The sequence below is a fragment of the Pedococcus cremeus genome (assembly GCF_900111375.1).
In the GTDB taxonomy this organism is placed as follows: domain Bacteria; phylum Actinomycetota; class Actinomycetes; order Actinomycetales; family Dermatophilaceae; genus Pedococcus_A; species Pedococcus_A cremeus.
Genome location: NZ_FOHB01000003.1, coordinates 169949 through 226785, shown reverse-complemented (window position 1 = coordinate 226785; position 56837 = coordinate 169949). Strand labels below are relative to the sequence as shown.

The following is a 56837-nucleotide window of genomic DNA, read 5'->3' as shown; positions in this document are numbered from 1 at the left end:
AGCAGTACGGGTCCTGTCCGACCAACTCCGGGGATCCTCATGAGATGGGGGGCTCGCTGGCGGGGGCACCTTGTTGACCACCTTCCAGCTGGGTCGGCCCGGTCGCCCTCTCCGCAACGGCGTCGATGGCATCAATCAGCTCGTTGAGCGCCGGCAGAGCCCCGCTGAGAACATGTCGCCACGCGGGGTGCAGCTCGGACAGGGCTCCGCCCAGGATCGCCGTGTTCGTCTCCTGCCACTGCCGCACCGCATGTGCTCCGGCGGGTGTGAGGTTCAACGACACGGTTCGCCGGTCGGAAGGACCGGCCGAGCGGGTGATGAGCTCCCGAGATCCCAATCCGTTGACCAAGGTCGTGACAGAGTTCGGCGCGAGACGAAGCAGCCGCGCCAGCTCGCTGGGTCGAGCGCCTGGATTCTCGGCCAGGTAGGACATGAGCTCCAGCTGCGCAACGGACAGGGGACTTTGCGGATCTGCTGCGCGGGCCGCCCGGCGCATAGCCCGACGGAGGCGGGCGATCACATCGGCCAGCATGAGTTCATCTGGTGGGAGGCCACCGGTGGGACCACGCCGCTCGAATGAAGGGCGCTCAGTCATGACGACCTGACCTGGGGTCGGGTGAGGACCGCGGTTGAGGCCGCGATGGCGGCAAAGATCAAGAGCAAGGTCAAGGCGAGCCTGGGGCCGGTCGCCCACCGAGCTGTCGGGGCTGCGACGTGCAGGCCCAAGGTGACCACGGCCACCCCGAACGCCGTGCCAAGTCCTCTGGCCATGTTCACCAGACCACCCCCCACGGCAGAGGCATGGGAGGGGATCGCGCCCATGATGGCGGAGTTGTTCGCCGGGATGAACAGTCCCAAGCTCAAGCCCAGAACGAGGAGCCATGCTGCCACCCAGGTGGTGTCGGTCGGGGCAAGCAGCAGCGCCACCGTGGCCAGCACGCAGCCAGAGGCACCTAGCAGACCACGCGTGTGGGTGTCCCAGCCCTGCGGCATCAACCGCTCCGCGAACGCCGCTGTGAGGGCGAACCCCGCAGGGAGGGCGGTGAGGACGAGGCCGGAGAGACCGTGCGGTCCCAGCGTCTGCGGGAAGAGCACCAGAGGGCCGAACAGCACCAGGTAGGCACAGGTCGCGCCCAGCAGACCGACGGACACCTCTCGAGGTCGCACCACCGACAGGTCCACCAGCGGGTTCGCTGCCCCTCGCTCCCGCACGATGAACGCGTAGAAGGCAGCGGCAGACAAGACGACCAACGCCGTGGTGACACCATCGGGCAGTGGTAGCCCCGACAGCGCCGAGAGGCCGAGCAACAGCGCGGTGGTCCCCGTGGCCAACGCGAGGAGCCCAACCCAGTCGAAGCGACCCAGCGAGGTGCGTTGCCGCGTACGAGGCAGCAGGTAGCGGCCCGCCACGACGGCCACCACACCGACGGGCACGTTGACCCAGAACACCCAGCGCCAGCCCACCGTACCGACCAGCAGTCCGCCCAGAGCCGGACCCAGCGCGAGGCCGATCGCCTGGGCGGCGGCTTGGACCCCCAGCGCGGCCCGCATCTTGTCGCGGGGAACGCTGGTCACCACCAGGGCGACGCTGTTCGCCTGGAGCATCGCGGCGCCGACGGCCTGGGTCGCCCTGAACCCCACGAGCCACCCCAAGGTGGGTGCCAGCGCGCAGGCGGCTGAGGCCAGCGTGAAGACGGCGAAGCCGTACAGGTAGATCAGCTTGCGGCCGGCCGCGTCAGCAATCCGGCCGGCCGCCGCCACCAGCGCGACGAGGGTGAGGAGGTAAGCCAGCGACACCCACTGGACGGCGGCCAGTGGCGCGCGGAACTCGTCCTGGAGCGCGGGAAACGTCAGGGTGACGATACTGGCGTCCAGCTGGCCCATGAAGGCGCCGAAGCAGACCGTTGTCACCGCCAGCCAGCCGGCCTTGGGGTGCTCGCGGATGAATCGCGGGCGAGCCGGCTCCTCCAGCATCACGCGTCCATCACCCCGCGCATCACTCGGCCCTCTCCACAGTTGCTGCTTCTGCCGCCGAGCCATGCTACTCAACAATGAATCCTGCGTGAGCGGCTACAGGGCGACGACAACCCCCTGAAAGTAGTTCTGCATGGGAGACAGTTCCGGGTCTGAAGGCGGCACGGTTCTACCCGGTCGGGAGGACCCCACTACCGGGTGATGGTGAGGAGGGACTTGATGGCGCGGCGCTCGTCCATGGCGGCGTACGCGTCCGCGACGTGGTCGAGGTCGGTTGTGAAGTCGAAGACCCGGCCCGGGTTGATGCGGCCGGCGAGGACGTCCTCGAGCAGCTCGGGGATGTACTGGCGGGCGGGCGCGACGCCACCCTTGATGCCGACGTTCTTCCAGAACAGCGTCTGGTACTCGAACTCCTCGTAGAGCGGTACGCCGACGGCTCCGATCATGCCGCCGGCCCGGACGATGCCGGCGCAGGTCTGGATCGACTGGTCGGTGCCGACGCACTCCAGGGCGGCGTCCACCCCGGCGTCGTCGGTGACTCGCAGCACCTCCTGGACCGCGTCGTCCCCGCGGGCCTCGACGATGTCGGTGGCGCCGAACTCCTTGGCGACGACCTGGCGAGCGGGGTTGCGGGACAGGGCGATGACCCGGCTTGCGCCGAGCATCCTGGCGGCGAGCACCGCCGAGAGCCCCACAGCGCCGTCGCCGACGACCGCGACGGTGTCGCCCTCCTTCACGCCGGCGCTGACGGCGGCGTGGTAGCCGGTGCACATGACGTCGGACAGGGCGGTGAAGGAGGCGAGCTGTTCGTCGGTGAAGTCGCCCTCCGTGCCGGGGACCTTCACCAGGGTGGCGTCGGCGAAGGGAGCGCGGACCGTCTCACCCTGGCCACCGTCGACGTCGCCGTTGCCGAACGCTCCGCCGTGGACGCAGTTGGACTGGAACCCGTCGCGGCAGGCGGGGCAGGTCCCGTCGTTGTAGGTGAACGGGGCGATCACGAAGTCGCCGACGGCCACGGTGGTGACGTCGGCGCCCACCGCCTCGATGACGCCGATGTACTCGTGGCCGATGCTGCCGACCTTGTGCTGGTTGATGCCGCGGTAGTACCAGAGGTCGGAACCGCACACGCAACCGCGCACGACGCGGACGACGGCGTCGGTGGGCTCCTGGATCTGCGGGTCGGGGCGTTCCCCCACCTCGATGGTGTTCCTGCCCTTGAAGATGGCTGCCTTCACGGTGGTCGTTCTCCTCGTTCTGAGCTCGTGCTCGTGCTGGGGTTCGTGGTCTGGGCGGACGGTCGCGAGACGGGTCGGACGTCAGGCGGGGTGGACCTCGAGGGTGGCGGCGCGGGGGCCGTGCTCCTCGAGGTGGGCGACGATGCTGGGGTAGTGGGCGTACTTGGCGCGGTAGCCGGCGTCGGCCAGGGCGAGGTCGTCCTCGTCGTCGACTTCGGTGAAGGTGACGTCGTATGCCGCGCCGCGGGCCTGGAGGCGCCCGGCGCTGGTGGCTGTGGCTGCCCGGAACCAGGCGGTTGAGCGCCCGTTGGTGGACCGGATGAACACCCGCTGGCCGGAGGTGACCACCCAGATGACCCGGGGGTTGCGCAGGGTCCCGTCCCGTCGCCGGGTCGCGAGCTGCACCTCCTCGGTGGACCTGAGCGCGCCCAGGGCGTCGCTGCTCCAGTCAGGCACGGCTCCTCCTCTCGGCGGGGACGATCACGGCCACGGCGACCACGAGGCACGCCACGAGGAGGCCGGTGCCCCAGCTCAGCGCCGTGGACACTCGCCCGGTCAGGTCGACAGCGCTCGATGAGGCGGCGACCAGCACGGCCAGGCCCGCGGCGGTGCCGAGCTGGTGGGCGGTGTTCACCAGGCCGCTGGCGGCGCCGGCGTCCGCTGCATGTGCTCCCGCGATGCCGAAGCTGGTCAGGGGTGCGAACGCGAGGCCCTGCCCGGCACCGATGAGCACCATCGGCAGGGCGACGGCGGTGGCATAGGAGCTGCTCTGGTCGACCTGTGCGAGCCAGGCCATGCCGGCAAGGGTGAGGACGACCCCAGCGACCAGCATGGTGGCGTCACCCACCCGGGCGGTGAGGCGCGGCACGGCGGTGGCGACCGCGAAGTTGACCGCCGTCATGGGCAGGAACCCGAGACCGGCCTGGAAGGCGGTGAAGCCCAGCACTCCCTGCATCAGCTGGGTGGTGAAGAAGAAGAAGCCCATCATCGCGCCGAGGTACAGCGCTCGGGCGGCGTAGGCACCCCAGCGGCGGCGGTCCGCGAACAGGTGCAACGGCATGATGGGCTGCTCGGCGCGCCGTTCGTGCAGGACCAGCACGACGAACAGCACGGCGGACCCAGCCAGGGCGACCAGCACGACCGGTGATGCCCAGCCCCGGTCGACGGACTCCAGCACCCCGAAGACCAGCGCCGCCACCGCCAGGGTCGCGGCGGCCGCGCCCGTGACGTCGAACCGTCCGCGCTGTCGCTCGACGGCAGGCAGGTAGCGGGGGGCGAGCACGGCCATGGCGATGCCGAGCGGGACGTTGATGAAGAACCCGGCCCGCCACGAGACCCACTGGGCGGCGGCGCCGCCGACGAGCAGACCCAGGCTGGCGCCGATGCCAGCCGTGGCGGCATACCAGGCGACGGCCCTGCTGCGTTGCGGTCCGGCGGGGAAGCTGGCCGTGAGCAGCGAGAGGGCGGACGGCGCGACCACCGCGGCACCCACGCCCTGCACGGCGCGGGCGGCGATCAGCCACCACCCGGTCGGGGCGACCCCGACGAGGAACGACGCCGTGACGAACACGGCCAACCCTGCGACGAAGACGCGGCGGCGTCCGAGCAGGTCACCCAGCCGGGCGCCGAGCAGCAGCAACCCGCCGAACACGAGCGTGTAGGCGTCCTGAACCCAGGACAGCCCGGTGGCGTCCAGGCGCAGCGCCGCTGCGATGGAGGGCAGCCCGGTGAAGATGACCGAGTTGTCGAGCAGGATCAGGAAGTAGCTGACCAGGATGACGGCCAGGATGGCGCGGGGGTGGGCCGGGCCGGTCGCTTGCGTTGCCGCCGGCGCTGCCGGGGCCCGGGTGGAGGTCGCTGTCGTCGTCACGTCGTCCAGACAAACGGCACCCCACAGGAGCGCAACAGGCCCTGTCGAGAGGGGTACTGACAGGGCCTGTCAGACCACAGCCGGGCCCGTACCGTGAAGGGCATGCCCGCCAAGAACGACCTGCGCGAGTTCCTCACCACGCGCCGAGCCAAGCTCACCCCCCAGCAGGCCGGCCTGCCCGTGTACGGCGCCAACCGCCGCGTGACCGGGCTGCGCCGTGAGGAGGTCGCCCTGCTCGCGGGCATCAGCGTGGAGTACTACACCCGCCTCGAGCGCGGCAGCGTCGGCAGCGTCTCCGACAGCGTCCTGGACGGCATCGCGCACGCCCTGCAGCTCGACGAGGCCGAACGAGACCACCTCTACCGGCTGGTCCGCACGCTCAGCACGCCCCGCAGCAGGCAGACGCCACGCCGGACGCCGGCCAAGGTGCGGGTGCGTCCCGCCATCCAGCGCATCCTCGACCAGATGCCCACGCCCGCCTACCTGCGCAACGGCCGGTTCGACGTCCTCGCCGCCAACGACCTCGGACGCGCGCTCTACAGCCCGCTGTACGAGCAGGCCGGAGCCGGCGCCCACCCCAACAGCGCCCGCTACATCTTCCTCGACCCCGGCGCTTCCGACTTCTTCGTCGACTACGACAGAGCGGCCAACGACTGCGTCGCGTTCCTGCGCGCCGAAGCCGGACGAGACCCCTATGACAAGGACCTGACCGACCTCATCGGCGAGCTGTCCACCCGCAGCGAGGACTTCCGCCAGCGGTGGGCCGCCCACGACGTCCGCTACCACCGCACCGGCCGCAAACGCTTCCACCACCCCCTGGTCGGGGACCTCGAGCTCGACTACGAAGCGCTCGAGCTGCCCGGCGACCCCGGCCAGCGCATCAACGTCTACACCGCACCACCCGACAGCCCGTCCGACGAGGCGCTGCGCCTCCTCGCCAGCTGGACCCTGGAGCAAGATCAACCCGCCACCGCCACCCGACAGAACGAGGCACCGTGAAGCTCCTGGCCCCCGGAACGACCACCGACCACGAGTACGCCAGCGCCGCCACCGCCGCGGGAGAGGGGCGCTGAGCATGGAACGGCGTCGCCTCGGCCCGATCGACAACAGCTACGGTGACCACGAGCTGCGACCGGACCAGCGCCGCCGCTGACGGCCAGTGGGCGTCCCTCACAGGTCCGTCGACGGAACCCCCAGGAGGTGTCCGTGGCCGGTGAGGGTGAAGACCTGTCTGACCGGTGACCGGGCACCGCGCAGACCGACAGCGAGGCCGTGCTCGCGCCAGCGCTGGTAGGCGTCGACCAGCTGTCGAACCCCTGCCACGTCGCAGAACCAGAGCCGGTCCAGCTCCACCCAAACGCGCGGAACGCCCAGCCAGAGCACCTGGCCCACCACCGGCTCGAACAGGTCGGAGGCCGCCAGGTCCAGCTCCCCCGCGAGCCGCACGTGTGCGACGCCCCGGTCCGTGCTCAGGCCGACGCTGAAGTCGTGCACCGGATCACCCTCCGACCTCGTACTTCGCCACTTCCACGGCCGCGAGGTCCGGAGCCGTGGAAGCGTCCGCGGAACCGGGCATGATCGTCATGACCGGCTGCGGACAGCCCACTGCTGGACGTCGTCCGCCCATGGTGCCCGGGAGAGCGGTTCGGTGCCTCGGTCTCTTGACCTAGGCACGACAGCGACGAGCTAGGCACGACGGCGATGAGCTAGGCACGACGGCGAGCACCGGAGGGATGCGACGTCCCCGGCCGCCTCAGGCGTGGTGCGCGTGCTCGTGCTCGCGGTGGGCCGGCTCCTCCAGCTGGAAGGTGCAGTGCTCGACGTCGAAGTGGCCCGACAGGCACTGGCACAGCTGGTCGAGCAGCTGGCCGCCACCTCCGGCGGCCAGGATCTGCCGCTCCACGACGACGTGTGCCGACAGCACCGGCATACCGCTGGTGATCGTCCAGGCGTGCAGGTCGTGCACGTCGATGACCCCCGGGGTCGACAGCAGGTGCCCGCGCACCGAGGCCAGGTCGACTCCCCTCGGGGTCGCCTCGAGCAGCACGTCGACGGCCTCGCGGAGCAGGCCCCAGGTGCGCGGCAGGATCATCAGGCCGATCAGCGCCGAGGCGATGGCGTCGGCCCGGGCGTAACCGGTGAGCGCGACGACCACCGCGGCCACGATGACCGCGGCTGAGCCCAGCAGGTCGCCGAGCACCTCGAGGTAGGCGCCGCGCACGTTGAGGGACTCCGTGTGCCCCCCGCGCAGGACCAGCAGCGACACCGTGTTGGCGACGAGGCCGACGACGGCGACGACCAGCATGAGACCCGAGGAGACCTCGGGCGGGGCGGCCAGCCGGCGCACCGCCTCGACGAGCACGAAGCCGGCGACGCCGAACAGCAGCAGGGCGTTGACGACGGCGGCCAGGATCTCCAGCCGGTGGTACCCGAAGGTGCGCTCGGGGGTCGCCGGCCGCGCCGCGAACGTGGCGGCGAGCAGCGCGAGGCCGACGCCGGCGGCGTCGGTGAGCATGTGCCCGGCGTCGGCCAGGAGGGCCAGCGACCCGGACACCAGGCCACCCACGACCTCGACGACCATGATCGCCAGGGCGATGCACAGCGCGACCACGAGGCGGCTCCGGTGCTGCCCGGTGGCAGAGACCGCACCGTGGCCGTGGCCGGCGCCCATCAGCGCTGCGCTCCCCGCAGGGAGGTCCGACCGCGCGGCCGACCCGCTCTAAGTGCCATGGGGCGATCGTAGGCGGCCCGCCGCTCAGCGCAGCACGGCCCGCAGGTCGGTCACCGCCCTGCCTGCGGCCAGGCCCTTGGCCTCGAACCCGTCCCGAGGCCGCCACTCCGGCCGGCTGACCTCCGCCACCTCGAACGCGGGGTGGGCGCGCAGCTCGTCGAGCGCGTGGGTGGCGTAGGACGCGTGGTCCGTGGCCACCAGCAGCTCGCCGTCCGGGGCCAGGCGGTCGGCGATGAGGTCGAGGGTGTGCTCGCTGATGAAGCGCCGCTTGAGGTGCCGGGTCTTCGGCCAGGGGTCGGGGAAGAACAGGTGCACCGCGTGCAGCGACCGCGAGGCGATCCGCTGGTCCAGCAGGGCGACCGCGTCGCCGATGTGCGCCCACAGGTTGTGCACCCCGCGTGCGTCCGCGGCGGCCAGCATCCGCGCCACCCCCGGCGAGTGCACGTCGACGGCGAGCACGTCGTGCCCGGGGTGCGCCACGGCATACCCGATGGCGGCGGCCCCGTGGCCGCACCCGATGTCGAGCACGACGGGCGCGCGGCGCCCGAACGCCACCTCCGGCTCCAACGGACCGTCCGGTATGCCGTGGCGGGGCACCAGCTCGTCGAGCCGGCTCTGGGTGAGCGGCGACAACCGGCCACGACGGGCGTTGTAGGTGCGCACCCGCGCGGGCTCGGTCGCCGGCGCGGCTGGGCCGGTCACAGGGGTCGAGGGTCCGGTCACGGGCGACAAGGGTAGGTCACGCGGCGCTCGTGTCCGGATCGCGAGAAGGAGGCACCGCTTGGGAATAACCGAGGGTTATGCGGGCGATAATGCTGTGTGCGCATCTCCCGCTTCCCCAGCATCGTCGACGACGTGACCGTCCGGCTCATCGCCGGCGGCGTGCTCGTCGTGTCCACCCTCGCGCTGGCCACCGGGTGGTGGTGGCTGTATGCCGTGCTCGCGGCCGAGTTCGTCCTGCGTGCCGGCTGGGGCCCCTCCGCGAGCCCGCTCGCGCGCTCCGTGCAGCGTTTCGTGCGCCCGCGCCTGGCCACGGCGCCGCGCTACACCGCAGGGCCGCCGAAGCGGTTCGCCGCCTCCATCGGAGCGGTCATGACGGCGGCTGCCGCGATGCTCGGCCTGGTGGGCGCCCTGACCGGGTCCACCGCGGCCGGGGTCGCGGTGCTCGTCATCGGGGTGGTCATGGTCGTCTTCCCGGCGCTCGAGGCGTTCTTCGGGTTCTGCGTCGGCTGCGTCCTCTTCGGGCTGCTGATGCGCGCCGGGCTGGTGCCCGAGGACATCTGCCTCGACTGCGCCGACCTGACCCGCCGCTCGTCCCGCTCCAAGGCGACCGCCTCGGCGGCCTGACCCCAGCGGCCGCCGGCTCGGCGGTCTCTCCCCAGCCGATCCCTGGCCTCGGCAGGCCTCAGCGCCTCGAGACGAGCGGGTGCTGCCTCAGCGGCGCCAGACGATGACCGCGGCGCGGTCGTCCGTCTCGCCGGCTCGTGCCGAGACGCACATGCGCTCGGCCATGCCCTCGAACCCGCGGGTGATCATGCGCTCGGCGGTGCCGAGCATCCGGTCGATGCCGTCGCCGAGGGCGCGGTTGCGGGTCTCGATGACGCCGTCGGTGTAGAGCAGCAGGGCGTCGCCGCGCTGCAGCAGTCCGGTCGTGCGGGGGAAACCGACTCCCTCGTTGACGCCGAGCACCGGGCCCTCCACGGCCTCGAGCATCTGCCAGCGGCCCGATCCGGCGGAGAACCGCGCCACGGGTGGGTGGCCGGCCGACCCGATGCTGAAGGCGCCGGTCTCGAGGTCGACGAAGGCGTGCACCGCTGTGGCGAACCCTTCGTCCCACTGCTGGCGCAGCAGGTAGGCGTTGGCGGCAGGGAGGAACCGGTCGACCGGCATGGAGCCGAGGAGGCCACCGAAGGCACCGGAGAGCAGCAGCGACCGGGTGCCCGCCGCGACGCCCTTGCCGGAGACGTCGACGAGGGCGATCTCGAGGTACCCGTCGGTCTTGCTCGTCACCACGAAGTCGCCGGAGAACGAGTCACCGTAGGCCGAGAGCACACACTGCTCGGCGCCCCACTCGCGCGGCAGGTCGGGCAGCTCGCCCTGGGTGCGCAGCCGGTCGCGCAGGTCGACCAGCATGGTCTCCCCCAGGGTGCCCTGGACGCCGAGGCGGGCACGGGACGTCGCGACCGTGAACATGATGACCATGACGACTGCCAGCACCACGAGGGCGTTGAGGTACACGAGGAGGTCGCCGTCGGTGCGCGCCAGCGCCACCACCGTCGCGCAGGCCATGATGACGGCGTCGACCACTGCGAGCAGCCCCGGCCGGAGCAGCAGCCCGGCGAGGACGGCGAACGGGATGAGGGACGAGAACGGCAGGACGTCCGGCCAGGCGCCCATCGCCACGGTCGTCACCAGCACACCGCCGCAGAGCAGCGCCGCGGTGGTCGGTTGCACGGCCCGGGTCCAGATGGCGGTGGGGTGCGAGCGGAGGTACCGCTGCAGCCGGGTGGTCAGCCGCCGCCGGGCCAACACCTCGCTATGGACTTCCACGTCTCAGGCACCTCTGCAACGGCCGGCACTCCCCCGGGATGACTCTCACAACGGCTCCACCTCTGAACCGCGTGCGTCCGCACAGCCTAGTGACCGTGCGCACGGACCCCCCGATCAATCCACAGAACCCGGGAGTGGCGGAAGGGTGCCCGACTCCTCGTAGGCGCTCAGCATGTCGATGCGCCGCTGGTGGCGGGTCTCCCCGGAGTACTCCGTGCCGAGGAAGACCCGCACCATGGCTCTGGCCTCGTCGGCGCTGTTCATGCGTGCGCCGATCGAGAGCACGAGCGCGTCGTTGTGCTCCCGCGCCAGCCGCGCCAGCTCCTCGTTGTAGCAGAGCGCTGCGCGGATGCCCGCGACCTTGTTGGCGGCCATCTGCTCACCGTTGCCCGAACCGCCCAGCACGATGCCGAGCGAGCCCGGGTCGGCGGCGACGGCCTCCGCCGTACGGAGGCAGAAGACGGGGTAGTCGTCCTGCGCGTCGTAGTCGTGCGGGCCGTGGTTGGTCACCTCGTGCCCCTCCTCCTCGAGGAAGGGCACGAGCTCGCCCAGCAGCTCGTATGCCGCGTGGTCGCCGCCGATGTGGACGCGCATGGGGGTACTCCTAGTCGAAGATCGGGCCTACGGTCCGGCTGCGCTTGAGCTCGAAGAAGCCCTGCGTGCCGGCCACCAGGACACAACCGTCCCAGAGTCGTCCCGCGTCCTCGCCCTTGGGGGCCGGGCTGACCACCGGACCGAAGAACGCGATGCCGTTCACGGCCACCACCGGGGTGCCCACGTCGTCGCCGACCAGGTCGATGGCGCGCTGGTGGCTGGCCCGGAGCAGGTCGTCCACCTCGTCGCTGTCGGCGAACCCGGCGAGCTCGGGGTCGAGGCCCACCTCGTCGAGGGCTGCGGCGATGACGGCGTCGAAGTCCTTGTTGTCCTCGACGTGGATCCGGGTGCCCATGGCGTCGTACAGCGGCTTGACGACCTTGTCGCCGTACTGGCGGGCTGCGGCGGCGATGACGCGCACCGGGCCCCAGCCGCGGTCCATGAGCTCGCGGTAGTCCTCGGGCAGGTCGCGGCCCTCGTTGAGGACCGACAGGCTCATCTGCGACCACGTCACGTCGACGGGGCGGACCTTCTCGACCTCCGTCATCCACCGCGAGGTCATCCAGGCCCAGGGGCAGAGCGGGTCGAACCAGAACTCGGCAGCGGATCGGGCGGTGCCCGTCGTGCTGGTCTTCTCGGTGCTGTTCTCGTTGCTGATCGATGTGCTCACGTGTCCCTATTCTGCCACTTGGCGCCGAAGGCGCCCTTTGGAGCGGGTGTCCCGGTCCGCCGGGCCCCGGCACGGCTCGGGCGTCGGTCGCCTGTCCTTGCTTGACCAGTGCCTGACGGTCTCCTGACCGCCGTGCCAAGATGGCCGCCATCCCACGTCACAACCACCAGGAGACTTCCTTGCCCGGCAAGAACCTGACGCGCGACGAGGCCATCGCCCGTGCCGCGCTCGTGAGCGTCGACCACTACGACGTCGCGCTCGACCTGACCACCTCCGAGAAGACCTTCCGCAGCACCACGACGGTGACCTTCTCCAGCCCCGAGCCGGGCACCTCCACCTTCATCGACCTCATCGCCGAGTCCGTGCAGTCGATCACCCTCAACGGCGAGCAGCTCGACCCGGCAACGCACTTCGACGGCGTCCGCATCCAGCTCCCGGAGCTGGCCGCGCAGAACGAGCTCACCATCGACGCGACCGCCCTGTACATGAACACGGGCGAGGGCCTGCACCGCTTCGTCGACCCGGTCGACGACGAGGTCTACCTCTACTCGCAGTTCGAGGTGGCCGACTGCCGACGCATGTTCGCGGTCTTCGAGCAGCCCGACCTGAAGGCGACCTACGCCTTCACGGTCACCGCGCCCAGCCACTGGGAGGTCGTCTCCAACTCCCCCACACCGGAGCCGACCCCCGTGCGTGACGGCGTGGCGACGTGGGCCTTCGAGGCGACCCCGCGGATGTCCTGCTACATCACCGCGCTCGTGGCCGGCCCGTACGCCGTGGTGCGCGACGAGGTCGAGACCCGCAAGGGCACCGTGCCGCTGGGCATCTTCTGCCGCAAGTCGATGCTGCAGCACCTCGACGCCGACAACATCTTCGACTGCACCAAGCGCGGCTTCGCGTTCTTCGAGAACGAGTTCGACAGCGAGTACCCGTTCGCCAAGTACGACCAGCTGTTCACGCCGGAGTACAACATGGGCGCGATGGAGAACGCCGGCGCGGTCACCATCAACGAGATCTACGTCTTCCGCGCCAAGGTCACCGAGGCGATCATCGAGCGCCGCGCGCTGACGATCCTGCACGAGCTGGCCCACATGTGGTTCGGCAACCTCGTGACGATGAAGTGGTGGAACGACCTGTGGCTCAACGAGTCGTTCGCCGAGTGGGCCTCCACGACCTGCCAGGCCGAGGCCACCCAGTGGGAGACCGCCTGGACCACGTTCGGCACCTCCGAGAAGGCCTGGGCCTACCGGCAGGACCAGCTCTCGTCGACGCACCCGATCGTGGCGCCGATCCGCGACCTCGAGGACGTCGAGGTCAACTTCGACGGCATCACCTACGCCAAGGGCGCCTCGGTGCTCAAGCAGCTGGTCGCCTACGTCGGCCGTGAGCCGTTCGTGGCCGGCCTGCGCGCCTACTTCGCCAAGCACGCGTGGGGCAACACCACCCTCTCCGACCTGCTGGACGAGCTCGCCGCCACTTCGGGCCGCGACCTCGACACCTGGAGCAAGCTCTGGCTCGAGACCGCCGGCGTCAACACCCTGCGCCCGGAGGTCGAGGTCGACGACCAGGGCGTCGTGACCTCCGCCCGCATCGTGCAGACGTACGCCGAGGGCTACGAGACGCTGCGGCCGCACCGCCTCGCGGTGGGCCTGTATGCCGTGGAGGGCGACGCCCTCGTGCGCACCGACCGCCTCGAGCTCGACGTCGACGGAGAGAGCACCGACATCCCCGAGCTCGTCGGCAGGGCCCAGCCGGACCTGCTGCTCGTCAACGACGACGACCTGGCCTACGCCAAGATCCGCCTCGACGAGCGGTCGCTGGCCACCGCGCTGGCCCACCCCCGCGGCTTCCAGGACAGCCTGCCGCGTGCGCTGGTGCTGGGTGCCGCGTGGGACATGACCCGCGACGCCGAGACGCCCGGCCGCGCCTTCGTCGACCTCGTGCTGGCCTCGCTGCCGGGCGAGACCGACTCGACCCTGCTGCGCACCCTCCTCGGCCAGCTGCAGACCACCGTGGCGATGTACCTCGCCCCGGAGCACCGCGACGAGAGCCTCGCGCGCACCGTGGCGGCGCTCAAGGAGCTCGCCACCCGGGCCGAGCCCGGCAGCGACGCCCAGCTCCAGCTGGTGACCGCGTTTGCCGCGATGCTCAACTCCGCGGAGGACGCCGCCTACGCGCGTGCCCTGCTCGAGGGCACCGAGGTGCTCGAGGGCCTGGCCATCGACACCGAGATGCGCTGGACGCTGCTGACCTCGATGGCCGCCGCGGGGGCCGCGTCGGAGGAGGAGATCCGGGCCGAGCGCGAGCGCGACAACACGTCCACGGGCCGGGAGCGCGAGGCACGTGCCCTGGCGGCGCGTCCCAGCGCCGGGGCCAAGGCGGCGGCGTGGGCGGCCGGTGTCGAGTCGGACGAGCTGCCCAACAGCGTGCTCGACGCCACCAGCCTGGGCTTCGGCCGGGCGGTCGACCCGTCGGTGCTGCAGCCCTACGTCGAGAAGTACCACGCCATGCTGCTCGACGTGTGGGAGAAGCGGACCCACGCCATCGCCGAGGGCATCGTCCAGCAGTTCTACCCGGCGGCCCTGGCCAACCGTGAGCTGCTCGAGGCGACCCAGGCCTGGCTCGACGCCAACCGCGAGGCCCCGGCCGCGCTGGTCCGCCTCGTGTCGGAGAACCGCGACAGCATCGGCCGCGCCCTGCGGGCGCAGGAGCGCGACGCGGCCGGTCAGCAGGGCTGACCGACAAGGCCCGATCGACAAGGCCTGGTCCACCAGGGCCGACCTCCACGGGACCAGCACCACCACGCCGACGCGCACCATCCGGGCACCCGCCCCGGGTGGTGCGCGTCCGGCATACCCGGTGTTGGTGGCGGGTTGGTGGAGTGTGGGTGGCGCCGGGGACGGCGCTCCATGGTGAGTCCGTTCACAGTGCCGTGCCCGCTGGGCGTGCCCGTTTCGGAGGGACACCCCGGTCATGGGAACAATGGCCCGCATGACGTTGAGCCTGGTGCTGGACCAAGTCGTGGAGTCCCTCTCCGCGGTGACCCCCGAGAGCGTGTGGGAGTGGTTCACCGGTTGGCCCCTGATGGTGCTGGTGACGCTGCTCGCTGCTGTGGTGGTGCGGTGGATGCTGAACCGCTCCATCGACCGGGTCGTCGACGTCACCCTGGCCAAGGCCGACGCCCGGCGCGAGAAGCAGGGCGGGCGGGCGAGCCGGGTGCTCAACTCGGCCACGGGCATCGCCCACGAGCGGCACAAGCAGCGCACCCTGACCATGGGGTCGCTTCTGCGCAACGTCGTCACCATCGCCGTCACGCTCATCACCGCGCTGACGATCATGTCGACCCTCGGCATCGACCTGGCCCCGGTGCTCGCCACCGCCGGTGTCGGAGGCGTCGCCCTCGGTTTCGGTGCCCAGAGCCTAGTCAAGGACTTCCTGTCGGGCATCTTCATGATCCTCGAGGACCAGTACGGCGTCGGCGACATCGTCGACACCGGTGAGGCGGTCGGCACGGTTGAGGAGGTCTCCCTGCGGGTGACCCGGCTGCGCGACGGCAGCGGTGTCGTCTGGTACGTCCGCAACGGCGAGATCATCCGGATCGGCAACAAGAGCCAGGGCTGGTCAACGGCGCTCGTCGACATCCCGGTGAGCTACGCCGAGAACCTCGAGAAGGTCATCCCGCTCATCCGCGACGTCGTTCACCGCCTCGACGAGGAGCCGGAGTGGAAGGACAAGCTGCTCGACGAGCCGCAGGTGCTCGGGGTCGAGTCGGTCAGCGGCACCGCCGTGACGATCCGGGTGCTGGCGAAGACCGCGCCCGAGCAGCAGTACGGCGTCTCCCGGGAGATCCGCGAGCGCGTCAAGGCCGCCTTCGACGCGGCCGGCGTGCAGGGGCCGCCGCTGGCGCCGTTCGGACCTGCCGGTCGGTGAGCTCGGTGCGGCCGGTCGGCGAGTTCGGACCTGCCCGTCGGTGATGAGAGACTGACGCGGTGATTCCAGCGGGGCAGCAGCAGAGCTTCTACGACCAGGTCGGTGGGCACGAGACGTTCCGCAAGCTCGTGCACGAGTTCTACCGCGGCGTGTCCGGCGACCCCGAGCTGCGGGCGCTCTACCCCGAGGAGGATCTCGGCCCGGCCGAGGACCGCCTGCGGATGTTCCTCGAGCAGTACTGGGGCGGCCCCACGACATACTCCGAGCAGCGGGGCCACCCGCGGCTGCGGATGCGGCACGTGCCGTTCAGGGTGACGCCCGCCCAGCGCGACCGGTGGCTGAATCACATGCTGGCCGCCGTCGACACCCTCGAGCTGGCCCCGGCCAACGACCTGCTCCTGCGCGACTACCTCGAGCGCGCGGCGCACTCCCTCGTCAACGCCTTCGAGGACTGATTCCCGTTTCAGCTGTGTGAAATTTCTTGCTCGCCTCGCAAGAAGTTGCGAAATGGAGTTCACTCGACGCGGCTGATCGTGGATCATGGTCGCCCGTGACCGACGTTCTTGACTCCCCCACCCGCACGGCCGAGCTGCTGCACGCCCCCGACTCCCCCGACGCCGCCTGGTGGCGCAGCGCCGTCATCTACCAGATCTACCCGCGGTCCTGGGCCGACGGGAACGGCGACGGCATCGGCGACCTGCCCGGCGTGACCGCCCGGCTGCCCTACCTCAAGGCGCTCGGCGTCGACGCTGTCTGGTTCTCCCCCTTCTACCGCTCCCCGCAGGCCGACGCCGGCTACGACGTCTCGGACTACCGCGACATCGACCCGCTGTTCGGCACCCTCGAGGACGCCGACGCCATGCTGGCCACCGCCAAGGAGCTCGGCCTGAAGGTCATCGTCGACCTCGTGCCCAACCACTCCTCGGACGAGCACGCCTGGTTCCAGGACGCGCTGGCGGCGGGACCGGGCAGCCCCGAGCGCGAGCGCTACATGTTCCGCGACGGCCAGGGCGAGGACGGCAGCGAGCCGCCGAACGACTGGCACTCGGTCTTCGGCGGCCCCGCGTGGACCCGGGTCGAGGACGGCCAGTGGTACCTGCACCTGTTCGACTCCAAGCAGCCCGACTTCAACTGGGAGCACCCCGAGGTGCGCGCCGAGTTCGGGTCGATCCTGCGCTTCTGGCTCGACCGCGGCGTCGACGGCTTCCGCGTCGACGTGGCGCACGGCCTCATCAAGGAGGAGGGCCTGCCGCACTGGAGCGCCGACCTCCACCTGCTCGACGAGGGCCGGCACGGCGACGACGCCCCCAAGCCCCCGATGTGGGACCAGGACGGCGTCCACGAGATCTACCGCCAGTGGCGCGCCATCCTGAACTCCTACGGCCAGCCGGACCGCATCTTGTGCGCCGAGGCCTGGGTGGAGCCGCAGGAGCGCGCGGTGATGTACGTGCGAGACGACGAGATGCACCAGGCGTTCAACTTCGACTTCCTCAGCACGCAGTGGCGCGCCGAGGACCTGCGCGAGGTCGTCGCGTCGTCGCTGCGGGCGGCCGACTCCGTGGGCGCGCCGAGCACCTGGGTGCTGAGCAACCACGACGTGGTGCGCCACGCCTCGCGCCTCGGCCTTCCGGTCGGCAAGCCGCGCCCCAACGGCATCAGCGCCGCCGACCCGCAGCCCGACCGTGAGCTCGGCCTCAAGCGGGCCCGGGCGGCGACGACGCTCATGCTCGGCCTGCCGGGTGGCGCCTACCTCTACCAGGGCGAGGAGCTCGGCCTGCCCGACTCCACCGACATGCCGCACGAGTACCGTCAGGACCCGGCCTTCCACCGCACCAACGGTGAGGAGATCGGCCGCGACGGGTGCCGCGTGCCGATGCCCTGGCAGAAGGACGCGCCGTCCTTCGGCTTCGGTCCGTCCTCGGACACCTGGCTGCCGCAGCCGTCGGTCTACGGCGACTACGCGGTCGACCAGCAGGAGGGCGTGGCCGGCTCGACGCTCGAGCTCTACCGGTCGCTGCTGGCCGCCCGCCGCGAGCGGGGCCTCGGCACCGGCGGCCTGCGCGTCGTCGAGGGCCTGGGCGACGACGTCGTGGCCTTCGAGAACGTCGACGCCGCGGGCGTGGCCACCCTGGTCGTGGCGAACCTCGGCACGGAGCCGGTCGCCCTGCCCGAGGGCGCCCGCGTGCTCGTCGCCTCCGGGGCACTCGACGCCGACGGCCGCGTGCCGGTCGACACGGCCGTCTGGGCGACGCGCTGACCAGCACGCTGAACCAGGCGCGCTGACGTCTCCTGGGTGACGTCGGCGGTTCGCACGGCAGGATGGGGCTGTGCGAGCCGCCGACTTTCCCTATCTGGACGCCCCGACCCCGATCGGGCTGGCCCACCGGGGCGGGGCCCTGCACGCCGACAACCTCGACCTCGAGAACACGCTGGCCGCGTTCCGCACGGCGGTGCGGCTCGGCTACCGGTACCTCGAGACCGACGTGCACGCCACCGCCGACGGGCACCTGCTCGCCTTCCACGACACCCACCTCGACCGGGTCACCGACGCCGCCGGCGCGATCGCCGACCTGCAGTATGCCGCGGTGCGCGAGGCGCGCATCAACGGCACCGAGGAGATCCCCCTCCTCGCGCACCTGCTCGAGGAGTTCCCGGACACCCGGATCAACATCGACGTCAAGGCACCGGGGGCCGTCGAGCCGCTCGTGCGGACCATCCGCGAGCACAACGCGATCGACCGGGTCTGCGTCGGCTCCTTCTCGGAGCGGCGGCTGCGGGCGGTGCGGCGCGCCCTCGGGCCGGGTCTGGCCACGGCCGCCGGGCAGGTGGGCGTAGCGGGCCTGCGGTTCGCCCCCGGCCTCGTCTCGCGCTGGCTGCGGACCCCGTCGCCGGTGCTGCAGATCCCGCCCCACCACGTGGTCGCCGGTCGGCGCGTGACGCTCGTGACCCGCAGGCTGGTCGACCGGGTGCACCAGCACGGCAAACACCTGCATGTGTGGACCATCGACGACCGCGAGGAGATGCACCGGCTCCTCGACCTCGGCGTCGACGGCATCGTCTCCGACCAGATCGACACGTTGGCGGAGGTGCTGTCCGAGCGGGGTGGCACGCTCGGCGGGTGAACGGGGGACCGACGTGACCGGGGCGACGCGACGGCCGACGACGAGCGAAGGTGGGGTGGCGCCCCCGGACGACCACGTGCGGCTGGGACCCTTCGCACCGGCATACCGGCTCATCAGCGTGGCCCTGGTCGCGCTGATCACGATCATCGCGTTCGAGGCCATGGCCATCGGCACCGCGATGCCGAGCGCTGCCCGCGACCTCGATGCCGTGCGCTCCTACGGTCTGGCCTTCTCGGTGCTGCTCACCGCGCAGCTGCTCGGCATCGTGCTGGCCGGGGTCTGGATCGACCGGAGCGGTCCGCTGCCCCCGCTGTTCGTCGGCCAGGGCCTGCTGGCTGGTGGGTCCGCGACCTGCGCGGTAGCCGGGGCGCTGCCGGTGTTCCTCACCGGACGGGCCGTCACCGGGCTCGGCGCCGGCCTCATCGTCGTCACGGGCTACGTCGTCATCGGTCGGGCCTACCCGCCGGCGACGCGGCCGCGGGTCTTCAGCATGCTCTCCGCGGCCTGGGTGCTGCCCTCGCTCGTCGGCGCGCCGGTGGCCGCCTGGCTCACCACCACCTGGTCGTGGCGGGTGGTCTTCGGGGTCGTGGTCGTGCCGGTGCTGGTGACCACCGTGCTGGTCACCGCGCGGCGGCCGCAGCTCTCCGCGAGCAGCGTCGGCGTCGGCCCTTCGGGCCGTGACCGCCGGACACGGGTCCGCACCGCCTGGGCGGGGCTCGGCATCGCCGCTGCCGCGGGCGCCCTGCAATACGGCACCACCGACCTGGAGCCGCGCTGGTCGGCGCAGGTGGCGGTGGCCCTGCTCGGTGTAGCCGGCGTCGTGCTCGTGGCCCCGCTGCTCGTGCCAGCCGGCACCTGGCGGATGGCGCGCGGCCTGCCGTCGGTCGTGCTGAGCCGCTCCCTGATGACGGCCGCGTTCTTCGGTGCGATCACCTACGTGCCGCTGATGCTGGTCGGGGAACGGGGGCTGAGCCTCCGCCTCGCCGGGATCATTCTGAGTGTCGGGTCGCTCGGGTGGTCGGCAGGCTCGTGGCTCCAGGGCCGTGACGCCGCCGACGGCCACCGCGACCGGCTCGTCACAGCGGGTGGAGCGGCGCTGTCGACGGGACTGGTGCTGCTCGCCGCGACCGCCTGGCTCGGTTGGCCGGCCCTCGTGTGCGCGGTGGCACTGGTGCTCGGAGGGCTCGGGATGGGGTGCGCGACCGCCAGCATGTCGGTGCTGACGCTCTCGCTCACCTCCGCCGAGGACCACGGCGCGGCCTCCTCGTCGCTGCAGCTCGCCGACGTCCTCGGCAGCGTGCTCGGCATCGCGGCGGCGACCGCCGTCTTCGCCGCGCTCCACACGCAGGCCGGCGCCGACGGACCTGTGTACGCCCTCATCTGGGCGGGGCTGGCCGTGGTGGCGGCCCTCGTGGTGCCGGCCGGGCTGCGCATCCGGGGCTGACCGCGCCACCGCACGCACGCCGGCCACGTGACCTCAGGCGGACCCACGCGAGCCCAGCCATCCGCACGGTCTCGGGCCCCGGGTGGGCACAAAGAGCTGTTTCTCAAAGATTCCGCAAAAATGCCTGCGCGCCTGCGCGACATCGACGTAACGTGCATGGCACCAGCGGCCCCTGAACCTGGCCGCACCCCTCCCTCGAGGCGCTGCTCTGGACTGTACGGCGGTGCTGTCTTCCGCCAGACCCTCGACGCTGGAGCAGCGAATGATCAACACCAGCACGACCCCCGTGACCGCCGACCTGACCGACCTCGCGAACGCCTCGGTGCGGGAGCTCCTCGCCATGCTCACGCACACCGAGGACCGGCTCCGCACGACGCCGTTCCTCGTCCCCGACGGTGACGCGATGGTGGTCAACCCGGAGGTCGCCCCGCTGCTGTCCCGGCAGCGGTCGGTCGTGGCCCAGCTGCGGGTGCGGCGCGACACCTGGCGCGGTGCGCCGGGCGGTCCGACCCGTCAGGGTGGCAGGACCCGCTCCGGAGGAGGCTCGACGTCGGCGTCCTGGCCGCGGCCGCCCTGGAGCTGACGCAGCCGTCCTGAGGCTGACGCGGCCGTCCGGAAGCCGATGCGGCCGTCCGGAAGCCGATGCGGCCGTCCGGGAGCCGAGGCCTCAGGGGCGCAGGCCCTCGGACACCACCTGCTGGGCGACGGAGCGCAGGACGAGGTTGCGTTCGCGGGCGTAGCGGCGCAGGCGCGCGAACGCCTCGTCGACCGTGATGCCCTCCGCGACGGCAACCATGCCCTTGGCCTGCTCGATCACCACGCGGGTGTCGAGCGCGGTCTGCAGCTGCTCGGCGAGCTGCTCTTGCTGGCGCAGCTTCGAGGCGTTGACGAGGTAGCCCGTGGCCATGTCGGCGAGGGCGGTGGCGGCCGCCACGTCCTCCTCGGGCCACTCCCGCGGCTCGGCGGCATACAGGCTCAGCGCGCCGACGCACCACTCCCCCAGCTCCAGGGGGACCGCGGCCACCGCTCGCAGGCCGAGCCGCTCGGCGCCGTCGCGGAAGGACCCCCAGCCGTGCTCGTCCGAGCGCAGGTCCGTGACGGCGACGGCCTCGCCGGTGCGGAACGCGTCCCAGCTCGGGCCCGACTCCTCCTGCTCCTGAAGCCGCTCGAGGTCGGCCACCGCGGTCGGCATGGCACTGGCGAGGGTGAGGTGTCCGTCGACGGCGAGCACCACCCCGCTGCCGGCGAGGTCGAGCACGGCGCTCACGCGGTCGGTGAGCTCCTCGAGCATCGTCTGCGTGTCATACGTCCGCAGCAGCGTGTGCGTGAACGCCGACAGCGTCTGGACGAACAAGGGGTGGTCGTACACGTCCCACCTCCCCTCCCCACGGCGGGGCCGCGGCCCCGACAGGAGGAGTATCCCGCAGCGGGGCCGGCCACGAGGGTGGTTCGGCGAAGGACGGCCGCCGGTTCGTCGAGGGGGCGCTCAGCGCACGAGCACGTGGCCGGCCGGCGTCGATAGCCGGGTCCACCGGCCGTTCGCGAAGACGGTCACCTCGGTGCCGGGGGGCGTGAAGCCCAGCACGTATGCCGCGAACGCGCCGCCCGCCGGGAACGGCGGCACCGTCGTGGTGCTGCGCTGCCACACCCGCTGCCGCAGGGCGGCGACCGCGTGACCACCCGCCTGCTCGGGGGTGCCCTGCGCCACCTCCTCGATGCCCTCGCGCGCCGCCTCGTTGACGACGTCGGCGGCCACGGTTCCCACGCGCTCCCAGCCGCTGCGCGGAGGAGCCACCGCGGCCCAGGCGGCGCGGACGGTGACCGGGGGCACGTCGAGCGCGGCCGGCCCGGCAGTACCGTCACCGCGAGCGAGCCGGTCGGACACCGCTGCGAGCGACACGGTGGCGTCGAGGTCGGACTCCGCGGCGAGCGGCATGGTGCGCAGGCCCACCACCGCGCCCTCGGCCAGCAGGCCCGACCCCGGCAGCACACCGACGTAGGCCGCGAGCGTGCGGCCGTGCGCCTGCAGCCGGATCGCCCCGTCGGGGTCGACCGACTTCGCGCGGGCCACCAGCGTGCCCAGGTCGGCGAGGGTCTCGCTGTCGGCGAACCGCAGCGCGGTCATCGGCGGCGCCACCGGAAGGGCACCGGCGCCCCCTCGTGGCTCTTCAACGTGGCCCTCTCCACCTCGGACAGCCGGCGCGGCGTGCCGTCCACGAAGCTGTAGAGCACGAGCGTCGTCTCGGCCCGGGCGTACAGGGTGTCGCCGACCGCGGCCGGGTCGCGCACCTCGTAGGCGAGGTCGAACGAGGCGCCGCTGATGCGGGTGGCCCACATGTCGACGGCGATCGGTGCGTGCCGGAACTCCAACGGCGCGAGGTACTCGATCTCGTGGCGCGCGACCAGCACGCCCTGGTCGAGCATGGAGCGCTCCTGGCCGAACCACTCCTGGAAACCGATCACCCGGGCGTCCTCGAGCAGCCGCAGGAACTGCACGTTGTTGACGTGGCCGTAGGCGTCCATGTCGCTCCAGCGCAGGGGGACGTCGACGCTGTACCGCTCTCCGTGCTCGCTCGCCATGCGGGCCATCCTCCCATCCGGTCGCACCAGTGCCCGGCGGGGTCCACGGGCGCCCCCAGCCGCGCCTCGAGGGTCCCGTCGTCCACACGCAGGGGCGCGTGGCGCGCGGTGTCGGCCGCGCGGCATACGGTGGTCCGCATGTCTCCCACCACCGCCAGCACCGCCACCGGCACCCTCGCCGAGGAGGCGACCGCCGTCCTGCGCCGCCTCGTCGGCCGCGACGACGCGACCTTCCGGGAGGGCCAGCTCGAGGCGATCGAGGCGCTGGTGGGGTCGCGCCAACGGGTGCTGGTCGTCCAGCGCACCGGGTGGGGGAAGTCGGCGGTCTACTTCGTCTCCACCGCCCTGCGACGTGCCCAGGGCGCCGGCCCCACGGTCATCGTGTCGCCGCTGCTGGCGCTGATGCGCGACCAGGTCGCCGCGGCCGAGCGCGCCGGCATCCGCGCTGTGTCGATGAACTCGGCGAACGCCGAGGAGTGGGGCCAGATCTCCGCCGCGCTGGCGGCCGACGAGGTCGACGTGCTGCTGGTCAGCCCCGAGCGCCTCAACAACCCGCGGTTCCGCGACGAGCAGCTGCCCGACCTCGCCCGACGGTGCGGCCTGCTGGTCGTCGACGAGGCGCACTGCGTCAGCGACTGGGGCCACGACTTCCGGCCCGACTACCGCCGCATCCGCGACCTGCTGACGACCCTGCCCGAGCACACTCCCGTGCTGGCCACGACCGCGACCGCGAACGCCCGCGTCGTCACCGACGTCGTCGAGCAGCTCGGCGCCGGCGGTCACGAGGTGCTCACGTTGCGCGGCGGCCTGGCCCGCGAGTCGCTGCGCCTCGGCGTGCTGCGCCAGACCTCGCCCGAGCAGCGGCTGGCCTGGCTGCTCGCGCACCTCGGCGACCTGCCGGGCAGCGGCATCATCTACTGCCTGACCGTCTCGGCCGCCGAGGACGTCGCGGCGGCGCTGCGGGAGGCCGGCCACACCGTGCGGGCCTACACCGGACGCACCGACCCCGCCGACCGCGAGCGCCTCGAGGCGGCCCTGCGCGACAACGAGGTCAAGGCACTCGTCGCCACGAGCGCGCTCGGCATGGGCTTCGACAAGCCCGATCTCGGTTTCGTGCTGCACCTCGGCGCACCGTCCTCCCCCGTCGCCTACTACCAGCAGGTCGGCCGCGCCGGCCGCGCTACCGAGCGCGCCGACGTGCTGCTCCTGCCCGGCCCCGAGGACCGCGAGGTCTGGGCGTACTTCGCCTCCGCCTCGATGCCCCGGCAGGAGCAGGCCGACGCCGTGCTGGCTGCCCTCGCGCAGGCGTCCCGGCCGCTGTCGACGGCCGCGCTCGAGACCATCGTCGACGTGCGCCGGACGCGGCTCGAGCTGCTGCTGAAGGTGCTCGACGTCGACGGCGCCGTGCAGCGCGTCTCGGGCGGCTGGACCGCCACCGGGCAGCCGTGGACTTACGACGCCGAACGCTACGGCCGGGTCAGCGAGGCCCGCCGGCACGAGCAGGGGCTCATGCTCGACTACGAGGGCACGACGCAGTGCCGGATGGCGTTCCTGCAGGAGTCTCTCGACGACGAGACCGCGCAGCCCTGCGGCCGGTGCGACGCCTGTGCCGGCGCCTGGTTCCCCACCGACATCCCGGACACCGCCGTCACCACCGCGCGCGGCAGGCTCGAGCGCGCCGGCGTCGAGCTCGAGCCGCGGGCGCAGTGGCCGACGGGCATGGACCGCCTCGGTGTCCCGCTCAAGGGCCGGATCGCCGCGACCGAGGCCATGGAGCCCGGCCGGGCGCTGGCGCGCCTCACCGACCTCGGCTGGGGCCAGCGGCTGCGAGGGCTGCTGCGCCAGGACGGCCCGGTCGACGCCGAGCTGCTGCGGGCCTGCGTCCCGGTGCTGCGCGACTGGGACTGGGCCCAGCGGCCCGCCGCCGTGGTGGCCGTGCCGTCGCGGACCCGGCCGCAGCTCGTGCTGTCGGCTGCCCAGGGCCTGGCAGAGATCGGCCGCCTGCGCTTCCTGGGTTCGCTGGACCTCGTCGCGGAGGGTCCCGTCGGGGAGGCGGGCGGCAACAGTGCCTTCCGCCTGGCCGGCGTCTGGGGCCGCCTCGCGGTGGGGCCAGGGCTGGCGGCCACGCTCGCCGAGGTCGACGGGCCGGTGCTGCTGGTCGACGACCTCGCGTCCTCGCGGTGGACCCTCACCGTCGCCGCACAGGCGCTGCGCCAGGCCGGTGCCGAGGCGGTGCTGCCGTTCGTGCTCGCCCTGGAGGCCTGATCCCCTCGCCGCGGGGGGCGGTGGGTTCGGTCGCGTGGGCGGCGCCCACCGTGCACCGGCTATCGTCGCCGCGTGACCCAGAGCGACGAGCAGCCCCGCCTCGACCCCCTCGCCGACCTCCTCGACGTCCTCGACCTCGACGAGCTGGGCACCGCCCGCATCACGGTCGAGGGCCTGCCCGACGACGCCGAGACCGACCTCGGCGAGTCGCAGGCCCAGGTCTTCGTCGGCCGCAGCCAGCCGCAGCCGCACGGCCGCGTGTTCGGCGGCCAGGTGCTGGCCCAGTCCGTGGTCGCGGCCGGCCGCACCATGGCCGACGTCGACGGGGGGCGCCGGGCCATCCACTCGCTGCACGCCTACTTCGTCCGCCCCGGCGACGACAGCCACCCGATCCGCTTCGCCGTCGAGCGCATGAGGGACGGCAACTCCTTCTCGACCCGCCGGGTCCACGCCATCCAGTACGGCAAGACGATCCTGTCGATGATCGCCTCCTTCCAGGCCGAGGCCGGCGGGCTCGACCACCAGGACCCCATGCCGGCCGCGCCCGACCCGGAGATGCTGCAGTCGGTGGAGCAGACCCTCGGCACCGTCGACCACCCGGCCGCCCAGTTCTTCGCCTACCAGCGGCCCATCGACCTCCGGCACGTAGAGGGACACCTCTACCTCAGGCCCGGCGCCCAGCGGGCCGCGCACCAGTCCGTGTGGCTCAAGGCGATCGGGGCGCTGCCCGACGACCCGCTGCTGCACGCCGCGGTGCTCGCCTACGCGTCCGACTACTCGCTCCTGGAGTCGGTGCTGCGCCGACACGGCCTGGCCTGGTCGGACCGCCGGTTGCGACCCGCCAGCCTCGACCACGCGATGTGGTTCCACCGGCCGGGCCGCGCCGACGAGTGGATCCTCTACACCCAGCAGTCGCCGTCGGCCTCGAGCGGCCGCGGCCTGGCCACCGGCCGGATGTTCGCCCCCGACGGCACCCTGATCGCCTCCGTGGCCCAGGAGGGCATGCTGCGCGTCAAGGAGTCCTGATGGCGCTGACCCGGCCCGTGCGCGACCCTGCCCAGTGGCACGTCGACGAGCTGCGTCCGGCGGACCACGAGGCGTGGTCACGACTGCACCGGGGGTACCTGGACTTCTACGAGTCGCCCCGCCCCGACGAGGTCTCGGCCGTGGTCTGGTCCTGGCTGCTCGACCCGGCCCACGAGCTGGAGGCCCTGGTCGCACGACCCCGGCCGGGCGCGGAGCCGGTGGGGCTGGCCCACTACCGGCCGTTCCCCCGGCCGCTGCACGGCTCCACCGCCTGCTTCCTCGACGACCTGTTCGTCGCTCGGCAGGCCCGTGGCACCGGCGCGGTCGACGCCCTGCTCGCAGCCCTGCAGGAGCGCTGCCGTGAGCGGGGCTGGAGCCAGGTCCGGTGGGTCACCCGGGCCGGGAACGCCACTGCGCAGCGGACCTACGACCGGCTGGCGGTCCGGACCGAGCTCGTCACCTACGACCTCGACGCGGCTCCCTCGCCGCACTGACCGGGCACCCGGCAGCTGGAAGACTGAGACGCTGGACGGCTGAGACCTGGCCCCACCGGAGGGCGGATGCCTAGCGCAGCCGGACGACGGCGACCCCGTGGCCCGGCAGGCGCAGCCCGGCCTCGGCGACGGTGGTCGAGGCCGGGTCCCACGCGAGCAGCACCCCGGCGACCTCGGCCGGCACGGGCACGACCTGCGGGTCACCGGCGAAGTTGGCCACCGTGGCCACGCTGCCTCGGCGCAGGACGAGCCAGCGGTCGTCGTCGTGGCAGGACACGTCCACGACGTCGAGCCGGCCGTCGCTGAGGTCTGCCTCGCCGCGGCGCAGGGTGATGAGGTCGCGGTACCACGCCAGCATGCGGGCGTGGTCGCCCTCCTGCGGCTCGGCCCAGTCGAGCTGGCTGCGCCGGTAGGTCGCCTCGTCCTGAGGGTCGGGCACGTCCTCGAAGTCCCAACCGTGCGAGGCGAACTCGCTCCGGCGGCCCTCCGACACGGCCTCGCGCAGGTCCGGGTCCCCGAAGTCGGTGAAGAACTGGAACGGCGTGCTCGCCGCCCACTCCTCACCCATGAACACCATGGGCGTGAAGGCCGAGGTGAGGTAGAGCGCGGCGCCGATGGCCTGCTGCCCGGGCGTGACGAGGTCGCTGATCCGGTCGCCGACCGCGCGGTTGCCGACCTGGTCGTGGGTCTGCAGGTAGCCGAGGAAGCGGCGCCCGTCGACGGCGGAGCGGTCGACCGGTCGACCCCACTCGCTCTCGCGGAAGCTCGACCACCGACCGTCGTGCAGGAACACCTCGGTCAGCGTCTTCGCGAGCACGGTCAGCGGGCCGCCGTCCGGCATCGGCGGGCTGTACCCGGCGAAGTCGGCGTAGTACCCCTGCCGCTCCCCCGTCAGCGCGACGTGCAGGGCGTGGTGGACGTCGTCGTCCCACTGCGCGTCCATGCCGCGACCACCCTCGGCCGTCGGCGTGACCATGGAGGCGTCGTTGAGGTCGCTCTCGGCGATGAGGGCCAGCGGCCGGCCGAGCTGCTCCTCGAGCCCGGCCACCTCGTCGGACAGCTCGGCCAAGACGTGCCGCCCGGAGTCGTCGCGCAGCTCGTGCACCGCATCGAGGCGAAGGGCGTCGACGTGGAAGTCGCGGAACCAGCGCAGGGCGTTGTCGATGATCCAGCGGCGGACCTCGCGGCTGCCGTCCTGGTCGAGGTTGAGCGCCGCCCCCCACGGGGTGTGGTGCGCCTCGGTGAAGTAGGGACCGAAGGTGCCGAGGTAGTTCCCGGCCGGGCCCAGGTGGTTGTAGACAACGTCGAGGCACACGCCCAGCCCGCGCTGGTGGCAGGCGTCGACGAAGCGCTGCAGTGCGGCCGGACCCCCGTAGGCGTCGTGCACGGCATACGGGGCGACGCCGTCGTAGCCCCAGTTCCACCGCCCGTCGAAGGCGGCGACGGGCATGAGCTCGACCACGTCGACGCCGAGGTCGACGAGGTGGTCGAGCCGGGCGACGGCGGAGTCGAGGGTGCCCTCAGGGGTGAAGGTGCCCACGTGGAGCTCGTAGACGACGGCGCCGAGCGTGCCGAGGCCCTGCTGCGGGCCGGCCCAGGTGCCGTCACGCCACTCGTGCGCCTCGGTGTCGAAGGTGCGGCTCGGGCCGTGGACGCCATGCGGCTGCCACGCGGTGCGGGGGTCGGGCCGGGCCTCGGCGCCGTCGACGCTGAAGGCGTAGTCGAGCGGCCCGCGGGTCGGCGCCGAGCGCCAGAACCACCAGCCGCCGGGAGCCGAGGTCATCGGCTGCACCGCGGGGTCCTCGCCGGGGGCGCCGACGTGGACCGCCACCCGCTGGGCGTCCGGCGCCCAGACCCTCAGCTCCTGGGGCAGCGCAGGCCGATCCTGCTGCCGTGCCATCGCCTTGTCCCTCGTCTCCGCCGTGTCTGCTGCGCCGCTGTTCCGCTGTTCAGTGCTCATCGCGGACAAGCAAAGCGACCGGCAGGTCTGCGAGCAACTCCGCCACGGCGACGCCCTCGCTGTCGCGCGTCGAGACGACCCGACCGGTGAGCTCGTCGCGCCAGGAGCCAGGCGGGAGGTGCACCCGGTGCGAGCCCCATCCGCCTGCGGCCTCCAGGCCGGTGGTGAGCCGGGTGACCACTGCGACCACCTGGGTCCCGGAGCCGTCGCCCCGGCCGACGCCGAGCGCGTGCGGGGTGGTCGCGGCGAGTGGCTCGTAGGTCGCCGTCTCGCCGGTGAACCACTCCGGGTGGTCTCGTCGCAGCCGCAGCGCGCGCGAGGTGACCAGCAGCTTCTCGTCGTCGAGGTCGGCAGGGTCGCTGCCGGCGTCGAGCGCCTCGAGCCGGCGCCGCCGCTCGGCGTAGTCGACCGGCCGACGGTTGTCGGGGTCGACGAGGGAGAGGTCGACCAGCTCGGTGCCCTGGTAGACGTCCGGAACGCCGGGCATGACGAGCTGGAGCAGCTTCTGGCCGAGGATGGCGGCGCGGGACGGCTCAGCCGTCTGTGTGTGCCAGGCCTCGATGTGCCTAGCCACCGCCGGGTCACCCACGAGACCGTCGACGAACGCGCCCACCGCCTTCTCGTAGGCGTCGTCGGGATCGGTCCACGTGGTGTGCACCTTCGCCTCGCGAATCGCCTTGGTGGCGTAGCCGTGCAGCCGTTCACCGTCGATGGGCCAGACGCCGACAGCGGTCTGCCACAGCAGGTACTCCGTGGCCGGGTCGAGCCGCTCTCCCCGGTACGGCGCCGCGAACCTGCGGGCCTCGTCGAGCCACTGGCCCCACTCGTGGGGACGCTCCGAGATCACACCGATGCGGGCGCGGACGTCCTCGGAGCGCTTGGTGTCATGGGTCGACAGGGTCGTCATGGCCGTCGGCCACGACGCGAGCTGCCGCTCGGCGAACTCGTGCAGCTCGCCCACGCCGGTGCCGAAGTTGGCCGGGTTCCCTCCCACCTCGTTGAGGGAGACGAGCCGCACGTAGCGGTAGAACGCGGTGTCCTCGATCGCCTTGGCCATCACCGGCCCGCAGGTCTGCTGGAACCGCACGACGAGCTCGTCGGCTGCTGCCTGGTCGGCCGGTGCCGCTCCTGTCGCCAGGACGATCTCACGCAACCGGGACAGGGTCCTGTGGTCTGCGTCGGGCAGGAAGGCCTCTGCACGGTCGCAGGCCTCCTCGACGACGGCGACCTGCTCGGACCGGGCCCGCTCGCCCGGCCTGACGTAGGCGCGGTAGCGGTCCATTGCCACGAGCAGCGCCTCGAGCGCCCGCCGGGCCGCAGCGGGGTCGAGCTCGGGCGCGACGCGCGCGATCAGCCGGAGCAACCGGTTGACCTCGGCGGCCTGGACCCGTTCGACGACAAGGCGTTTGGACTCGTCGACGATCTCCTCGAGGCCGCGGTCGTCACCGGTGAGGTCACGAGCCAGCCGGGCCAGGTCACCCTCGGACTGCGGGTCGACGAAGACGCCACCCACCCGAAGCAGGGTGTCGTAGCCGGTCGTGCCGGCGCAGCGCCAGTCGACCGGCAGCTGCTCGTGGCCCTCGAGGATCTTCTCGGCGACGACCCAGGCGTCGCCGGTCGCCTCCGCGAGCATGTCGAGGTAGCCGCGAGGGTCGGCCAGTCCGTCGGGGTGGTCGATGCGCAGGCCATCGAGCTCGCCGGCGCGGACCAGCTCGAGCAGGAGCGCGTGCGTGGCGTCGAAGACCTCGGGGTCCTCGACTCGCACGGCGGCCAGGGACGTGACGTCGAAGAACCGGCGGTAGTTCAGCCGGTCGCCGCCCTCCCGCCAGTGGGCAAGCCGGTACGCCTGTGCCGCAAGCAGATCCGGCAGTTCACGCTTCTCGGTGCCCGGCCGCACCGGGAACTGGTGGTCGTAGTAGCGCACGACCCACTCGTCGCCACCCGGTCCCCCGGTCTGGTCGACCGTGAGCTCACCGCCGGCCAAGGCCTCCTCGGGAGTGACGCCCAGCACGGGCATCAGCACCCGCCCGTCCTCGGCGTCCCAGTCGACGTCGAACCAGTGGGCGAACTCCGAGTCGCGACCGTCACGCAGCAGCGACCACCACTGGCGGTTCAGGTAGGCCGGTGTCGGCACCGTCATGTGGTTCGGCACGACGTCGGCGACCGCCCGGACGCCCTGGCCGTGCAGGCGCTCGACCAGCCGGTCGAAGGCCGGCCGGCCTCCCGCCTCCTCGTTGAGGCGGCTGTGGTCGACGACGTCGTAGCCGTGCGTCGAACCGGGAGCCGGTTGCAGCACGGGCGAGAGGTAGGCGTGCGAGACGCCCAGTGCCGCAAGGTAGTCCGCCTGCTCGGCCGCGTCGTCGAACGTGAAGGCGGGCTGGATCTGGAACCGGTAGGTCGCGGTGGGCACCGGCCGGCCCGGTGCCGGCCGGTGGGGAACGGGGCCGCGCGGCATACCGCTCACCGGCGGCGCTCGGCGGCGCCCGTCGGGGACATGGCCTGCCGCTCCAGGGGGCAGCGCAGCACCACGACGCTGCGTGCCTGCGCGGTGACCTCCGACCCCGGGGTGAGCTCGAGCTCGGGGTCGATGTCCTGGGCGCCGGTGTCGATGTCGACCAGCCAGCTGCTGCCGTAGTCCTCGTCGGGCAGCGTGAACCGCAGGGGCTCGTGGTGGCCGTTGAAGAGCACCAGGAAGTTGTCGTCGACGATGCGCTGGCCGCGAGTGTCCGGTTCGGGGATCGTCGACCCGTTGAGGAACACGGCCATCGAGCGGGCGTAGCCGTTGGCCCAGCTGTCCTCGTCCATGTGCGCACCGTTGGGCTCGAACCACTCGATGTCACCGACCTCCGACTGGCCGCCGTGGCCGGGGCTGCCGGCGAAGAACCGGCGCCGGTGGAACACCGGGTGCTCCCGGCGCAGCTCGATCAGGCGGCGCGTGAAGTGCAGCAGGTCCAGCCGCTCCTCGCCGAGCTCCCAGTCGACCCACGAGATGTCGTTGTCCTGGCAGTACCCGTTGTTGTTGCCGCCCTGGGTGCGGCCGATCTCGTCACCGTGGAGCAGCATCGGCACGCCCTGCGAGACCATGAGCGTGGTCAGGAAGTTGCGCTGCTGCCGCAGGCGGAGCTCCTTGACCTCCGGGTCGTCGGTCGGGCCCTCGACACCGCAGTTCCAGGAGCGGTTGTGGCTCTCGCCGTCGTTGCCGCCCTCGCCGTTGGCCTCGTTGTGCTTGTCGTTGTAGGACACCAGGTCCCGGAGGGTGAAGCCGTCGTGCGCGGTGACGAAGTTGATCGAGGCGATGGGGTGCCGGCCGTCGCGCTGGTAGAGGTCCGAGGACCCGGTGATGCGGGAGGCGAACTCGCCCAGGGTCGCGCTCTCGCCGCGCCAGAAGTCACGGACCGTGTCGCGGTACTTGCCGTTCCACTCCGTCCACAGCGGCGGGAAGTTGCCGACCTGGTAACCGCCCTCGCCGACGTCCCACGGCTCGGCGATGAGCTTGACCTGGCTCACGATGGGGTCCTGCTGCACGAGGTCGAAGAAGGCCGACAGCTTGTCGACCTCGTGGAACTGGCGGGCGAGGGTCGCGGCGAGGTCGAAGCGGAAGCCGTCGACGTGCATCTCGGTGACCCAGTAGCGCAGGGAGTCCATGATCAGCTGCAGCACGTGCGGGCTGCGCATGAGCAGGCTGTTCCCGGTGCCCGTCGTGTCGTAGTAGTGGGCCTTGTCGTCGTCGACGAGCCGGTAGTAGTTGGCGTTGTCGATGCCGCGGAACGACAGCGTCGGGCCCATGTGGTTGCCCTCGGCCGTGTGGTTGTAGACGACGTCGAGGATGACCTCGATGCCGGCCTCGTGGAGCTCCTTGACCATGCCCTTGAACTCGGCGACCTGCTCGCCGCGGGTGCCGTACGCGGCATACTCGTTGTGCGGCGCGAGGAAGCCGATCGTGTTGTAGCCCCAGTAGTTGCGCAGCCCCTTCTCGCGCAGGGTGAAGTCCTGCACGAACTGGTGCACCGGCATCAGCTCGATGGCGGTGATGCCGAGGTCCTTGAGGTGGGCGATCGTCGCCGGGTGCGCGATGCCCGCGTAGGTGCCGCGGATCTCCTCGGGGATGTCGGGGTGCAGCTCCGTCAGGCCCTTGACGTGGGCCTCGTAGATCACGCTCTCGTGGTACTGGTGCCCCGGCGAGCGGTCCTGGCCCCAGTCGAAGAACGGGTTGACGACCACCGAGAGCATGGTGTGGCCGAGGCTGTCCTGGGTGTTCAGCTCCTCCGCCTCCGCGCCCGCGCTGCCCTCGAAGTGGTAGGAGAACAGCGACTCGTCGCCATCGGACATGCCGTCGAAGGCCTTGGCGTACGGGTCGAGCAGCAGCTTCGCGGGGTTGCAGCGGTGGCCGTGCTCGGGGTCGTACGGGCCGTGGACGCGGTAGCCGTAGCGCTGGCCGGGCTGGACGCCCGGGAGGTAGCCGTGCCAGACGAAGCCGTCGACCTCGGGGAGGGCGACCCGGGTCTCCTGGCCGTCCTCGTCGATGAGGCAGAGCTCGACGCGCTCGGCCACCTCCGAGAAGAGGGCGAAGTTGACGCCGGTGCCGTCGTAGGTCGCACCGAGCGGGTAGGCGTTGCCGGGCCAGATCTCCATGGATCCCTTCCAGGGGGTGAGGTGCGGCGTGAGGCCGCAGGACGTGCGAGGACGTCTGCGGCCTCAGGTCGCCATTGTGCTGCATGCCCGTCGCCCGCACGATTCCTGCGAAGGCCCGTCCACCCGCTCCACCTCGGCCGCCCGCGCCGAGGTAAGCGCCCGCTCAGTAGACTCGCGGGACCACTCATCGTCGACTGGAGGAATCGTGAGCACTTCGCGCGTTGCCATCGTCACCGGCGCCGCCCGCGGCATCGGAGCCGCCACCGCCCAGCGCCTGGCCCGGGACGGCCACGCCGTGGCCGTGCTCGACCTCGACGAGGCCGCGTGCGCCGCCACCGTCGAGGCCATCACGTCCTCCGGGGGCCGCGCGCTGGCCGTGGGCGTGGACGTGTCGAAGGCCGACCAGGTGGAGGCCGCCGTCAAGCGCGTCGCCGACGAGCTCGGCGCCCCCACGATCCTGGTCAACAACGCCGGCATCATCCGCGACAACCTCATCTTCAAGATGAGCGAGGACGACTGGGACGCCGTCATGGCGGTGCACCTGCGCGGCGCGTTCCTCATGACCAAGGCGGCGCAGGCCTACATGACGCAGGAGAAGTGGGGCCGCATCGTCAACCTCTCCTCGAGCTCGGCGCAGGGCAACCGCGGCCAGGCCAACTACTCCGCCGCCAAGGCCGGCCTGCAGGGCTTCAGCAAGACCCTGGCCATCGAGCTCGGCCGGTTCGGCGTGACCGCCAACGCCGTGGCGCCCGGGTTCATCCAGACCGAGATGACGAAGGCGACCGCCGAGCGGATGGGCGTCTCGTTCGACGACTTCATCGCCCACTCAGCGTCGCAGATCCCGGTGCAGCGCGTGGGCCAGCCCGAGGACATCGCCGCCACCATCTCGTTCCTGTGCAGCGAGGAGGCGGGCTTCGTCTCCGGGCAGGTCATCTACGTCGCCGGCGGTCCCCTGGACTGACCCTCACCGCTGAGAAGGTATGCCGCCCGCGCACCCGCGCGGGCGGCATTGTGCGACCCCCTCGGGGGACATAGGTCCCTGTCCGCTGTGCGTCCAGTGCCGTTGTCTTGGGCCATCGGGGACGCACCACAGGGGAGGAGATCGCCATGTCATGGTTCAGGAGAGGTGCAGCAGTCCTGGTCGCGTCGGCGGCCGCTCTCGCCACCGCGCTGGTCTCACCGGGAGCCGCGGACGCGGCCCTGACCGGCGGACCGCACGCCGACGGCACGGTCGTGGCGACCTTCCCGGCGGGAAGCTTCCCGGAGTCGCTGGCCCTCGTCGGCGGTGTCCCCTACGTGTCGCTGGGCTTCGCCGGTCAGGTTGTCCGCGTCACGCACGGTGCCGCGACGACCGTCACCACCGTCGACGTGGGCGACACCTCGCTCCTGACCGGGGTCGCTGTGGTCGGGGACCGGCTGTACGTCGCGCGGGCCTCGTTTGGCGGTGACCAGGGCGAGCTGTACTCGGCCCCGCTCACCGGCGGCGCGCCGTCCCTCGAGGCAACCTTCGACGGGAGCTTCCCCAACGGCCTGGCCCTGCACGACGGCCTCCTCTACGTCTCGGAGAGCCTGGGCGGGAGCGTGTACACGTTCGACCCGGCGAGCCGGCAGGTCCAGCCCTGGTGCCAGAACGCCGCGCTCGCGGGTGGCAAGGACTTCGGGATCAACGGCATCACCTTCCGACGCGGGACCCTGTACGGCGTCGTGGCCGCCACGGGTGAGATCGTGACCATCGCTGGCGGGCCGGGCGGCTGCACCGTCACTCCCGTGGTCCGCTCGCAGCAGCTGGTGACCGGCGACGGCATCGCGTTCGGGCCGGACGGCCTGCTCTACGTCGCGGTGAACCAGACCAACAAGCTCGTGAGCGTGGACCTCGCCACCGGGTCGGTCAGCACCATCGCCGGGCGCTCCGAGGGGCTGTCCTACCCGACGCAGATGGCTTTCATCCGGGGAGCCCTGTACCTCACCAATGGCGCGTTCTCGAGCGGGACCCCGAGGCTCCTGCGGTTCCCGCTGGACTGAACGACGGGGGGCGCCGACAGGGGTCTCCTTGGCCGTGATTGACGTCCTCAGCGGCCTTCGGTCCGCCGCCGGGCAGGTTCATTCCAACGCCGCCACCCGGGCACTACGACACTGATCGCCCTGCGCGATCAGTGTCGTAGCCGGGCGATCGACCCTTGACGGCGAGGCGTTCACAGGCACATAGTTTCCTCAACGGTTAATAAACCGATTGGTTGAGGAACATGTCGCACGACCCGCTCAGCACCGTCTTCGCCGCCCTGGCCGACCCGACCCGGCGCGCGATCCTGGAGCGCCTGTCCGAGGGGGACGCCACGGTGGGCGAGCTCGCCGAGCCGTTCGACATGAGCCTTCCCGCGATCAGCAAGCACCTGGCCGTCCTCGAACGCGCCGGGCTGGTCGCCAAGAGCCGGGAGGGGCAGCGCAAGTACTGCCGCATCACGGCGACCCCCCTTCAGTTCGCGACCACGTGGCTCGACAACTACCGACGCCACTGGGAGGCGAACCTCGACAGCCTGGACGCATACCTCACCCGTGTCCAGCAGGCCTCACCCGAGGAGCAGTGAGATGTCCGATCCGATCGACGGCACCCAGCAGCGCGCCAGCGTCACCCGCCACGACAACCAGCTCGTCATCACACGCGCCTTCGCGGCACCCGCCGCGCTGGTTTACGAGGCGATGACCCGTCCCGAGCACATCCGCCAGTGGTGGGGTGCCGGCCACGGCGAGGTCACCACCTGCGAGGTCGACCTGCGGGTCGGCGGCCGCTGGCACTTCGCCCAGGTCACGCCCGACGGCACCGAGGTGTCGTTCTCGGGCGAGTACCGCGAGCTGGACCCGCCCAGCCGGCTGGTGCACACCGAGGTGTTCGACAACATCCAGAGCCCGCCATCGCTCGTCGAGACCTCGTTCACCGAGGAGGGCGGCGTCACGCACCTGCGGGCCGTCATCACCTACGACTCGCCCCAGACCGTCGACATGGTCGTGGCATCCGGCATGGAGAGCGGCATGAACGACTCCTACGACGCCCTCGAGGCGCTGGTGCAGCGGGTGGCCGCGGGGAACGGCTAGGGCGCGCCGAGCAGCCGGCGCATGCCGGCGAGCCAGCGGTCGGGGTCGGCCGCGCGGGCGGCATACATCGCGGCCACCTCGGGGTGCGGCAGCACGAGGAACCGGTTCGCCTCCATCGCCTCGAGCAGGGCCTCGGCGACGAGCTCGGGCTCGACCGCCGACGGCTCGAGCAGGGCGCGACCGGCCTCGCCCGAGGCGCGGAGCATGTCGGTGCGGACCCCTTGTGGGCACACCGCGTGGACGCGGATCCCCTTGTCGCCGTGGGTCATCGAGAGCCACTCGGCAAACGCGTACGCCGAGTGCTTGCTCACCGCGTAGGGCGCGGCGCCCGGCATGGTGAGCAGGCCCGCGGCGCTCACCGTCGCGACGAAGGTGCCCCCACCCCGCTCCAGCCACTCGGGCACGAGCAGCCGCGCGGCGCGCACGTGGGCCATGACGTTGACGTCCCACGACAACGCCCAAGCATCATCGTCGGCGTCCTCCCCGCCGCCGCGCGCGACGCCGGCGTTGGCGCAGAAGACGTCGATTCCGCCCAGCAGCTCACGCGCGCGGCTGACGAGCCGCTCGACACCCTCCTCGCCGGCGGCATCGCCGGGCGCGGCGTGGCCACCGACCTCACGCGCCGTGGCCTCGGCGGCGGCCGCGTCGAGGTCGTTGACGACCACCCGCGCACCCCTGGCGGCGAACGCGCGAACACAGGCTGCGCCGATGCCCCGCCCCGCACCGGTCACGACCACACCGGCACCGGCGAGGTCGAGCGTCACGGCGTACCCACGAGGGTCACGACGCCACGTCGACGGTCACAGGGCTCCCCCGAGGGTCACGCCGCCGTCGACCACGAGGGTCTGGCCGGTGATCCACGAGGCGTCACGGGAGAGCAGGAACGACACCGCGCCGGCGACGTCCTCGGGCACCCCCAGACGCTTCATCGGGTATGCCGCGGCAACGGCGTCCTCGCGATCCGCGTACAGCGCCTCGGCGAAGCGGGTCTTGACCACCGCCGGGGCGACCGCGTTGACGCGCACCTCGGGCCCGAGCTGGTACCCCAGCTCGACGGTGAGGTGGATCAACGCAGCCTTGCTCACGGCATACCAGCCGATGCTGCCGGTGGCGCCGAGCCCGGCGATGGAGGCGACGTTGACGACAGCCCCTGGTCGCTGCGCACCACCGCCCAGACCCGCCTTGACGGCCTTCTGCGTCCACGAGAAGGCGGCGAGGACGTTGACCTCCATGATCTTGCGGGCGGCCGCGAGGTCGGTGTCGACCATCGGGCCGTAGACCGGGTTGATGCCGGTGTTGTTGACCAGCAGGTCGAGTCCGCCGAAGGTCTCGCGGGCAGCGGCGAGCACCTCGTCCTGGTGCGCCTCGTCCGCGGCGTTGCCGGCGACGCCGAGCGCGCGCCCGGGGCCGCCGAGCTGCTCGACGGCGTCGGCGAGCGGCTCGGGCTTGCGCCCGGTCACGACCACCCGCGCGCCCTCGTCGACGAGGCGGCGGGCGATGCCCAGGCCGATGCCCCGCGAGGCACCGGTGACGACCGCCACCGCCCCGTCGTGGGTGCCCAAGGCCTAGAGCCCCAGGTCCCGGCCGATGAGCTCCTTCATGATCTCGTTGGAGCCGGCCCAGATCTTCGAGACGCGGGCGTCACGCCAGGCGCGGGCCACGCGGTACTCGTTCATGAACCCGTACCCGCCGTAGAGCTGCACGCACTCGTCGAGCACGTCGTTCTGCACCTGCGCCGACCACCACTTGGCCTTCGCCGCGTCGACCGGTGTGAGCTTCTTCTCGGCGTGGGCCGCGATGCAGTCGTCGACGTAGGCCTGGGTGACCTCGAGCTTGGTCTGCAGCTCGGCGATCTTGAACTTGTTGTGCTGGAACGAGCCCACCGGCTGCCCGAACGCCTTGCGCTCCTTCACGTACCCCAGCGTCTCGCGCAGGATCTGGAAGGCGTGGGCGGTGTTCGCGACGGCGGCGCCGACCCGCTCCTGCGGCAGGCGCTGCATCATCGCGATGAAGCCCATGCCCTCCTCGCCGAGCCGGTTCGCGTCGGGGACGCGCACGTTCTCGAAGAACAGCTCGGAGGTGTCGGCCTCCTCCTGGCCGACCTTGTCGAGCTTGCGGCCGCGGCTGAAGCCGTCCATGCCGGCCTCGACGACGAACAGGGTGATGCCCTTGGCGCCCTTGGACGCGTCGGTGCGGGCGGCCACGATGACCAGGTCGGCCTGGTAGCCGTTGGTGATGAACGTCTTGGAGCCGTTGAGGATCCAGCCGTCACCGTCGCGGACGGCGTTGGTCTTCAGGGCGGCGAGGTCGGACCCACCCGAGGGCTCGGTCATGGCGATCGCGGCGATGAGGTCGCCGTTGGCCATGCCGGGGAGCCAGCGCTCCTTCTGCTCCTGCGTGCCGAGGTCGACGATGTAGGGCGGGCAGACGTCGGAGTGGATGCCGAAGCATGACGACACCGCGAAGTTGAACCCGGCGATCTCCTCGGCGGCGATGGCGTTGAACCGGTAGTCCTCCGCACCCGCGCCCCCGAACTCCTCGGGGATGTCGAGGCCGAAGAGGCCCTGCTTGCCGGCCTCCTTCCAGATGTCGCGGTCGATGGACTTGACCTCGAGCATCTGCTCGGCACGCGGCTTCAGGGTCCGCTCGACGAACTCGCGGACCGAGCTGCGGAAGGCCTCGTGGTCGGGGCCGTAGACGTTGCGGGGCATGCTGCTACCTCCAAGGTGACTAAGCGCTTGCTTAGTCTCTGTCGCCTGCGGCATGCTGTCAACCATGTCGACCCCCGGCCGCTCCGTGGAGACGCTCTCCGACGCCGCCGTACGGCTCATGGAGGCGGCGGCGGATGCGTTCGCCGCCAAGGGTTTCCACGCCACGACCACGCGGGACATCGCCTCCCACGCCGGGCTCTCCCCCGCCGGGGTCTACGTCCACTTCGCCTCGAAGGAGGACCTGCTCTTCCAGCTGAGCCGGGAGGGTCACGAGGCGGCCCGCGACATGCTGGTGGCCGCCGCCTCGGCGGCCGGCTCCCCCACCGAGGCGCTGCGCTCGATCATGGCGGTCTTCTCGCAGTGGCACGCCGAGCACTTCCGCGTCGCCCGCATCGTCCAGTACGAGTTCCAGAACCTCACGGCCGAGCACCGAGAGGCCGTGCTCGGGCTGCGCAAGGAGATCGACAGCGTCGTCCGCGACGTGCTCACCGCAGGCGTGGCCAGCGGCGAGTTCACCGTCACCGACGTGCCCGACACCGCGCTGGCCCTGCTGTCCATGGCCGTCGACGTTGCCCGCTGGTACGACCCGGAGATCAAGCGCACCCCCGAGGCCATCGGACGCACCTACGGCGAGCTCGGCCTGCGCCTGGTCACCTGAGCCGAGGCTCCTGCACGGCCCCAGTGGTTGCCCGGCCTGCCCGGCTACCCGGCCTTCCCCGGTGACCTGCGGCGACGTCGTCCGCGGTGGAAGATGAGCCATGGGCTCATCCACATCGGCCGAGGTCGCCGCCGAGGTCGAACGCAAGTATGCCGTGGACGCAGCCACGGTCCTGCCCACCCTCAGCGGAGTGGACGGCGTCGCGCGGATGGGCCAGCCCCGCGAGCACCACCTCGATGCCGTCTACTACGACACGGCGAGCCTGGACCTCACCCGGCACCACGTGACGCTGCGCCGGCGGAGCGGGGGCCCCGATGCCGGCTGGCATCTGAAGCTGCCACCCGTCGCCGATGCGCGCACCGAGGTCCGCCTCCCGCTCGACGCGGGCAGCGAGGGAGGCCATGGCGACACCGACGACGGAGCCGACGCCCCGCCCGCCGAGCTGCTGGACCACGTGCGCGCCGTCGTCCGCGACCGGCCGCTCGTCCCCGTCGCGGTGCTGCGGACCCGCCGCCGCGAGCACGACCTGCTCGACGCGTCCGGCACCACGGTCGGCCACCTGTGCGACGACGAGGTCGAGGCCCAGTCCCTGGTCGGGGCGCAGGAGGCGCAGCGCTGGCGGGAGTGGGAGGTCGAGCTCGACGAGGGTGACCAGCGGGTCCTGGAGTCGGTCGAGCCACACCTCATCGCGACGGGGGCGACCCCGGCCGCGCACGCCTCCAAGCTCCGCCGCGCCCTCGGTGACAGCGTGTCGCCACCCGAGCCCGCCCCGGCGTCGCAACTGTCCGACCGGCCCACCGCGATCGAGGTGCTGGGCGCCTACCTGGTGGAGCACCGTGCGGCCCTGCACCAGCACGACGCCGGTGTACGACAGGGCGACTCCGAGCCGGTGCACAGGATGCGCGTCGCCGCCCGGCGCCTGCGCTCGGCCCTCACCACCTACCGTCCGCTCCTCGGCCGGCAGGTCGCCGACCCGCTCCGCGAGGAGCTGCGCTGGCTGGGGCTGGCGCTGAGCGACGCGCGCGACGCCCACGTGCTGCGCCGGCGGCTCACCGCGGTCATCCACGCCGAGCCGCCCGAGCTGGTCGTCGGACCGGTGGTGGCCCGGCTCGAGAAGGAGCTCGGCGCCGTGCAGCAGCACGGGTTGGGGACGGCAGTGGCCGCGCTGGAGAGCGCCCGCTACTTCCGGCTGCTCGACGCCCTCGACGACCTCGTCGCCGCACTGCCGGAGCTCCCGCAGGCGTCGGCCCCGGCCAGCGAGGTGCCCGCGCTCGTGCGACGGGACTGGAAGCGGCTGGGCCGCGAGGTCGCCGCCGCGGGGCGCGCTGCCGACGCCGACAGCCGCGACCGGGCACTGCACGAGGCGCGCAAAAAGGCCAAGAGGTTCCGGTATGCCGCGGAGTCGGCGATCGTGCTGCGCCCGAAGCAGGCCACCCGGATGGCGAAGGCCGCCGAGGCGGTGCAGGAGGCCCTGGGCGACCACCAGGACACCGTGGTCGCGCGGGCCCGCCTCCGCTCGCTGGCCATGACGGCCCACCTCAGCGGGGAGAACGCCTTCACCTTCGGGCGGCTGCACGCCCTGGAGCAGTGGCGGGCCGACCGCGCGGAGGCCGACTTCGACGTGGCGTGGCGGCGGCTCTCCCGGCGACGGGTCCGCCGCTGGCTCACCCGCTGACCGTCAACCGGCCGTTACCCCTGCGCCCACGGGACCATCGCCCCTGCCGGGCATCCCCGGCCGCCCTCACCGTGGAGCCTGGAGGTGGTCCGATGTCCGCAGCTCACGCAGCCGGTTCCCTGCCGGGGACCGCTGAGGCACCTGCCGCCGCCGGGAGGGATGCGCGTTCGGGCACCCTGCGCAGGGCGGTGGGCTGCTTCTTCCTCTTCACCGGCGGCGTGCACCTCGGCATGGTCGCGGCCGATGTCGAGGTCTACCGCCACTTCGCCGACGGCTCCATGCTCCCCTTCGTGCGCGACGGCTGGACCGACGTGTTCATGGCCCACGCCGTGCTCTGGGCGCTGCTGGTCATGGCCGGCGAGCTGGCCATGGGGCTGCTGCTCCTGCGGGGTGGCGCGGCGGCCAAGGTGGGGTGGGTGGGCGTCATCGCCTTCCACGTCGGCCTCATGCTGTTCGGCTGGGGGTTCTGGTTCTGGAGCATCCCCGTGCTGGCCTTCCTGGTCTGGGCAGCCCGGCGCGACTGGCCCGCCCTCGGTGGCGCCGCGCCTCTGAGGCCGGCAGCCGTCACCTGACCGGTCGGCAGCCGCCACCTGAACCGTCAACCCAAGCGCCGGACACGACGCGGTGGCCCCCAGAACGAAGGCGCCCCGTCACCACGACGACAGCGTCGTCCCCGTCGCTCCGCCGCAGCGGTTCGACACGGACGACGCCGTCGGTGGTGCTCCCGGCCTGTGGCGACCTGCTAGTCGCGGGTCAGCTTCCGGTAGGTCACGCGGTGCGGGCGGGCCGCGTCGGCGCCGAGGCGCTCGACCTTGTTGGCCTCGTAGGACTCGAAGTTGCCCTCGAACCAGTACCAGCTGCTGGGGTTCTCCTCGGTGCCCTCGTAGGCGAGGATGTGGGTCACGACGCGGTCGAGGAACCACCGGTCGTGGGAGATCACGACGGCGCAGCCGGGGAACTCGAGCAGCGCGTTCTCGAGCGAGCCGAGGGTCTCGACGTCGAGGTCGTTGGTGGGCTCGTCGAGCAGCAGCAGGTTGCCGCCCTGCTTCAGGGTGAGGGCCAGGTTGAGGCGGTTGCGCTCCCCGCCGGAGAGGACACCGGCCTTCTTCTGCTGGTCGGGTCCCTTGAAGCCGAACTGCGAGACGTAGGCCCGCGACGGGATCTCGACGTTGCCGACCTTGATGTGGTCGAGCCCGTCGGAGACGACCTCCCAGATGTTCTTGTTCGGGTCGATGCCGCCGCGGTTCTGGTCGACGTAGGAGATCGAGACCGTCTCACCGATCTTGACCGAGCCGGCATCCGGCTCCTCGAAGCCCACGATGGTCTTGAAGAGCGTCGTCTTGCCGACACCGTTGGGGCCGATCACGCCGACGATGCCGTTGCGCGGCAGGGTGAACGACAGGTTGTCGATCAGGACCCGGTCGCCGAAGCCCTTCTTGAGGTCCTTGACCTCGATCACCGTCGAGCCCAGGCGCGGACCCGGCGGGATCTGGATCTCCTCGAAGTCGAGCTTGCGGGTGCGCTCGGCCTCCGCGGCCATCTCCTCGTAGCGCTGCAGACGCGCCTTCGACTTGGCCTGGCGGCCCTTGGCGTTGGACCGCACCCACTCCAGCTCCTCCTTGAGGCGCTTCTGGAGCTTGGCGTCCTTCTTGCCCTGGACCTGCAGGCGCTCGGACTTCTTCTCGAGGTAGGTCGAGTAGTTGCCCTCGTAGGGGTAGAGGCGGCCGCGGTCGACCTCGGCGATCCACTGGGCGACGTTGTCGAGGAAGTACCGGTCGTGGGTGACCGCGATGACCGCGCCGGGGTAGCTCGCGAGGTGCTGCTCGAGCCAGAGCACCGACTCGGCGTCGAGGTGGTTGGTGGGCTCGTCGAGGAGCAGCAGGTCGGGCTTGCTCAGCAGCAGCTTGCACAGCGCCACCCGGCGACGCTCACCACCGGAGAGCACCGTCACATCGGCGTCCGGCGGCGGGCAGCGCAGCGCGTCCATGGCCTGCTCGAGCTGGGAGTCGAGGTCCCACGCGTCGGCGTGGTCGATCTCCTCCTGCAGCTTGCCCATCTCGCCCATCAGCGCGTCGAAGTCGGCGTCGGGCTCGGCCATCTCCGCTGAGATCTCGTTGAACCGGTCGACCTTGCGCTTGATCTCGCCGAGACCCTCCTCGACGTTGCCGAGCACCGTCTTCTCCTCGTTGAGCGGCGGCTCCTGGAGGAGGATCCCCACCGTCGCGCCGGCGGCCAGCCTGGCCTCGCCGTTCGACGGCTGGTCCAGCCCGGCCATGATCTTCAGGATCGTCGACTTGCCCGCGCCGTTCGGACCGACCATGCCGATCTTGGCGCCGGGGTAGAACGACATCGTGACGTCGTCGAGGATGACCTTCTCGTTGTGCGCCTTGCGGGCGCGGGTCATGACGTAGATGAACTCGGGCATGGGGGCAGGCTATCTGTCCCTGCCCCCATGCCCCGAATCGCGTCAGGCGTTCGTGAGGGCCGCCTCGGCGGGCTCGAAGGCCTCCTCGTCCTCCACCACGTAGGGGTCGGTCTCGGCGTCGAGCTCCTCGCCGCTCGCCCGGGCGTGCGCTGCCTGCACCGCCTCGTCGGACAGCCGGTCGGTGCGGTCGACCTGCGCGCGCGACACCTTCGCGAACGTCGTGGTGCCGTAGGACAGGTCGTGGCCGACGCTGTAGGCGTCGATCTCCACCGACGTCGCCAGGGTGTCGTCCTGGCGCATCCACTGGTTGACCCGCATCCGGCCGTGGACGACCACCGGGTCACCCTTGTGGAGGGAGTGGGCGACGTTGGCGCCGAGCGAGCGGAACGCCGTCACGCTGACGAAGCTGGTGCCGGCGTCCTCGAACTCCCCGGTGCTGCGGTTGACCCGCCGGGCGGTGGACGCCACCCGGAAGGCGGCGAAGGGCACACCGTTCTTGGTGTTGCGGGCCTCGGGGTCGGCCACGAGCCGGCCGGGCACGGTCACATAGATCTCGTTCACTGCTCTCACCTCATCTGGTCTGGAGCTCCCCCTCGGGAGCCGGACCAGCGTGGCGCCGACGACGAGACCCTCGACAGGCCCGGCCACGGAGCTGTGGAGGGTGGGACTGTCGGCGTCGCCTTGTGGAGAACCGCGTCAGGCGCGGGCGCGGTCGAGCTGCTCGCGGGTCGTGCGGTGACGGCGGAGCACCTCGCGCACCGGCGCCACGATCCGCTCGGCGGCGACCCCGGCGACCGAGTCGCGCAGGCGCCGCTGGATCAGCTCCGCGCGCCGTCGCGCCCCGGTCCGGGCGAACGACCGCGACACCAGGGCGAGCAGCCAGCCGAGCAGCAGCCCACCGACGAGCAGCAGGAACGGCACCGGCAGCGGTCCGACCCGCGGGGTGCCGGGCTCCGGCAGCTGCAGCCAGCCGATGACACCGAGCACCACGAGCCAGACGAGGCCGACCACCGACAGCAGGGCAAGGATGTTCTGCGCCCAGCCGACGACGGTCCACCAGAGGGGGTCACGGGCACGCAGCGGAGTGCGCATCACGGCCTGGTCGAGGGCGTCGCCGAGGTCGGGTCCCGCGGGGGTGGCCGCGTCGGCGACCGCGTCGGACCAGCGCGGGGGCAGCCCCTCGCCGGCGCGTTCCCCCACCCGCCGGGTGGCGAGGTCGACCGCGGCGCGGGCCGCCGGCGTGGCCGGCGGCAGGGAGGACCGCCCGAGGGCGCTGCGCACGTCGGCCGCCGTGACGCCGGGCAGCGCCTTGGCACCGTCCTTGTCACCCTTGTCGAGCCGCAGGCGCTTGAGCGGGTCCGGGCGCAGGGCGCGCACCCACCGGGTGAAGGGCCAGCCGGTCCGCGAGAGCGCCTCCTGCCGGTAGTCGCGCTCGACGGCGGAGACCACGGTCGGGATGCCGGCGGCGCGGGACAGCGCGTCGACGAGCTCGTCGTCGGCGGACTCCCCCAGCACCGGCTCGGAGTCGGCGACGTCGGAGCGCAGCCGTCCCGCCACGGCCCGGATGTCGGCGGCGAGCCGGTGGCGCGAGGCGTTCTGGCCGGCGACAGCCGCGGCCACGCGCAGCCGCAGGTCGTCGACCCCCTCCCCGGTGCGGGCCGAGGTGGTCAGCACCTGCAGGCCCTTCATGCCGTCGAGCTCGGCGAGCCGCACGAGGTCGGCACGCACCTGCTTGACCGCGTCGCGCTCGAGCCGGTCGGTCTGGTTGAGCACCACGACGGTCACGGTGTTGTGCGTCGTCAGGGCGCGCAGGTAGTCGTCGTGGAGCCGCGCGTCGGCGTACTTCTGCGGGTCGGTCACCCAGACGAACACGTCGACGAGGGCCAGGATCCGCTCGGCCTCGCGCCGGTGCTCGACCACCCGCGAGTCGAAGTCGGGAAGGTCGAGCAGCACCAGCCCGTCGAGGGTGCCGGGCACCGCGCCGCGACCACCGTCGCGGTCGGAGCCGCCGGCGGCCGGCACGTGGTGGCGCTGGCCGACGGCGAGCCAGTCCAGGAGCTCGGTCGCGCTCTCCCCACCGAACACCGCGGCAGTCGGTCGCGCGGTGGTCGGGCGACGGGCGCCCACCGGGGCCACGTCCTCGCCGACGAGCAGGTTGAACAGGCTCGACTTGCCCGAGCCGGTGGCACCGGCGAGGGCGACCACCGTGTGTCCTCCGCGCAGGGCCGTGCGGGCGCGGACCTTCTCGATGACCTCGAGACCGGCCGCGCGGTGCTCGCCGTCGAGCTGGCCGTCACCCTGCTCAAGGGCACCGGCCAGGGACTCCGACCGACCGGCCAGCTCCTCCGCGGTGAGCCCCTTGACCTGCTTGCTGCCCATCAACACCGGGCTCATCGAACCGCCTTCACCGCTGCCGCCGCGTCCGCCAGGCGCGTCGCCTGGGCGCTGTCCACCTCAACACCTGCCAGGGCCTTGTCGAACCGGGCCCGCTCGGCGGCATACAGCTCCTCCACCCGCTCGAGGAGCCGCTTGCGGGCCTTGGCCGCCATCTCGCGCACCGCCTGGTCGCCGAAGATCGCCTCGAGCACCTTCTGCGCGAGCACCGCGGTGCCGCCGGCGATGCCGACCTCGGCGCCGACGAGGCCACCGGTGTGCGCGAACGCCACGAGCATGAGGATGACGCCGATGCCGTTGACCCCGTATGCCGCGATGCGGGCGGTGGTGCGCCGGTCACGTCCCTCGGAGCGCACCAGGTCGAGGACCTCTCCCTGCCAGTCGCGCACCAGGCGGTCGATGTCCTGGGCCAGTCCCGGGGAGGCCTTGGCGAGCTCGGGGTGCTCGGCCAGCAGCGGTGCGCCGCCGGGCTCCGACCGCCACGCGCGTGCTGCCGTGGTGGCCGCGGACTCGGCCTGCGCCGAGATGAGCGCCGCGACTCCGGTCTGCAGCGCCTCGCCGAGGTCACCGCTCGGGGCGGGGGCGCCCTTGACGGCAGCGGTGAGCCGGTCGCGCATGCGGGCGACGGCCGACTCGACCTGCTTGAAGAACTCGCCGGTGCCGACGAACTCCTGCCAGCGGGCGAGCACCTCGCCGCGCAGCAGGGTGCCGTCGGTGATGCCGTGCGCGACGCCCTCCAGCGCTGCGGCGTAAGCCTCCTCGGACGCGCCGCGCAGCGCCTGGGCAGCGCGGTGCTGGTGCTCACTGGCCTCGACCAGCTCGCCGGTGCGGCTGTCGAGGGAGTCGAGCGCGCCGCCGAGGGTCTGCTTGACGATGCTCGCGCGGGCCCGGGCGTCCGAGGCCAGCGCCGAGAGCCAGGACTTCAGGCGGGTCACCGCTCCCTCCGGCAGACGCCCCTCCGGGGTGAGGCTGGTCTCGGGGATCCCGAAGATGGGCGCGGTCGCCAGTCCCTGCTCGCGGAGCATGGACGCGAGGTGGGCCCGGATCTCGGTCATCGCCTCCGGCGGCACGCGGTCGAGGACGATGGCCACGGCGGTGCCGCGGTCGGACGCCTCTCGCAGCAGCCCCCACGGCACCGCGTCGGCGTAGCGGGCGGCGGTGGTGACGAAGAGCCAGAGGTCCGCGGCCGCGAGCAGCTGGGAGGCCAGCGCGCGGTTGGCGGACACGACGGAGTCGATGTCGGGGGCGTCGAGCAGCGCCATGCCCGGCGGCAGGGCGGCGGACGCGACCAGCCGGACCGAGCCGGGCCCGGCGTCACCCGAGGCGGCGCCGGTGAGGCGGCTCAGGCCGGGCAGGATGCGGTCGCCCTCGAACCACCGCCGCTCGCGGGGGTGGTGGACCAGCACCGGTGTGGTGGTGGTCGGCCGCAGGATGCCGGACCGGCTCACCTCGGCGTCGACGACCGAGTTGACCAGCGTGGACTTGCCGGCGCCGGTCGATCCTCCGATCACCGCCAGCAGGGGCGCGTCGAGGGAGGACAGCCGCGGCAGCACGTAGTCGTCCAGCTGGTGCAGCAGGGCCTCGCGGTGGGTCTTGGCCGTCTGCGTCTGGGGGATCTCGAGAGGCAGCGTGGAGTTCGCGACCTGGCTGCGCAGCGCCGACACGGCATGCAGCAGAACGTTGTCCTCGGCCCCTGACCCACTCACGTCGGCAAGCCTAACCAACCCGGGGCAAACCACCTGCACGGCAGGCCGGTGCGTCCAGCACGACTTCAGCCGCACCGGAAGTACTGATCCTCAGCCCCTTCGACCGACCTGGATGTTCAGCTCCGCCGAAAGTGCTGGATGTTCAGCTCCGCCGAAAGTACTCGTCGTAGCCGTTGGTGGTCGAGCCGTCCGGGGAGAGGCGCTCCACCTCCTCCATGGCCGTGGCCTCGAGCGGCTCTGCCGCGTCGCCGGCCGGGACCTCGACGGGCGCGACCTCGACGGGCGCGACCTCGGCGGACCCGGGCACGGGCGCAGGTCCGTCGGACGCCTCCGGGCGCAGGAGCCACCAGAGGCAGCCCAGGGCGGCATACAGGAGGACGGCGGCGAGGGGCCACGCCGCGACGGGGAGCAGGGTCGTCAGCCTGCCCTCGTCCGGCGCCAGCGGCGAGGGTCCGAGCTCCGGCCCGTAGGGCACGGCGGCGGCGACCACGATGACCACCAGGTCCGCGAGGGCGAGCAGCAGGCCCATGACGGCCAGCACCGCGACCTCCACCCGCACCGACCCGGCACCGGCGGCCGCTGCGAGCCCGCCCTCCCCCGACCAGTGCACGGCCCACAGGCAGCCCGCGAGCAGCACCGCCGACACGACTGCCGCGACCGGCCCCTGCGACTGGTTGTGCACCACCGACCAGACCCGGTCGAGCAGCACGGCGCCGCGGCCGAGGAAGCCGTCGACGCCCGCGTTCTGCCACGCCGACCACAGCTCACGGCCGGCGCCCAGCAGCAGCACGAGGACGGCACCCTCCACCAGCCGGACCGTCACGAGCGCCAGGCGCGCGTCGGCCCTGGGAGCCGTGGGCCTGGTCGCTGCTGTCATGTCGTGCCTCGTCGCGCGGTCGTCCCCCCGAGCAAGCCTCCACAATAGGCGCATGCGCCTGTTCGTGGCCGTCGTGCCGCCGGAGTCGGCCCTCGAGGACCTCGCCGAGTTCCTCGAGCCGCGGCAGGACGCGGGCGCCGAGCTGCGCTGGACCGACCCCAACCAGTGGCACCTCACCCTGTCCTTCATGGGAGACGTGCCCGAGCGCACGGTGGAGCCGCTCGTCGAGCGCCTGGCCGCCCGGGCGCCGCGCTTCGCCGAGGAGACGGTGGCCATCGCGGGAGCCGGCGCCTTCCCGAACCCCTACCGGGCCCGGGTGCTCTGGGCCGGTGTCCGCGAGCACGTCGACGGCGGCCTGCGGTCGCTCGCGACCGGCATACGCCACGCCTGCAGCGCCGCCGGGGCCGCACCCGAGGGCGGCAGGTTCCACCCGCACATCACGCTCGCGCGGCTGCGCCGCCCGACGGAGGCCACCCGCTGGCTGCGGGTGCTCGAGGGGTATGCCGGTCCGTCGTGGACCGCCTCGGAGGTCACCCTCATCGCCTCCCACCTCGGGGAGGGACGGGGCAACCGCCCGCGGTACGAGGAGATCGCGACGTTCACCCTCAGGCCCGCGACTCCCCAAGAGGAGTGAGTGCCCCCGGCAGGACTCGAACCTGCGACCTCGGGATTAGAAGGCCCTTGCTCTATCCAGCTGAGCTACGGGGGCGCGCCGACAGGTCCCCGCCGGCGCGCCCAGTGTAGGGGCTGCCGGTCGCCGGGCCCGGCACCGTCGCAGGTCAGGGTGCGGAGCGGTTGCGAGGGCACGGAGGTCGCACGACCATGAGGCCGGGTCACCACCGGGCGACGACGGCCGTGGAGGGAGCGACGGGATGGACGAGGGCTGGGCACTGGGACTGGGGTGGCTGCTGTTCGGCCTGCTCCTGGCCGCCCTCGCCGTCGTGCTCCTGCGGCCCCGCCGATGACCGCCCGAAGCGGCTGCCCCCGTCTGGTGCGGGCCGCCGTCGCGCTGGCCGTCGTCCTGTCGGTGCTGCTCCAAACGGCCTGCGCCACACCGGCGTTCGACCGGGGCGCCTACCTCCAGAACGCCAAGGCCGCGCTGGAGTCGGCGACGAGCGAGGCCCGCACGGCGGAGCTCGCGGCGAGCGCGCGGCTGTCGGGCAGGGCCACCCGCGCCTACACCGACACCGTGGTCACGAGCTCCGAGAAGGCGATGGGACCGATCCAGACCAGCTTCGGCGGGGTGGACCCGGCGTCGCGCCAGGACGACGCCCTGCGCGACACGGTGCTCGGAGTCCTGGGTGACACCGAGGACGCCCTCGCGCAGGCCCGGATCGCGGTGCGCCGCAACGACCGCCCAGCGCTGGGGCGGGCCCGCATCGAGCTCGCGGAGCTCGGGCAACGGCTCCAGGACACCCGGGACGGCCTGCCGTGAGCGAGGAGCGTCGGCCGTGAAGAAGCTCTTCGCCCTGGCCCTGGGCATCCTCACCGCCATCGGGGGGTTCGTCGACATCGGCGACCTCGTCACCAACGCCCTGGTCGGTTCGCGCTTCGGGCTCTCACTGGTCTGGGTCGTCGCCGTGGGCGTGCTGGGCATCTGCGTGTTCGCGGAGATGAGCGGCCGGGTCGCCGCCGTGAGCGGACGCGCCACCTTCGACCTGGTGCGCGAGCGGCTGGGGCCCCGGCTCGGCCTGGCGAACCTGCTCGCCTCCATGGCGGTCACCGCCCTCACGCTCACCGCCGAGATCGGCGGTGTGGCCCTGGCGCTCGAGCTGGCGACCAGCGTCAACCCGTACCTCTGGATCCCGGTGGTCGGGGCGGCCGTCTGGCTGGTGCTGTGGCGGGTCCGCTTCGCCGTGCTGGAGAACGCCTTCGGGCTCGCCGGGCTCGCGCTGGTGGTCTTCGCCGTGGCGGTCTGGCAGATGGGGCCCGACTGGTCGGCCCTGTGGAATGACGCGACCCATCCGTCGGTGCCGGGCAACGAGAGCCTGCCCACCTACCTCTACTACGCGGTGGCGCTGTTCGGCGCCGCCATGACGCCGTACGAGGTGTTCTTCTTCTCCTCCGGCGGCGTCGAGGAGCACTGGACGGCCGACAGCCTGCGCACCATGCGCGCCAACGTCTTCGTCGGCTTCCCCCTCGGCGGCCTGCTCTCCGTCTCCATCGCCGTGGCGACGGCCCTGGTGTTCCTGCCCGAGGGCATCCAGGTCGGCACCCTCGGCCAGGTCGCTCTCCCCGTGGTGCTGGAGCTGGGCAAGATCGGGCTCGCGCTGGCGCTGCTCGGCTTCTTCGCGGCCACCTTCGGCGCCGCGTGCGAGACCGGCCTGTCGGTCGGCTACAGCATCGCGCAGTACTTCGGCTGGCAGTGGGGCAAGTACGTCCCGCCCCTGCGCGCGGCCCGGTTCCACACCGTGGTGCTGCTGTCGTGCATCGCCGGCGTCGCGCTGCTGCTGACGACGGTCGACCCCGTCCAGGTCACCGAGTACTCCGTGGTGTTCAGCGCCATAGCCCTGCCGCTGACCTACTTCCCCATCCTCGTGGTCGCCAACGACCGCACCTACATGGGCCGGCACGCCAACGGCCGGCTGGCCAACACCCTCGGCACGGTCTACCTCGTCGTGGTAATCGTCGCCTCGGTCGCCGCCCTGCCGCTGATGCTCGTCACGAAGGCCGGCCAGTGACCTCGCCGCAGCCGGTCCACGGACACCCGGCCACCGGTCAGGTGCTCGACCTCGTGCTCCGGGTGGCCGACCACCAGGTCGTGGGCCCGGAGGGCCTGCTCCTCGGCAACGTCGACAACCTGGTGCTGCGCGAGCACGAGGGCCGCCTGCTCGTCACCGGGTTCGTCAGCGGCCCGGGAGGACTGGGACCCCGCCTGCCCGGCAGCCTGGGCCGGTGGGTGCAGGCCGTCTGGCGGCGGCTGCGCAGCGACGCGGACTCGCAGCCGACGGTGGTGCCGCTGAGTGCGGTCGCGCGGATCGGCTCGGCGGTGGAGGTCACCCGCCACGGCCAGCAGGTGCTGGCTTCCGGCATGGGCCTCGAGCACTGGCTCCGGACCTACGTCGTGTCGCGGATCCCCGGCGCCAAGGGCGGGGAGGACCGGTTGGAGGGCGAGCCGGTGCAGGACGCGGCCCAGCACGTGTGGTCGCCCGGGCCGGGCAGCCACCTGCTGAGCGACCTGCTCGGCGCGCGGGTCCGGTCCGCGCAGGGCGAGGACCTCGGCGCCGTGCTCGACGTCTGCGCCGAGGCCGTGGCACCGACCGGGGCCGCGGTCGGGGTGCTGCGGGTGCGCGGCCTCAGCTACGGGCCGCGCGCCACCGGCAGCGAGCTCGGCTACACCGAGGACCCGCGCCAGGGGCCGCTGGTCCTGCGGGTCCTGTTCCGCCGGCTGCACCGGGCGCACCGGTACGTTCCCCTCGAGGCGGTCGACGTCGACTGGCAGGCCCGCGTGGTCACCGTCGCGCCGAGCGCGCGCCCCGTCCACCCCCACCAGCGGTAGGAGTCCCCTCATGGCCGAGCCTGCAATGATCGCCTCCGTGGCGGTGGACATCGACATCGTGTGGCGCCGGGTCAGCACCGACCCGTCGCTCGCCGAGGTGCTCGACGACCGCGAGCGCGAGCGGGCCGCCCGCCGGGGCAACCCGGCCCGTTACACCACCGCCCACGCGCTGCTGCGCACCGCCGTGGCCGAGCAGGTCGGCGGCACCCCGCAGGCCGTCGTCTTCGAGCGCACCTGCGCCACCTGCGGCAGCCACCGCCACGGGAAGCCCACCGTCGCCGGTCACCCCGAGCTCTCGGTGAGCCTGTCGTATGCCGGTGGGCTGGCGGTCGTGGCCCTCTCCCGGGGTGGCGAGGTGGGCGTGGACGTCGAGGTGGTCGACGACAGCGACTTCGAGGGTTTCAACGCGGTGACCCTCGACCCGTCCGAGGCGCCGGCGCTCGACCGGCTGGGCCCCGACCGGCTCGGGGTGGCCCGTGCCCTGGTGTGGGCGCGCAAGGAAGCCGTGCTGAAGGCTTCGGGCCACGGCCTGGCCGTCGACCCCCGTCAGGTGGTCGTGTCGGGCCCGGAGGAGCCGGCAGCCCTGCTGCAGTGGAAGGGCGACGTCGCGTTGAGCACCGGCGTCCAGCTCGCCGACGTCCCGCTCACCGAGCCGGGGCACGTGGCCGCGGTCGCCCTGCTGAGCGACCAGCCGGCGCAGGTCCGGCTGGTCAGCGCCTGAGCCTTCGCAGGGCCAGCTCGGCCAGGAGCGCCGCGGCGTCGGGCAGCCAGGCGTCGTCGAACTCCGCTCGCGGCGAGTGGTTGTCCGGCGCCTCCTCCCAGTCGTCCGAGGGGCAGACGCTGAGGTTGACGTAGGCGCTCGGGACCTCCTGGCCGACGAAGGAGAAGTCCTCCGAGCCCATCTCCGGCTCGACCATCGTGGCGTACCGCTCGTGGCCGAAGAGGTCGACGATCGTCTCCCGGGCGAACTCGTACTCGTCCGGGTCGTTGACGGTCACCGGGTAGCCGATGGTGAAGTCGACCTCCACCTCGAGGCCGTGGGCGGCGGCGATGCCGCGCACGAGGCGCTCGACCCGCTCGCGCAGCGCGAGCCGGGTGTCGTCCGACAGCGAGCGCAGCGTCGCCTCGAAGACCGCGTCGTCGGGGATGATGTTCTCCTTGGTGCCACCGGCGATCCGGCCGACGGTGGCCACGACCGGGTCGAAGACGTCGAAGGTACGGGTGACCATCGACTGCAGCGCGAGGACCATCTCGCACGCGACCGGGATCGGGTCCTTGGTGCGGAACGGTGCCGAGCCGTGTCCGCCCCGGCCCACCACGCGGACCTTGACCTCGTCGACGGCTGCCATGAGCGGGCCGGGACGGCCGAACCAGACGCCGCGGGGAAACTCGGCCGAGTAGACGTGCAGCGCGTAGGCGGCGTCGACACGACGACCGGCCGCCTCGAGCAGGCCCTCGCGGATCATCGGCGCGGCGCCCCCCGGGCCCTCCTCCCCCGGCTGGAACATCAGCACCACGTCGCCGGCGAGGTCGTCGCGCAGGGCGTGCAGGATGCGGGCGGCCCCGACCAGCCCGGCGACGTGGAGATCGTGCCCGCAGGCGTGCATCAGGCCCTCGTGTGTCGAGCGGTACTCCAGGTCCAGCTCCTCGGTGACCGGTAGCCCGTCCATGTCACCGCGCAGCAGGACCACCTGGCGCTCCCAGCCGTCGGCGGGCTCGGCACCGCCGCGGAGGACGGCCACCACGGAGGAGACCTCCTTGCCCACCGACACCTCGAGGTCGAGCCCGTCGAGCGCCTCGAGCACCAGGGCCTGGGTGATCGGCAGCTCGTTGCCCAGCTCGGGCACGCGGTGGAGGCGTCGCCGCAGGGCGATGATCTCGTCGGAGAGGGAGTGGGCCAGCTCGAGGGTGCGCACCCGCGCAACGCTAGTACGGCATCCCCGTGAACTCCCGGCGCCGGGTGACGATCGTGTCGAGCAGTCGCCGCTCCGTCTCCAGCGCCCGGGCGTCGGCCGTGCTGTGGTACATCCGCTGCCGCAGCAGGGCGAGCTCGCTGGCGGCGTCCTGGAAGGACTGCATCGACCGCAGTGCCCGGCGTCCGCCGGTCTGCTGCGCCCACATGCGGGCACTGCGCCGCAGCGACATGCGCGAGAGCATGCGCACCTCGGCCGGGCTGAGCCAGCCGGTGTCGGCATACGGCATGAGGAACCGGCCGATCAGGCGTCCCTCCCGTGCCCGGGCCCACACGACCAGGCCCAGGAAGGACAGGAAGATGGGGATCTCCACGAGGAGGAAGACCGCGATGAGGCCCTGGCCGCCGCTGATGGCGGCCAGGTTCCAGATGCCGTGCAGCATCACGGCGATCGCGTAGCCGAGCAGCGGGGCGCCGATTCGCGCGGCGGTGCTCCGGCTGGTCGCGGCCACCCCGACGCCGATGCCGAACATCACCGTGAAGATCGGGTGGGCGAACGGCGTGACCAGGCAGCGGGCGATGAAGACACCGGTCAACGCCTGCTGGCCGCCCTCGACGTAGGCCAGGCCGAGGTACTGGATGTTCTCGGTGAACGCGAACCCGGCGGCGGCGATGCCGGCGTAGACCATCCCGTCGGTGATTCCGTCGAACTCGCGGCGTCGCAGCCGCCAGATCAACAGCACGAACAGGCCCTTGGCGGCCTCCTCCACCATGGGCGCCACGAAGACCGCGGTGGTGAGCTGGGCCTGCTCCGGGTTGCCGGCCGCCGAGAACACCACGTGGGCGCTGGTGTTCAGCAGGCCCGCGAGCAGGGCTGCGATGAGGGAGCCCCACAGGAAGGCGGCCACGAGGTACTTGGTCGGCTCCGCCTCGAAACGGTCGAGCCAGACGAAGGTCGGGATGACGATCGCGAGCGGGATGGCGGCCAGCACGATGGCGAAGAAGGTCGTCAGGACGCCCAGCGTCATGCCGTAGTAGGCCGCGAGCGCCAGGCCCGCCAGGCCGAACCCGACCAGGGCGACACCAGTGATGACCCAGCCCCGCAGCAGGGGACGGGAGGTGGGGTTGCCGTGCACCGGCGCGGGCTGGTGGCCGGACGCGTCGGGCGGCCACGCGGCATACCCCTGCTGGTGGTGCGTCGGTCCCCACGTCATGCCCGGAAGGCTAGTGCAGCCCGCTGGACGCGGCCCGTGTCGTGCGGTGGCCCTATGGTGTCCGCGTGGCACAGAACCCAACGGAGCGCTCCGTGAACGACCGGATCGTCTGGATCGACTGCGAGATGACCGGCCTCTCCCTCGAGCGCGACGCGCTGATCGAGGTGGCCGCCCTGGTGACCGACTTCGAGCTCAACCAGCTCGGTGACGGGGTCGACCTCGTGGTCAAGCCACCGGCCGAGGCACTGGAGCAGATGGACGACTTCGTGCGCGGCATGCACACCACCTCCGGGCTGCTCGACGAGCTCGAGCACGGCGTCACGCTCGAGGAGGCCCAGGCACAGGTCCTGGCGTACGTGCGCGAGTGGGTCCCGGAGTCGCGCAAGGCGCCGCTGGGCGGCAACACCGTGGGCACCGACCGCAACTTCCTCGCCCGGGACATGCCCGAGCTCGAGAGCCACCTGCACTACCGGATCATCGACGTGTCCTCCGTCAAGGAGCTGGCCCGGCGCTGGTACCCGCGGGCCTACTTCAACGCCCCTGCCAAGTCCGGGGGCCACCGCGCGCTGGCCGACATCCGCGAGTCCATCGCCGAGCTGCGCTACTACCGCGAGGCGGTCTTCGTCGCACAGCCCGGCCCGGACAGCGACACCGCCCGCGGGCTCGCCGCTCGACACGTCGTCGAGCACCCGGCACCGGCCCACGGCCCCACCGAAGGGGTGGTCACGAGCACCCCTGAGGAGCAGGTACCATAGTCCCCGCTGACACCACGACCGGCGGAAACTCCGGTCGTGTTGCTTGGTGGGTGTAGCTCAGCTGGTAGAGCGCTGCGTTGTGGTCGCAGATGTCGCGGGTTCAAGTCCCGTCACTCACCCCACGAGGACCGAGCCCCCTGTGCCGCACCGCGGCCAGGGGGCTCGTTCGTGTCCCACCCGGGCACGGGCGCGAGGTCTCGCCGGGCGGTGCGAGGACTCGCACGCAACGGGTGAGGTGGTCGGCCAGTCCCCGCCCTAGCGTCGAGACGATGAGAGCTCGTCGCAACCACGCCGCCGCCGCGTCGACTCCCCCGGCCGCGTCGACTCCCCCGGCCGCTGCGGGAGGACGAGACGGGGCACGCGTCCGCGAGCGGTCCCCCCATCTGGCCACGGAGCCGGGCTCCACCGACGCCGCTGCACGGCGGCTGGTGCTCCTCGACCCGGCCAACACGTGGCGCACCGGCTTCGTGCTGATGGCCCTCGTGGCCGTGGCGCTCGTGCTGCGGTTCGTCATCGCGGACGGCGGGTCGGTCCTCTTCACGGTGCTGATGGCGTGGTTCCTGTCCCTGGCGATGGAGCCGGCCGTGCGGGTGCTCGCGCGCCACATGCGCCGGGGCGCCGCGACCGCCGTGGTGATGCTCGGCATCGCCCTGTTCGCGGTGCTCTTCGTCCTGGCGTTCGGCCAGCTCCTCCTCGAGCAGGTCGCCGCGCTGCTGCGGGCGCTGCCCGGGCTCGCCGACCGCACCCTGACGTTCGTCAACGACCACCTCGACACCCGCTACCGACCCGAGGACGTCCTCGACCAGCTGCACATCACGCCGAACCAGGTCGCGACCTACGCCAG

The 56837-nt window shown here is 72.2% G+C and carries 53 protein-coding genes and 2 tRNA genes (1 of these 55 cut by a window edge); 27 read left to right on the top strand and 28 right to left on the bottom strand.

What is annotated here, in order from left to right; translation table 11 throughout:
* Positions 1–37: 37 nt before the first annotated feature.
* The 5 genes from BMW78_RS07070 to BMW78_RS07050 all read right to left on the bottom strand — a co-directional run bounded on the left by BMW78_RS07070 (position 38) and on the right by BMW78_RS07050 (position 5079).
* Positions 38–496: a MarR family winged helix-turn-helix transcriptional regulator gene (locus BMW78_RS07070; RefSeq protein WP_281247073.1), complete on the bottom strand. Its 459-nt coding sequence runs from the start codon at positions 494–496 to the stop codon at positions 38–40.
* Between the two features lie 95 nt (positions 497–591).
* Positions 592–2040 (bottom strand): MFS transporter, encoded by a 1449-nt coding sequence (locus BMW78_RS07065; RefSeq protein WP_091757796.1) that lies wholly within the window; start codon positions 2038–2040, stop codon positions 592–594.
* 125 nt (positions 2041–2165) lie between these two features.
* Complete coding sequence (locus BMW78_RS07060; protein WP_091757794.1) at positions 2166–3209, bottom strand: zinc-binding dehydrogenase; 1044 nt, start codon at positions 3207–3209, stop codon at positions 2166–2168.
* Positions 3210–3290: 81 nt separating this feature from the next.
* On the bottom strand, positions 3291–3665 hold the full coding sequence (locus BMW78_RS07055) for a DUF2255 family protein (protein ID WP_091757792.1): 375 nt from the start codon (positions 3663–3665) through the stop codon (positions 3291–3293).
* Positions 3658–5079, bottom strand: a complete 1422-nt coding sequence (locus BMW78_RS07050; RefSeq protein WP_091757791.1) for an MFS transporter — start codon at positions 5077–5079, stop codon at positions 3658–3660. Before BMW78_RS07050 ends, BMW78_RS07055 begins: the two co-directional genes overlap by 8 nt.
* A 102-nt stretch (positions 5080–5181) precedes the next feature.
* Between BMW78_RS07050 and BMW78_RS07045 the strand changes: the two genes are divergently transcribed.
* Positions 5182–6078, top strand: a complete 897-nt coding sequence (locus BMW78_RS07045) for a helix-turn-helix transcriptional regulator (protein ID WP_091758265.1) — start codon at positions 5182–5184, stop codon at positions 6076–6078.
* Between the two features lie 171 nt (positions 6079–6249).
* Here BMW78_RS07045 and BMW78_RS07040 read toward each other — a convergent pair whose 3' ends face one another.
* From BMW78_RS07040 to trmB, 3 genes are all read right to left on the bottom strand, one after another.
* On the bottom strand, positions 6250–6573 hold the full coding sequence (locus BMW78_RS07040; protein ID WP_091757789.1) for an STAS domain-containing protein: 324 nt from the start codon (positions 6571–6573) through the stop codon (positions 6250–6252).
* Between the two features lie 259 nt (positions 6574–6832).
* Entirely contained in the window at positions 6833–7750 is a 918-nt protein-coding gene (locus BMW78_RS07035; RefSeq protein WP_091757787.1) for a cation diffusion facilitator family transporter, read from the bottom strand.
* An 84-nt stretch (positions 7751–7834) separates the two neighbouring features.
* Positions 7835–8533 carry a tRNA (guanosine(46)-N7)-methyltransferase TrmB gene (trmB, locus tag BMW78_RS07030; RefSeq protein WP_245735711.1) on the bottom strand — a complete coding sequence of 233 codons (699 nt, stop codon included), beginning with the start codon at positions 8531–8533 and terminating at the stop codon, positions 7835–7837.
* Positions 8534–8629: 96 nt separating this feature from the next.
* Here trmB and BMW78_RS07025 point away from each other — a divergent pair, with 96 nt between their 5' ends.
* Positions 8630–9157, top strand: coding sequence for a DUF4395 domain-containing protein (locus BMW78_RS07025; protein WP_091757783.1), 528 nt, complete (start codon positions 8630–8632; stop codon positions 9155–9157).
* 87 nt (positions 9158–9244) lie between these two features.
* Here the strand turns inward: BMW78_RS07025 and BMW78_RS07020 are convergent, their stop codons facing one another.
* The 3 genes from BMW78_RS07020 to BMW78_RS07010 all read right to left on the bottom strand — a co-directional run bounded on the left by BMW78_RS07020 (position 9245) and on the right by BMW78_RS07010 (position 11612).
* On the bottom strand, positions 9245–10360 hold the full coding sequence (locus tag BMW78_RS07020) for a PP2C family protein-serine/threonine phosphatase (protein ID WP_218144271.1): 1116 nt from the start codon (positions 10358–10360) through the stop codon (positions 9245–9247).
* 114 nt (positions 10361–10474) lie between these two features.
* Positions 10475–10954 carry a ribose-5-phosphate isomerase gene (locus BMW78_RS07015; RefSeq protein ID WP_091757781.1) on the bottom strand — a complete coding sequence of 160 codons (480 nt, stop codon included), beginning with the start codon at positions 10952–10954 and terminating at the stop codon, positions 10475–10477.
* Positions 10955–10964: 10 nt separating this feature from the next.
* Complete coding sequence (locus BMW78_RS07010; RefSeq protein ID WP_091758261.1) at positions 10965–11612, bottom strand: mycothiol-dependent nitroreductase Rv2466c family protein; 648 nt, start codon at positions 11610–11612, stop codon at positions 10965–10967.
* A 191-nt stretch (positions 11613–11803) separates the two neighbouring features.
* Here BMW78_RS07010 and pepN point away from each other — a divergent pair, with 191 nt between their 5' ends.
* From pepN to BMW78_RS06975, 7 genes are all read left to right on the top strand, one after another.
* Positions 11804–14362 carry an aminopeptidase N gene (gene pepN, locus BMW78_RS07005; protein ID WP_091757779.1) on the top strand — a complete coding sequence of 853 codons (2559 nt, stop codon included), beginning with the start codon at positions 11804–11806 and terminating at the stop codon, positions 14360–14362.
* Between the two features lie 253 nt (positions 14363–14615).
* On the top strand, positions 14616–15554 hold the full coding sequence (locus BMW78_RS07000) for a mechanosensitive ion channel family protein (protein WP_091758259.1): 939 nt from the start codon (positions 14616–14618) through the stop codon (positions 15552–15554).
* Between the two features lie 59 nt (positions 15555–15613).
* On the top strand, positions 15614–16009 hold the full coding sequence (locus tag BMW78_RS06995) for a globin (RefSeq protein WP_281247070.1): 396 nt from the start codon (positions 15614–15616) through the stop codon (positions 16007–16009).
* Positions 16010–16104: 95 nt separating this feature from the next.
* Positions 16105–17811: a glycoside hydrolase family 13 protein gene (locus BMW78_RS06990; protein WP_245735710.1), complete on the top strand. Its 1707-nt coding sequence runs from the start codon at positions 16105–16107 to the stop codon at positions 17809–17811.
* A 70-nt stretch (positions 17812–17881) separates the two neighbouring features.
* Positions 17882–18676, top strand: a complete 795-nt coding sequence (locus BMW78_RS06985) for a glycerophosphodiester phosphodiesterase family protein (protein WP_091757777.1) — start codon at positions 17882–17884, stop codon at positions 18674–18676.
* A 55-nt stretch (positions 18677–18731) separates the two neighbouring features.
* Positions 18732–20120, top strand: coding sequence for an MFS transporter (locus BMW78_RS06980; RefSeq protein ID WP_091757775.1), 1389 nt, complete (start codon positions 18732–18734; stop codon positions 20118–20120).
* Positions 20121–20382: 262 nt separating this feature from the next.
* Entirely contained in the window at positions 20383–20703 is a 321-nt protein-coding gene (locus BMW78_RS06975) for a hypothetical protein (protein ID WP_091757773.1), read from the top strand.
* A gap of 84 nt (positions 20704–20787) precedes the next feature.
* Here BMW78_RS06975 and BMW78_RS06970 read toward each other — a convergent pair whose 3' ends face one another.
* The 3 genes from BMW78_RS06970 to BMW78_RS06960 form a co-directional block, all read right to left on the bottom strand.
* Positions 20788–21489, bottom strand: coding sequence for a GAF and ANTAR domain-containing protein (locus BMW78_RS06970; protein WP_091757771.1), 702 nt, complete (start codon positions 21487–21489; stop codon positions 20788–20790).
* Between the two features lie 117 nt (positions 21490–21606).
* A complete protein-coding gene (locus tag BMW78_RS06965; protein WP_091758253.1) occupies positions 21607–22245 on the bottom strand; it encodes a DUF8185 domain-containing protein in 639 nt (212 codons plus the stop codon).
* Complete coding sequence (locus BMW78_RS06960; protein ID WP_091757769.1) at positions 22242–22700, bottom strand: acyl-CoA thioesterase; 459 nt, start codon at positions 22698–22700, stop codon at positions 22242–22244. Before BMW78_RS06960 ends, BMW78_RS06965 begins: the two co-directional genes overlap by 4 nt.
* A 138-nt stretch (positions 22701–22838) precedes the next feature.
* On the opposite strand from BMW78_RS06960, the gene BMW78_RS06955 reads away from it, so the two are divergent.
* The 3 genes from BMW78_RS06955 (at position 22839) to BMW78_RS06945 (ending at position 26485) form a co-directional block, all read left to right on the top strand.
* Positions 22839–24965, top strand: a complete 2127-nt coding sequence (locus tag BMW78_RS06955; protein ID WP_091757767.1) for a RecQ family ATP-dependent DNA helicase — start codon at positions 22839–22841, stop codon at positions 24963–24965.
* A gap of 72 nt (positions 24966–25037) precedes the next feature.
* The gene (locus BMW78_RS06950) at positions 25038–25991 is read left to right on the top strand and encodes an acyl-CoA thioesterase (protein ID WP_091757765.1); all 954 of its coding nucleotides are present in this window, start codon (positions 25038–25040) and stop codon (positions 25989–25991) included.
* A complete protein-coding gene (locus BMW78_RS06945; protein ID WP_091757763.1) occupies positions 25991–26485 on the top strand; it encodes a GNAT family N-acetyltransferase in 495 nt (164 codons plus the stop codon). The genes BMW78_RS06950 and BMW78_RS06945 overlap by 1 nt, the downstream gene beginning before the upstream one ends.
* A 70-nt stretch (positions 26486–26555) precedes the next feature.
* Here the strand turns inward: BMW78_RS06945 and treZ are convergent, their stop codons facing one another.
* The 3 genes from treZ to glgX are packed head-to-tail and all read right to left on the bottom strand — an operon-like array spanning position 26556 to position 33077.
* Positions 26556–28385 (bottom strand): malto-oligosyltrehalose trehalohydrolase, encoded by a 1830-nt coding sequence (gene treZ, locus BMW78_RS06940; RefSeq protein WP_091757761.1) that lies wholly within the window; start codon positions 28383–28385, stop codon positions 26556–26558.
* A gap of 49 nt (positions 28386–28434) precedes the next feature.
* Positions 28435–30855 carry a malto-oligosyltrehalose synthase gene (gene treY / locus BMW78_RS06935; RefSeq protein ID WP_342707711.1) on the bottom strand — a complete coding sequence of 807 codons (2421 nt, stop codon included), beginning with the start codon at positions 30853–30855 and terminating at the stop codon, positions 28435–28437.
* Positions 30856–30905: 50 nt separating this feature from the next.
* The gene (gene glgX / locus BMW78_RS06930; RefSeq protein WP_091757757.1) at positions 30906–33077 is read right to left on the bottom strand and encodes a glycogen debranching protein GlgX; all 2172 of its coding nucleotides are present in this window, start codon (positions 33075–33077) and stop codon (positions 30906–30908) included.
* Between the two features lie 205 nt (positions 33078–33282).
* Here glgX and fabG point away from each other — a divergent pair, with 205 nt between their 5' ends.
* The 4 genes from fabG (at position 33283) to BMW78_RS06910 (ending at position 36167) form a co-directional block, all read left to right on the top strand.
* Entirely contained in the window at positions 33283–34038 is a 756-nt protein-coding gene (fabG, locus tag BMW78_RS06925) for a 3-oxoacyl-ACP reductase FabG (RefSeq protein ID WP_177180300.1), read from the top strand.
* Between the two features lie 146 nt (positions 34039–34184).
* Positions 34185–35099: an NHL repeat-containing protein gene (locus tag BMW78_RS06920; RefSeq protein WP_091757755.1), complete on the top strand. Its 915-nt coding sequence runs from the start codon at positions 34185–34187 to the stop codon at positions 35097–35099.
* Positions 35100–35320: 221 nt separating this feature from the next.
* A complete protein-coding gene (locus BMW78_RS06915) occupies positions 35321–35662 on the top strand; it encodes an ArsR/SmtB family transcription factor (RefSeq protein WP_091757753.1) in 342 nt (113 codons plus the stop codon).
* Position 35663: 1 nt separating this feature from the next.
* Positions 35664–36167 carry an SRPBCC family protein gene (locus BMW78_RS06910; RefSeq protein ID WP_091757751.1) on the top strand — a complete coding sequence of 168 codons (504 nt, stop codon included), beginning with the start codon at positions 35664–35666 and terminating at the stop codon, positions 36165–36167.
* Here the strand turns inward: BMW78_RS06910 and BMW78_RS06905 are convergent.
* The 3 genes from BMW78_RS06905 to BMW78_RS06895 are packed head-to-tail and all read right to left on the bottom strand — an operon-like array spanning position 36164 to position 38878.
* Positions 36164–36931, bottom strand: coding sequence for an SDR family oxidoreductase (locus tag BMW78_RS06905; protein WP_091757750.1), 768 nt, complete (start codon positions 36929–36931; stop codon positions 36164–36166). The two genes, BMW78_RS06910 and BMW78_RS06905, sit on opposite strands and share 4 nt — an antisense overlap.
* Before the next feature lie 36 nt (positions 36932–36967).
* Positions 36968–37729: an SDR family oxidoreductase gene (locus tag BMW78_RS06900; RefSeq protein ID WP_091757748.1), complete on the bottom strand. Its 762-nt coding sequence runs from the start codon at positions 37727–37729 to the stop codon at positions 36968–36970.
* Between the two features lie 3 nt (positions 37730–37732).
* On the bottom strand, positions 37733–38878 hold the full coding sequence (locus BMW78_RS06895; RefSeq protein ID WP_091757746.1) for an acyl-CoA dehydrogenase family protein: 1146 nt from the start codon (positions 38876–38878) through the stop codon (positions 37733–37735).
* 64 nt (positions 38879–38942) lie between these two features.
* Here BMW78_RS06895 and BMW78_RS06890 point away from each other — a divergent pair, with 64 nt between their 5' ends.
* From BMW78_RS06890 to BMW78_RS20740, 3 genes are all read left to right on the top strand, one after another.
* Entirely contained in the window at positions 38943–39536 is a 594-nt protein-coding gene (locus tag BMW78_RS06890) for a TetR/AcrR family transcriptional regulator (RefSeq protein WP_091758249.1), read from the top strand.
* A 100-nt stretch (positions 39537–39636) separates the two neighbouring features.
* Entirely contained in the window at positions 39637–41211 is a 1575-nt protein-coding gene (locus BMW78_RS06885; RefSeq protein ID WP_091757744.1) for a CYTH and CHAD domain-containing protein, read from the top strand.
* Between the two features lie 92 nt (positions 41212–41303).
* On the top strand, positions 41304–41783 hold the full coding sequence (locus tag BMW78_RS20740) for a hypothetical protein (RefSeq protein ID WP_177180299.1): 480 nt from the start codon (positions 41304–41306) through the stop codon (positions 41781–41783).
* 170 nt (positions 41784–41953) lie between these two features.
* On the opposite strand, the gene ettA is transcribed toward BMW78_RS20740, so the two are convergent.
* From ettA to BMW78_RS06855, 5 genes are all read right to left on the bottom strand, one after another.
* Positions 41954–43636: an energy-dependent translational throttle protein EttA gene (ettA, locus tag BMW78_RS06875; RefSeq protein WP_091757742.1), complete on the bottom strand. Its 1683-nt coding sequence runs from the start codon at positions 43634–43636 to the stop codon at positions 41954–41956.
* Between the two features lie 42 nt (positions 43637–43678).
* Positions 43679–44197 (bottom strand): single-stranded DNA-binding protein, encoded by a 519-nt coding sequence (ssb, locus tag BMW78_RS06870; RefSeq protein ID WP_177180298.1) that lies wholly within the window; start codon positions 44195–44197, stop codon positions 43679–43681.
* A gap of 135 nt (positions 44198–44332) precedes the next feature.
* Positions 44333–46030 (bottom strand): GTPase, encoded by a 1698-nt coding sequence (locus tag BMW78_RS06865; RefSeq protein WP_177180297.1) that lies wholly within the window; start codon positions 46028–46030, stop codon positions 44333–44335.
* Positions 46027–47736 (bottom strand): GTPase domain-containing protein, encoded by a 1710-nt coding sequence (locus BMW78_RS06860; RefSeq protein ID WP_091757736.1) that lies wholly within the window; start codon positions 47734–47736, stop codon positions 46027–46029. Before BMW78_RS06860 ends, BMW78_RS06865 begins: the two co-directional genes overlap by 4 nt.
* Before the next feature lie 142 nt (positions 47737–47878).
* Positions 47879–48613 (bottom strand): hypothetical protein, encoded by a 735-nt coding sequence (locus BMW78_RS06855; protein WP_091757734.1) that lies wholly within the window; start codon positions 48611–48613, stop codon positions 47879–47881.
* A 52-nt stretch (positions 48614–48665) separates the two neighbouring features.
* Here BMW78_RS06855 and thpR point away from each other — a divergent pair, with 52 nt between their 5' ends.
* Entirely contained in the window at positions 48666–49247 is a 582-nt protein-coding gene (gene thpR / locus BMW78_RS06850) for an RNA 2',3'-cyclic phosphodiesterase (RefSeq protein WP_091757733.1), read from the top strand.
* Position 49248: 1 nt separating this feature from the next.
* Here the strand turns inward: thpR and BMW78_RS06845 are convergent.
* A tRNA-Arg gene (locus BMW78_RS06845) sits at positions 49249–49322 on the bottom strand.
* A gap of 252 nt (positions 49323–49574) precedes the next feature.
* On the opposite strand from BMW78_RS06845, the gene BMW78_RS06840 reads away from it, so the two are divergent.
* The 4 genes from BMW78_RS06840 to BMW78_RS06825 are packed head-to-tail and all read left to right on the top strand — an operon-like array spanning position 49575 to position 52833.
* Positions 49575–50048: a hypothetical protein gene (locus BMW78_RS06840; RefSeq protein ID WP_143056174.1), complete on the top strand. Its 474-nt coding sequence runs from the start codon at positions 49575–49577 to the stop codon at positions 50046–50048.
* A gap of 16 nt (positions 50049–50064) precedes the next feature.
* Positions 50065–51294 carry an NRAMP family divalent metal transporter gene (locus BMW78_RS06835; protein ID WP_091757729.1) on the top strand — a complete coding sequence of 410 codons (1230 nt, stop codon included), beginning with the start codon at positions 50065–50067 and terminating at the stop codon, positions 51292–51294.
* On the top strand, positions 51291–52112 hold the full coding sequence (locus BMW78_RS06830; RefSeq protein ID WP_091757727.1) for a hypothetical protein: 822 nt from the start codon (positions 51291–51293) through the stop codon (positions 52110–52112). Before BMW78_RS06835 ends, BMW78_RS06830 begins: the two co-directional genes overlap by 4 nt.
* A gap of 10 nt (positions 52113–52122) precedes the next feature.
* The gene (locus tag BMW78_RS06825) at positions 52123–52833 is read left to right on the top strand and encodes a 4'-phosphopantetheinyl transferase family protein (RefSeq protein ID WP_091757726.1); all 711 of its coding nucleotides are present in this window, start codon (positions 52123–52125) and stop codon (positions 52831–52833) included.
* On the opposite strand, the gene BMW78_RS06820 is transcribed toward BMW78_RS06825, so the two are convergent.
* On the bottom strand, positions 52823–54028 hold the full coding sequence (locus BMW78_RS06820) for a M20 metallopeptidase family protein (protein WP_091757724.1): 1206 nt from the start codon (positions 54026–54028) through the stop codon (positions 52823–52825). The genes BMW78_RS06825 and BMW78_RS06820 overlap by 11 nt on opposite strands.
* A 10-nt stretch (positions 54029–54038) precedes the next feature.
* Positions 54039–55238: a PrsW family intramembrane metalloprotease gene (locus BMW78_RS06815; protein WP_091757721.1), complete on the bottom strand. Its 1200-nt coding sequence runs from the start codon at positions 55236–55238 to the stop codon at positions 54039–54041.
* 65 nt (positions 55239–55303) lie between these two features.
* On the opposite strand from BMW78_RS06815, the gene orn reads away from it, so the two are divergent.
* The 3 genes from orn to BMW78_RS06800 form a co-directional block, all read left to right on the top strand.
* Positions 55304–55993, top strand: coding sequence for an oligoribonuclease (gene orn, locus BMW78_RS06810; protein WP_218144270.1), 690 nt, complete (start codon positions 55304–55306; stop codon positions 55991–55993).
* Positions 55994–56039: 46 nt separating this feature from the next.
* Positions 56040–56115, top strand: a tRNA-His gene (locus BMW78_RS06805).
* 147 nt (positions 56116–56262) lie between these two features.
* Positions 56263–56837 carry the 5' portion of an AI-2E family transporter gene (locus BMW78_RS06800; RefSeq protein WP_218144269.1) on the top strand. It continues 655 nt past the right edge of the window, so only the first 575 of its 1230 coding nucleotides appear in the window; its start codon is at positions 56263–56265; its stop codon lies beyond the right edge, outside the window.

Excerpts from the sequence above, each read along its gene's own strand:
- BMW78_RS07000 (WP_091758259.1), top strand. The coding sequence starts at position 14,616 with ATGACGTTGAGCCTGGTGCTGGACCAAGTCGTGGAGTCCCTCTCCGCG.
- thpR (WP_091757733.1), top strand. The coding sequence starts at position 48,666 with ATGCGCCTGTTCGTGGCCGTCGTGCCGCCGGAGTCGGCCCTCGAGGAC.
- BMW78_RS07015 (WP_091757781.1), bottom strand. The coding sequence starts at position 10,954 with ATGCGCGTCCACATCGGCGGCGACCACGCGGCATACGAGCTGCTGGGC.
- BMW78_RS07070 (WP_281247073.1), bottom strand. The coding sequence starts at position 496 with ATGCGCCGGGCGGCCCGCGCAGCAGATCCGCAAAGTCCCCTGTCCGTT.
- treZ (WP_091757761.1), bottom strand. The coding sequence starts at position 28,385 with ATGGCACGGCAGCAGGATCGGCCTGCGCTGCCCCAGGAGCTGAGGGTC.
- BMW78_RS06825 (WP_091757726.1), top strand. The coding sequence starts at position 52,123 with ATGGCCGAGCCTGCAATGATCGCCTCCGTGGCGGTGGACATCGACATC.
- BMW78_RS07045 (WP_091758265.1), top strand. The coding sequence starts at position 5,182 with ATGCCCGCCAAGAACGACCTGCGCGAGTTCCTCACCACGCGCCGAGCC.
- BMW78_RS06815 (WP_091757721.1), bottom strand. The coding sequence starts at position 55,238 with ATGACGTGGGGACCGACGCACCACCAGCAGGGGTATGCCGCGTGGCCG.
- BMW78_RS06965 (WP_091758253.1), bottom strand. The coding sequence starts at position 22,245 with ATGACCGCGCTGCGGTTCGCCGACAGCGAGACCCTCGCCGACCTGGGC.
- BMW78_RS07065 (WP_091757796.1), bottom strand. The coding sequence starts at position 2,040 with ATGGCTCGGCGGCAGAAGCAGCAACTGTGGAGAGGGCCGAGTGATGCG.
- BMW78_RS06920 (WP_091757755.1), top strand. The coding sequence starts at position 34,185 with ATGTCATGGTTCAGGAGAGGTGCAGCAGTCCTGGTCGCGTCGGCGGCC.
- BMW78_RS06945 (WP_091757763.1), top strand. The coding sequence starts at position 25,991 with ATGGCGCTGACCCGGCCCGTGCGCGACCCTGCCCAGTGGCACGTCGAC.
- BMW78_RS06890 (WP_091758249.1), top strand. The coding sequence starts at position 38,943 with ATGTCGACCCCCGGCCGCTCCGTGGAGACGCTCTCCGACGCCGCCGTA.
- ettA (WP_091757742.1), bottom strand. The coding sequence starts at position 43,636 with ATGCCCGAGTTCATCTACGTCATGACCCGCGCCCGCAAGGCGCACAAC.
- BMW78_RS06960 (WP_091757769.1), bottom strand. The coding sequence starts at position 22,700 with ATGGCGAGCGAGCACGGAGAGCGGTACAGCGTCGACGTCCCCCTGCGC.
- BMW78_RS06865 (WP_177180297.1), bottom strand. The coding sequence starts at position 46,030 with ATGAGCCCGGTGTTGATGGGCAGCAAGCAGGTCAAGGGGCTCACCGCG.
- BMW78_RS06975 (WP_091757773.1), top strand. The coding sequence starts at position 20,383 with ATGATCAACACCAGCACGACCCCCGTGACCGCCGACCTGACCGACCTC.
- BMW78_RS06895 (WP_091757746.1), bottom strand. The coding sequence starts at position 38,878 with ATGCCCCGCAACGTCTACGGCCCCGACCACGAGGCCTTCCGCAGCTCG.
- BMW78_RS06915 (WP_091757753.1), top strand. The coding sequence starts at position 35,321 with ATGTCGCACGACCCGCTCAGCACCGTCTTCGCCGCCCTGGCCGACCCG.
- BMW78_RS06855 (WP_091757734.1), bottom strand. The coding sequence starts at position 48,613 with ATGACAGCAGCGACCAGGCCCACGGCTCCCAGGGCCGACGCGCGCCTG.
- BMW78_RS06840 (WP_143056174.1), top strand. The coding sequence starts at position 49,575 with ATGACCGCCCGAAGCGGCTGCCCCCGTCTGGTGCGGGCCGCCGTCGCG.
- BMW78_RS07035 (WP_091757787.1), bottom strand. The coding sequence starts at position 7,750 with ATGGGCGCCGGCCACGGCCACGGTGCGGTCTCTGCCACCGGGCAGCAC.
- BMW78_RS06955 (WP_091757767.1), top strand. The coding sequence starts at position 22,839 with ATGTCTCCCACCACCGCCAGCACCGCCACCGGCACCCTCGCCGAGGAG.
- BMW78_RS06910 (WP_091757751.1), top strand. The coding sequence starts at position 35,664 with ATGTCCGATCCGATCGACGGCACCCAGCAGCGCGCCAGCGTCACCCGC.
- BMW78_RS06885 (WP_091757744.1), top strand. The coding sequence starts at position 39,637 with ATGGGCTCATCCACATCGGCCGAGGTCGCCGCCGAGGTCGAACGCAAG.
- BMW78_RS20740 (WP_177180299.1), top strand. The coding sequence starts at position 41,304 with ATGTCCGCAGCTCACGCAGCCGGTTCCCTGCCGGGGACCGCTGAGGCA.
- glgX (WP_091757757.1), bottom strand. The coding sequence starts at position 33,077 with ATGGAGATCTGGCCCGGCAACGCCTACCCGCTCGGTGCGACCTACGAC.